At 67.0% G+C, this 57,671-nt stretch carries 47 protein-coding genes (2 of these 47 cut by a window edge); 13 read left to right on the forward strand and 34 right to left on the reverse strand.

Annotation, left to right across the window (positions count from 1 at the left end):
* From AB0P18_RS05845 to AB0P18_RS05860, 4 genes are all read left to right on the forward strand, one after another.
* Positions 1 to 8,139 carry the 3' portion of a neuraminidase-like domain-containing protein gene (locus tag AB0P18_RS05845; RefSeq protein ID WP_363359325.1) on the forward strand. The gene continues 1,509 nt to the left of window position 1, outside the view, so the window shows 8,139 of its 9,648 coding nt (coding positions 1,510-9,648); its start codon lies off the left edge, out of view; the stop codon is at positions 8,137 to 8,139.
* A complete protein-coding gene (locus AB0P18_RS05850; RefSeq protein ID WP_363359326.1) occupies positions 8,132 to 8,503 on the forward strand; it encodes a nucleotidyltransferase domain-containing protein in 372 nt (123 codons plus the stop codon). Before AB0P18_RS05845 ends, AB0P18_RS05850 begins: the two co-directional genes overlap by 8 nt.
* Positions 8,504 to 8,600: 97 nt before the next feature.
* Positions 8,601 to 16,145, forward strand: a complete 7,545-nt coding sequence (locus tag AB0P18_RS05855) for a SpvB/TcaC N-terminal domain-containing protein (protein ID WP_363359327.1) — start codon at positions 8,601 to 8,603, stop codon at positions 16,143 to 16,145.
* Positions 16,146 to 16,355: 210 nt separating this feature from the next.
* Positions 16,356 to 16,976, forward strand: a complete 621-nt coding sequence (locus tag AB0P18_RS05860) for a hypothetical protein (protein WP_363359328.1) — start codon at positions 16,356 to 16,358, stop codon at positions 16,974 to 16,976.
* Between the two features lie 204 nt (positions 16,977 to 17,180).
* Here AB0P18_RS05860 and AB0P18_RS05865 read toward each other — a convergent pair whose 3' ends face one another.
* From AB0P18_RS05865 to AB0P18_RS05945, 17 genes are all read right to left on the reverse strand, one after another.
* Positions 17,181 to 17,756 (reverse strand): hypothetical protein, encoded by a 576-nt coding sequence (locus tag AB0P18_RS05865; RefSeq protein WP_363359329.1) that lies wholly within the window; start codon positions 17,754 to 17,756, stop codon positions 17,181 to 17,183.
* A gap of 7 nt (positions 17,757 to 17,763) precedes the next feature.
* On the reverse strand, positions 17,764 to 18,192 hold the full coding sequence (locus tag AB0P18_RS05870) for a single-stranded DNA-binding protein (RefSeq protein WP_363359330.1): 429 nt from the start codon (positions 18,190 to 18,192) through the stop codon (positions 17,764 to 17,766).
* 54 nt (positions 18,193 to 18,246) lie between these two features.
* Complete coding sequence (locus tag AB0P18_RS05875; RefSeq protein WP_363359331.1) at positions 18,247 to 20,019, reverse strand: TraM recognition domain-containing protein; 1,773 nt, start codon at positions 20,017 to 20,019, stop codon at positions 18,247 to 18,249.
* A complete protein-coding gene (locus tag AB0P18_RS05880) occupies positions 20,016 to 20,534 on the reverse strand; it encodes a hypothetical protein (protein ID WP_363359332.1) in 519 nt (172 codons plus the stop codon). The genes AB0P18_RS05875 and AB0P18_RS05880 overlap by 4 nt, the downstream gene beginning before the upstream one ends.
* A gap of 68 nt (positions 20,535 to 20,602) precedes the next feature.
* Positions 20,603 to 22,096: an ATP-binding protein gene (locus AB0P18_RS05885; protein WP_363359370.1), complete on the reverse strand. Its 1,494-nt coding sequence runs from the start codon at positions 22,094 to 22,096 to the stop codon at positions 20,603 to 20,605.
* On the reverse strand, positions 22,093 to 22,467 hold the full coding sequence (locus AB0P18_RS05890; protein WP_363359375.1) for a hypothetical protein: 375 nt from the start codon (positions 22,465 to 22,467) through the stop codon (positions 22,093 to 22,095). The genes AB0P18_RS05885 and AB0P18_RS05890 overlap by 4 nt, the downstream gene beginning before the upstream one ends.
* A 163-nt stretch (positions 22,468 to 22,630) precedes the next feature.
* Complete coding sequence (locus AB0P18_RS05895; RefSeq protein ID WP_363359333.1) at positions 22,631 to 24,094, reverse strand: SCO6880 family protein; 1,464 nt, start codon at positions 24,092 to 24,094, stop codon at positions 22,631 to 22,633.
* Positions 24,091 to 25,440, reverse strand: a complete 1,350-nt coding sequence (locus tag AB0P18_RS05900) for a conjugal transfer protein TrbL (RefSeq protein ID WP_363359335.1) — start codon at positions 25,438 to 25,440, stop codon at positions 24,091 to 24,093. Before AB0P18_RS05900 ends, AB0P18_RS05895 begins: the two co-directional genes overlap by 4 nt.
* Before the next feature lie 33 nt (positions 25,441 to 25,473).
* The gene (locus tag AB0P18_RS05905; RefSeq protein WP_028495551.1) at positions 25,474 to 25,743 is read right to left on the reverse strand and encodes a DUF6112 family protein; all 270 of its coding nucleotides are present in this window, start codon (positions 25,741 to 25,743) and stop codon (positions 25,474 to 25,476) included.
* A 98-nt stretch (positions 25,744 to 25,841) separates the two neighbouring features.
* On the reverse strand, positions 25,842 to 26,108 hold the full coding sequence (locus AB0P18_RS05910) for a DUF6112 family protein (protein ID WP_311285787.1): 267 nt from the start codon (positions 26,106 to 26,108) through the stop codon (positions 25,842 to 25,844).
* A gap of 10 nt (positions 26,109 to 26,118) precedes the next feature.
* Complete coding sequence (locus AB0P18_RS05915; protein WP_363359336.1) at positions 26,119 to 27,288, reverse strand: M23 family metallopeptidase; 1,170 nt, start codon at positions 27,286 to 27,288, stop codon at positions 26,119 to 26,121.
* Between the two features lie 12 nt (positions 27,289 to 27,300).
* Entirely contained in the window at positions 27,301 to 27,981 is a 681-nt protein-coding gene (locus AB0P18_RS05920) for a hypothetical protein (RefSeq protein WP_363359337.1), read from the reverse strand.
* Positions 27,981 to 28,985: a ParB N-terminal domain-containing protein gene (locus AB0P18_RS05925; RefSeq protein ID WP_363359338.1), complete on the reverse strand. Its 1,005-nt coding sequence runs from the start codon at positions 28,983 to 28,985 to the stop codon at positions 27,981 to 27,983. The genes AB0P18_RS05920 and AB0P18_RS05925 overlap by 1 nt, the downstream gene beginning before the upstream one ends.
* A 2-nt stretch (positions 28,986 to 28,987) precedes the next feature.
* Positions 28,988 to 29,887 carry a hypothetical protein gene (locus AB0P18_RS05930; RefSeq protein WP_363359339.1) on the reverse strand — a complete coding sequence of 300 codons (900 nt, stop codon included), beginning with the start codon at positions 29,885 to 29,887 and terminating at the stop codon, positions 28,988 to 28,990.
* Positions 29,888 to 30,310: 423 nt separating this feature from the next.
* On the reverse strand, positions 30,311 to 30,964 hold the full coding sequence (locus tag AB0P18_RS05935) for a DUF2637 domain-containing protein (protein ID WP_363359371.1): 654 nt from the start codon (positions 30,962 to 30,964) through the stop codon (positions 30,311 to 30,313).
* Positions 30,964 to 31,854 (reverse strand): bifunctional DNA primase/polymerase, encoded by an 891-nt coding sequence (locus tag AB0P18_RS05940; RefSeq protein ID WP_363359340.1) that lies wholly within the window; start codon positions 31,852 to 31,854, stop codon positions 30,964 to 30,966. Before AB0P18_RS05940 ends, AB0P18_RS05935 begins: the two co-directional genes overlap by 1 nt.
* Positions 31,854 to 32,954, reverse strand: a complete 1,101-nt coding sequence (locus AB0P18_RS05945) for an ArdC-like ssDNA-binding domain-containing protein (protein ID WP_363359372.1) — start codon at positions 32,952 to 32,954, stop codon at positions 31,854 to 31,856. Before AB0P18_RS05945 ends, AB0P18_RS05940 begins: the two co-directional genes overlap by 1 nt.
* 316 nt (positions 32,955 to 33,270) lie before the next feature.
* Between AB0P18_RS05945 and AB0P18_RS05950 the strand changes: the two genes are divergently transcribed.
* The 7 genes from AB0P18_RS05950 to AB0P18_RS05980 all read left to right on the forward strand — a co-directional run bounded on the left by AB0P18_RS05950 (position 33,271) and on the right by AB0P18_RS05980 (position 39,484).
* Positions 33,271 to 33,774: a hypothetical protein gene (locus AB0P18_RS05950; protein WP_363359341.1), complete on the forward strand. Its 504-nt coding sequence runs from the start codon at positions 33,271 to 33,273 to the stop codon at positions 33,772 to 33,774.
* 65 nt (positions 33,775 to 33,839) lie between these two features.
* A complete protein-coding gene (locus AB0P18_RS05955; protein ID WP_292858852.1) occupies positions 33,840 to 34,304 on the forward strand; it encodes an ImmA/IrrE family metallo-endopeptidase in 465 nt (154 codons plus the stop codon).
* A complete protein-coding gene (locus AB0P18_RS05960) occupies positions 34,304 to 35,323 on the forward strand; it encodes a hypothetical protein (protein WP_363359342.1) in 1,020 nt (339 codons plus the stop codon). Before AB0P18_RS05955 ends, AB0P18_RS05960 begins: the two co-directional genes overlap by 1 nt.
* Positions 35,320 to 36,465 (forward strand): alpha/beta fold hydrolase, encoded by a 1,146-nt coding sequence (locus AB0P18_RS05965; RefSeq protein WP_363359343.1) that lies wholly within the window; start codon positions 35,320 to 35,322, stop codon positions 36,463 to 36,465. The genes AB0P18_RS05960 and AB0P18_RS05965 overlap by 4 nt, the downstream gene beginning before the upstream one ends.
* A 295-nt stretch (positions 36,466 to 36,760) precedes the next feature.
* The gene (locus AB0P18_RS05970; RefSeq protein ID WP_363359344.1) at positions 36,761 to 37,096 is read left to right on the forward strand and encodes a metalloregulator ArsR/SmtB family transcription factor; all 336 of its coding nucleotides are present in this window, start codon (positions 36,761 to 36,763) and stop codon (positions 37,094 to 37,096) included.
* A gap of 307 nt (positions 37,097 to 37,403) precedes the next feature.
* Positions 37,404 to 39,269 (forward strand): cation-translocating P-type ATPase, encoded by a 1,866-nt coding sequence (locus AB0P18_RS05975; protein ID WP_363359373.1) that lies wholly within the window; start codon positions 37,404 to 37,406, stop codon positions 39,267 to 39,269.
* Positions 39,266 to 39,484: a hypothetical protein gene (locus tag AB0P18_RS05980; protein WP_363359345.1), complete on the forward strand. Its 219-nt coding sequence runs from the start codon at positions 39,266 to 39,268 to the stop codon at positions 39,482 to 39,484. Before AB0P18_RS05975 ends, AB0P18_RS05980 begins: the two co-directional genes overlap by 4 nt.
* 73 nt (positions 39,485 to 39,557) lie before the next feature.
* On the opposite strand, the gene AB0P18_RS05985 is transcribed toward AB0P18_RS05980, so the two are convergent.
* Positions 39,558 to 39,890, reverse strand: a complete 333-nt coding sequence (locus AB0P18_RS05985; protein ID WP_363359346.1) for a metalloregulator ArsR/SmtB family transcription factor — start codon at positions 39,888 to 39,890, stop codon at positions 39,558 to 39,560.
* A 78-nt stretch (positions 39,891 to 39,968) separates the two neighbouring features.
* Between AB0P18_RS05985 and AB0P18_RS05990 the strand changes: the two genes are divergently transcribed.
* Positions 39,969 to 42,005 (forward strand): heavy metal translocating P-type ATPase, encoded by a 2,037-nt coding sequence (locus tag AB0P18_RS05990; protein WP_363359347.1) that lies wholly within the window; start codon positions 39,969 to 39,971, stop codon positions 42,003 to 42,005.
* Positions 42,006 to 42,088: 83 nt separating this feature from the next.
* Positions 42,089 to 42,373 (forward strand): zf-TFIIB domain-containing protein, encoded by a 285-nt coding sequence (locus AB0P18_RS05995; protein WP_363359348.1) that lies wholly within the window; start codon positions 42,089 to 42,091, stop codon positions 42,371 to 42,373.
* Between the two features lie 36 nt (positions 42,374 to 42,409).
* On the opposite strand, the gene AB0P18_RS06000 is transcribed toward AB0P18_RS05995, so the two are convergent.
* The 16 genes from AB0P18_RS06000 to AB0P18_RS06075 form a co-directional block, all read right to left on the reverse strand.
* Positions 42,410 to 42,805 carry a DUF4307 domain-containing protein gene (locus tag AB0P18_RS06000; RefSeq protein ID WP_363359349.1) on the reverse strand — a complete coding sequence of 132 codons (396 nt, stop codon included), beginning with the start codon at positions 42,803 to 42,805 and terminating at the stop codon, positions 42,410 to 42,412.
* 23 nt (positions 42,806 to 42,828) lie between these two features.
* Positions 42,829 to 44,826, reverse strand: a complete 1,998-nt coding sequence (locus AB0P18_RS06005; protein WP_363359350.1) for a cytochrome c oxidase assembly protein — start codon at positions 44,824 to 44,826, stop codon at positions 42,829 to 42,831.
* Between the two features lie 155 nt (positions 44,827 to 44,981).
* On the reverse strand, positions 44,982 to 45,665 hold the full coding sequence (locus tag AB0P18_RS06010; protein WP_363359351.1) for a DUF305 domain-containing protein: 684 nt from the start codon (positions 45,663 to 45,665) through the stop codon (positions 44,982 to 44,984).
* The gene (locus tag AB0P18_RS06015) at positions 45,662 to 46,354 is read right to left on the reverse strand and encodes a DUF3105 domain-containing protein (RefSeq protein WP_363359352.1); all 693 of its coding nucleotides are present in this window, start codon (positions 46,352 to 46,354) and stop codon (positions 45,662 to 45,664) included. Before AB0P18_RS06015 ends, AB0P18_RS06010 begins: the two co-directional genes overlap by 4 nt.
* A 45-nt stretch (positions 46,355 to 46,399) precedes the next feature.
* A complete protein-coding gene (gene ccsB / locus AB0P18_RS06020) occupies positions 46,400 to 47,410 on the reverse strand; it encodes a c-type cytochrome biogenesis protein CcsB (RefSeq protein ID WP_363359353.1) in 1,011 nt (336 codons plus the stop codon).
* 80 nt (positions 47,411 to 47,490) lie between these two features.
* A complete protein-coding gene (locus tag AB0P18_RS06025) occupies positions 47,491 to 48,357 on the reverse strand; it encodes a M23 family metallopeptidase (RefSeq protein WP_363359354.1) in 867 nt (288 codons plus the stop codon).
* 18 nt (positions 48,358 to 48,375) lie between these two features.
* A complete protein-coding gene (locus AB0P18_RS06030) occupies positions 48,376 to 49,680 on the reverse strand; it encodes a M23 family metallopeptidase (protein WP_363359355.1) in 1,305 nt (434 codons plus the stop codon).
* A gap of 92 nt (positions 49,681 to 49,772) precedes the next feature.
* The gene (lnt, locus tag AB0P18_RS06035) at positions 49,773 to 51,389 is read right to left on the reverse strand and encodes an apolipoprotein N-acyltransferase (RefSeq protein ID WP_363359356.1); all 1,617 of its coding nucleotides are present in this window, start codon (positions 51,387 to 51,389) and stop codon (positions 49,773 to 49,775) included.
* A 3-nt stretch (positions 51,390 to 51,392) separates the two neighbouring features.
* On the reverse strand, positions 51,393 to 52,331 hold the full coding sequence (locus AB0P18_RS06040) for a cytochrome c oxidase assembly protein (protein WP_363359357.1): 939 nt from the start codon (positions 52,329 to 52,331) through the stop codon (positions 51,393 to 51,395).
* Positions 52,328 to 54,022, reverse strand: a complete 1,695-nt coding sequence (locus AB0P18_RS06045) for a cytochrome c biogenesis protein ResB (RefSeq protein WP_363359358.1) — start codon at positions 54,020 to 54,022, stop codon at positions 52,328 to 52,330. Before AB0P18_RS06045 ends, AB0P18_RS06040 begins: the two co-directional genes overlap by 4 nt.
* A complete protein-coding gene (locus AB0P18_RS06050; RefSeq protein WP_363359359.1) occupies positions 54,003 to 54,767 on the reverse strand; it encodes a cytochrome c biogenesis CcdA family protein in 765 nt (254 codons plus the stop codon). The genes AB0P18_RS06045 and AB0P18_RS06050 overlap by 20 nt, the downstream gene beginning before the upstream one ends.
* Positions 54,764 to 55,366, reverse strand: a complete 603-nt coding sequence (locus tag AB0P18_RS06055) for a TlpA disulfide reductase family protein (protein ID WP_363359360.1) — start codon at positions 55,364 to 55,366, stop codon at positions 54,764 to 54,766. The genes AB0P18_RS06050 and AB0P18_RS06055 overlap by 4 nt, the downstream gene beginning before the upstream one ends.
* Positions 55,363 to 55,698, reverse strand: coding sequence for a DUF6804 family protein (locus tag AB0P18_RS06060; protein WP_061681230.1), 336 nt, complete (start codon positions 55,696 to 55,698; stop codon positions 55,363 to 55,365). Before AB0P18_RS06060 ends, AB0P18_RS06055 begins: the two co-directional genes overlap by 4 nt.
* Positions 55,695 to 56,246 carry a signal peptidase II gene (locus AB0P18_RS06065; protein WP_363359361.1) on the reverse strand — a complete coding sequence of 184 codons (552 nt, stop codon included), beginning with the start codon at positions 56,244 to 56,246 and terminating at the stop codon, positions 55,695 to 55,697. Before AB0P18_RS06065 ends, AB0P18_RS06060 begins: the two co-directional genes overlap by 4 nt.
* Complete coding sequence (locus AB0P18_RS06070; RefSeq protein WP_363359362.1) at positions 56,243 to 56,974, reverse strand: copper resistance protein CopC; 732 nt, start codon at positions 56,972 to 56,974, stop codon at positions 56,243 to 56,245. Before AB0P18_RS06070 ends, AB0P18_RS06065 begins: the two co-directional genes overlap by 4 nt.
* A gap of 13 nt (positions 56,975 to 56,987) precedes the next feature.
* Positions 56,988 to 57,671: the 3' portion of an NAD(P)-binding domain-containing protein gene (locus tag AB0P18_RS06075; RefSeq protein WP_363359374.1), read on the reverse strand. It continues 336 nt past the right edge of the window; only the last 684 of its 1,020 coding nucleotides appear in the window; the start codon falls outside the window, past its right edge — the gene reads right to left on this strand; it ends in the stop codon at positions 56,988 to 56,990.

Consider the following 57,671-nt stretch of genomic DNA (forward strand, 5'->3'; position numbering starts at 1 on the left):
CAGAGTCTCCCCGCCGCGGCGCCGAGTGATCTGCTCGCCCAGACCTACGAGTGGACGCTGATCGATCAGCTGGTGGACCGCATCGCGTCGGGCATCGCGTTCATGGATCCGACGCTCGCGCGGAGCGCACTCGAGTCGGCGCTCGCGAGCAACCTCGTGGGGATAGGCATGGCTGCGCGGATCGAGGCGATCCTGACCGATCTCGACGTGACGCGACGGCGGATGGCGCTCGATCGCCCGCTCCTGGTCGGCAACGGCACGCTCCGGGCCACCCTCGAGCGCACCACAGTGCCGGAAGCCGTCTACGCCGCCGTGGCGGACGCCTTCGCGAGCACCGGAGGGATGGGCCCGATCTTCTGGGAGATCGTCCGAGCCGCACCCGACGACTTCGGCGGGGTCGACGCCGTGGCGTCGCTCGAGCAGGGCGTCGAGATCGGGCTCGTCGCCAAGAATCACCCGCCGACCCTCGATGTCCTGGTGGAGCGCATCAACGATCCGGCGGACGACGAGCTCAAGACCACGCGCGATCTGGCGAAGTGGGGTCCGGCACAGTGGGACCAGCTCGTCGCGGAGGTCGGCTCGGTGCCCGACAACACCGACGGCGCGGACGACCCCGCCAGGGAGGCGACCTTCGCGAGAACGATGCAGGCGCAAGCGCACCGGCTGTTCCCGACCGTCGCGCTCACCGCCGCGGTGAAACGCGGCGGCGCGGCGAACTTCACCGCAGTCGATGAGATCGAGAAGCTCGTCGACGATCATCCGCAGTTCGAGCTGCGGACGAGCAGCGTCGACTCGTTCATCGCGGCGAACGCCCCCCAGGCCGCCCCGGCGTTGCGCACCGAGATGAGGGTGCTTCAGCGGGTGAACCGGCTCGCCCCGACGACCGAGACCGCGACAGCCCTGCTGGATGCCGGCATCCACAGCTCCGTGCAGGTGCTGTCGCTCGGGCCCGAGGGCTTCACCGCGAAGCTTGCCTCCCTGAACATCGATGCCGAGACGGCATCCAGCATGTTCGCGTATGCCGAGATTCAGTACGCGCAGGTCCTGCAGCGGCTCGGCGAGTTCCGCTCCGAACTGCAGAGCACGCTGCCGGCCGCGCTGTCCCCCCTCGTGCTGACCGCCGAGGTGCGGGCGCAGATCCTGAAGGACCTCCCTGACCTCGAGACGCTGTTCGGTCCGCTGGATGCCTGCGACTGCCCCCACTGCTCCTCGATGTACGGTCCGGCCGCCTATCTTGCCGACGTTCTGCGGTTCCTCGACGAGCATGAGGCCACCACGGGCGGAAGGACGGTCCGCGCCGTGATGTCTGAACGCCGTCCCGACATCACGAAGATCAAGCTGAACTGCCCCAACACCGACATGGTCGTGCCGTACATCGACCTCACCAACGAGATCCTGGAGGCGGCCTACCCGGGATCCGCCGCGGTGACCGATCGCCAGACGACGCTCCCGACCGACGAGCTGAGGGCGGCGCCCGAGCATCAGGACGACACCGTCTACGAGCACCTGCGCACCTCCGACGTGCCGATCTCATCCTCCTATGACCTCTGGCAAGACCAGACGCGGACACTGCTCGCCCACCTCGGAGTGCCTCGCTGGCGTCTCATGGAGCTGTTCCGACCACCCGCCGCAGCCGCGGATGCCGAAGTCGACACCGCCGCGGAGTACTTCGCGATCTCGACCCACGAGAGGTCGCTCATCACGTCCGCGAGACCGGCGGCGGCCCAGCAGACCGCGCTCTGGGGCTTCGACGCCACCCGCGCAGCGATCCCCGTCCTGGAGGTGATGGAGCGCACCAAGCTGACATATCTCAAGCTGCAGCTGCTGCTCCAGAACGCGTGGATCACACCGACGGGGGAGCAGTCGCTGCGCATCACGCGCCCGGCGTTGAGCGCCGACCTCACTCTCCAGTCCCTGGGAAACGTCAGTCCGGCCAAGCTCGACCGGGTCCACAGACTGCTGCGGCTGGCGCGGCACACGCCCTGGGATCTGTGGGAGCTGGGCCTGCTGCTCACCGCGCCCCGCATCGGCGGGGGTGCACTGGACGGTTCCGCGCTGGTGGAGATGGCCGCCGCGGCCCGGCTCGCCGAGCGGCTCGGCATCGACGCCCAGCGGCTCGCCTCGTGGTTCGGTGACATTCCGACCGTCGGCAGGCCCAACTCGAGCGACCCGACCGACCTGGCGACCGCCGGGCCGTCGCTGTACGCGATCACCTTACTTCGACGTGCCGTCACCGGTTCGACGGACCCCGCGTTCGATCCCGCACCCGACGGCGGCGACCTCGAAGATCATCGACCCGCTCTGCTGGCCGCCCTGACGATCACCGACTCAGCGCTGACCGCCCTCCTCGAACGCACCGGCACGACGAACGACGAGAAAACCCTCGCGGCGCTCGCGGCGTGGGTGGGTCTGTCCACCGCGCTGCGATCGGACCTCACCGATCTCCTCCTCGCCGCGGGCCTGCTGCGGCCCCTGGTGGCCGACCCCTTCGCCTCACCCTCCGACCTCCTCTCCTTCCTCGATCTCCTCGCGGATCTCCAGCGGTCCGGCCTGACGATCCGGGAACAGGACTTCCTCCTCGGGGTGCGGCCGGATTCCCCGATGGCACCGACCGCGGAGGCGGTCGCGGCGGCGCTCGGCGCTCTGCGGGAGGGGCTTCGCACCGCTCCCTCGACGTCGCTCGCGGGGCAGATCGCCGCGACGGTCGCATCCGCCACCGGTCTTCAGCCCGCCCAGGCCAAGCTGCTGCTCGACGCGTCGGACGCCAACGGCAAGCTGCTGGATGCCTTCCTCGACCCGGAGCTGCTCAGGCGGAACAGTGCCGGCGAGTTCGTGCATGCCGAGGTCACCGCGACCGACTTCCCGCGTCTCGACGTCGTCTACCGCAAGCTCCTGAAGATCGGCCGGGTCGCGCGCGCGCTGTCGATCGACACGGAAGGCCTGACGTGGCTCATCGCGCACGGCAGCGCTCCCGGCCTCCGACTGGTCGATCTCCCGGTCACCGTCCTCCCGGCCGTGTCCGTCCCCGACGAGTGGATGCGCCTCCTGCGTTGGCTGCGCGCGGAACGACAGCTGCTGCGGCAGTCCGGTCAGGTGGCGAGCGCCCCCGGCGTTCCGCCCGCGGCTCCCGCCGACACACCCCGTGAGCTGTTCCACCGTGCCGCGACGGGAAGACCCATCGATGAGGTGCGCGGCGTTGCGGCAGGACTGACCGGCCTCGAGGAGGCCACCCTCGCCTCGGTCGACGGCGCATCGGTCGCGTCCTACGCGGATCCCGAGTTCCTGCTGCGCCTCGCGGACATCGCCGAGACGGTGCGCCGCATCGGCGCGGCCTCGACGGTGGTCGCCGTCTGGGCGGTGAGAGCCCGGCCCGCGGGCCCGTCGGAGCGCGACGTCGCACGCGCCGTCACCCTCGCGGTGAAGGCGAAGCATGAACGCGCTGCCTGGCTGGCGATCCTCACTCCGTTGCAGGACGTGTGGCGGGAGCGCAAGCGCGACGCGCTCGTGGCCGCCCTGATGGAGAACGCCGCTCGCACGGAGGCGCCCGACGTGCAGATCGACGGGCAGACGTATCCGAACGCTCGGCGGTGGACCTCGACGGCGGACCTGCTGGCGTATTTCCTGATCGACGTGGAGACCACTCCGAAGGTTCAGACCTCCCGCATCAAGCACGCCATCGGCAGCGTGCAGATGTTCGTGCAGCGGGCGCATCTCAACATCGAGAAGCCCCACGTCGTGATCACGACGGGCGACAAGGCCGACCTGACGTCGCCACACAGCTGGCGCCAGTGGAAGTGGATGAAGAACTATCGCATTTGGGAGGCGAACCGGAAGATCTTCCTCTACCCCGAGAACTGGATCGAGCCGGAGCTTCGCGACGACAAGACGCCTCTCTTCCGCGCGCTCGAGCAGGAGCTGCTCTCCGGTGAGATCACTGCCGAAAGCAGCGAGACCGCTCTGCGGAACTATCTCGCGAAGCTCGACGAGCTCGCGAATCTCGAGGTGGTGGGCGTGCACCACGAGATCGATGACAATCACCCGTGGGATAACCTCGGGCCCTCCGTCAACTTGCTGCACGTCATCGGACGCACCCGCGCCGAACCGCGCAAGTACTACTACCGTCGCTTCGATCTCATCGCCTCGATCTGGACCCCGTGGGAGTCGATCGAGACGGACATCGTCGCCGATCAGGTGCTGCCGGTGGTCTACAACCGCACACTCCACCTCTTCTGGCTCCAGTTCACCGAGAAGCCGCAGAAGGGCAAGACCCAGCCCGCTGCGCAGCCGACTTCGGGGACGAAGCCCGCGCCGGAACCCCTCATGCAGCTCGAGATCCAGCTCTCGTGGACGCTGCGGCGCAGCGACGGATGGACGTCCAAGCAGACGGCGCCGCAGAAGCTGGTGCATCCGTGGCCGCGCCCGCAGCGCACCTACACCCTCAAGCCGCGATATCACAGCGCGGAGAACGAGCTCTGGATCGACGTCTACCTGTCCATGAGCGCGGAGTTCAACAACGGCACGTTCTGGGATCCGTTCGCCGGCGCTATGCGAAGGCTGACGAGCCGGAGCTTCGATCAGACGGCGCGGCCGTGGCACTCGTCGTCGTTCGTGTTCGACGGGCGGGTTCTGGCCCTGCGGCTCAAGCCGCTGAGCGGCGTCTACCACGTTCTCGGCCCCGACGGCCAGCCGAACCCCGTCCTCCAGGCATCCGACTCGTTCACGTTCGTGAGGAGCCTTTCCGACCCGCAGCACCGCGTGCTCCAGCAGCTGAAGACGACGGCTCAGGTGTCTGCCCGGATCGTGCAGCCGTCGGGCATGCACCTGGAGTCCGGCCGGCTGCGCAGCAACATGGATGCGCCGAGCGTCGCACCGGTCAACGTGCTGCAGAGCGGCGCCGACGTCGCCCTGCTCGCTTCCGGGCGGCCACCGTTCTGGACCGCGCAGAGCCTGCATCGGATCCAGCTCGACACCGCGGCCGACCGCAGCCCGTTCTTCTACATCGACGCGGCCCGGTCGTACTTCGTCACGTCGAAGTGGGCGAACATCCGCATCGACTCGAGCACGACGGCGCAGCGGCTGCAGTACACCTTCGCCCCCTTCCACCATCCCTACGCCCACCTGATGCTCCGGGAGCTGAATCGGTCGGGGCCGGACGGCGTTCTCAACCGCACCATCCAGCGATTCCCGGCGAGCTTCCCGCCGGGAAACTCCTTCGACTTCTCCTCGTACGGCCCGGTCGCCGGTGTCGCCTCCGCCGATCCGACCGCACAGAAGGACATCATCGACTTCTCCCGCTCCGGCGCCATGTCGGCGTATAACTGGGAGGTCTTCTTCCACATCCCGCTCCTGATCGCCTGCCGCCTCGGCACCAATCAGCGGTTCGAGGAGGCGATGGAATGGTTCCACCGCATCTTCGACCCCTCCAACACCGACACGGATTCGGCGCCGCAGCGATTCTGGATTACACGCCCGTTCTACGAGCAGACGGATGCGACCTACCAGGCCGATCGCATAGAGAAGCTCCTCGGAAACGCCGATGACCCGGAGGTCGTCAACAAGATCACGCAATGGCGCAACAACCCCTTCAAGCCGGACGTGATCGCTCGGATGCGCCCGGTCGCATATCAGAAGACGGTCATCCGTAAGTATCTCGACGCGCTCATCGCGTGGGGCGACCAGCTCTTCCGCCGCGACACGATCGAGTCGCTCAACGAAGCGACGCTGCTGTACGTGCTCGCCGGCGAGCTGCTCGGGCGGAGGCCGGAGCACGTGCCTGCCGTTCCACGCGGTGGGAAGTCGTACGAGGAGCTCACGGCCGAGGACAGCCTGGACGCCTTCGGAAACCAGCAGGTCGAGGTGCAGCTGGAGAACCTCACCAACCGGCCCACGATGGTCATCGCCTCCGATGAACCGGGCGCGCTCCCGCTCGTCCGCCTCGCGTATTTCGGGATCCCGTCCAACGACGCACTCCTGGGGTACTGGTCGACGGTCGCCGATCGCCTGTTCAAGCTCCGCAACAGCCTGAACATCGCCGGGGTGTTCCGGCAGCTTCCGCTGTTCGAGCCTCCCATCGACCCTGCGCTGCTGGTGAGGGCGGCCGCGATGGGCGTCGACCTGTCGAGCGTTCTCGATCCGCCGTCGGCCAAGGGGTCGCCGTACCGTCATGCGACGCTGATCGCGTCGGCCCGCTCGGCCGCGGAGGAAGTTCGGGCGCTGGGCGACCGGATGCTCGCGGTGCTCGAGCGCCGGGACGCCGATGCCCTCGAGCGGCTGAGGGCCGGCAACGATATCGCCCAGGTGCAGCTGATCCAGCGCGTCCGGGAGACGCAGCTCATGGAGGCGCTGCGCGCGCGGGAGGCGGTCGAGGCCGGCGCGGCAGCTTTGGAGCTGCGGGTCGAGCACTACAGCAGCCAGCCCAGGGTGAACGACTGGGAGACGGCAGCCAACGTCGTGCACACCCTCGGCATAGTGTCGCAGGTCGTCGGCACCGTGCTGAACACCGTCGGGGGCGCCGCGAGCCTCGTTCCCTCCTTCAAGGCCGGCGCGTCGGGATTCGGTGGCTCGCCGACGCTCACGGTGGAATTCGGAGGCAAGAACGTCTCGGACTCGGTGGGAGCTTTCGCTCGCCTCTTCGACGGCCTCGGCGGCATCCTGCACTCCACGGGAAGCCTGCTCGAAACGCAAGGCGCGTACGAGCGCCGCTACGAGGACAACCAGTTCCAGGCGGAGCTGGCTCGCAAGGAGCTCGATCGGCTGGCGAAGGACGTCGTGGTCGCCCAGATCCGCGAGGCGGTCGCTCAGCACGAACTGGACGCCCAGATCCGCGCGGTGGAGAACGCGCAGAGCGTGGACGAGCTGCTGCGCAGCAGATTCACCGGGGCGGAGCTGTACGAGTGGGCAATCGGGCAGCTGTCGACGGTGTACTTCCAGGCCTATCAGCTCGCCTTCGACCGTGCGCGACAGGCGGAGGAGGCGTACCGCTACGAGACCGGCGATCGCACGACTCCGCCGATCGTCCAGTTCGGCTACTGGGACAGCCTGCGCAAGGGGCTGCTGGCGGGGGACCGGCTCTCCAACGACCTTCGACGGCTCGAGGCCGTGGTTCTGGAGAAGAACCGACGGCGGCTGCAGGCGACGACCCGCGTGTCTCTCGCCTCCCTCATGCCGGGCAAGCTCCTCGAGCTGAAGGCGACCGGCCGGACGGAGATCGAGCTTGCGGAGTGGCTGTTCGCGCGTGAGAACCCGGGCTGGTGCAATCAGCGCATCCGGTGGGTCGCGGTCGATGCTCCGTGCGTCACGACCTCGTTCGCGGGTGTCCACGCGTCGGTCACGCTCACGCAGGCGGTGGTGCGCACGTCGCCCGACGCGAAGCCGCAGTTCGGCGATGCGTTCGCGGGCGGCGACGGATTCATTTCCGCGATGCCCATGATCACGACCATCCGCACGAGCCACGGAGTGGACGATCGGGGTCGGCACCCGGAGACGGCGCCGGACGATCGCTACGAGCCGTTCGAGGGTGCCGGACTCATCAGTCACTGGACGATCGAGCTCGATCCGCGTGACAATGCCTTCGACATCGAGACCCTCACCGACTTCGTCCTGACGATCGGGTACGAGGGGGATGCTGGGTCCGCCGCGCTCGTCGCGCAAGCCCGCGCGGCCGTCGCCGAGGCGGTTCCGCGGCGCGGCGCCGCCTTGGTGTGGCTCGACGGCGCCCGAGCGACGGAGTGGGTGAGGTTCTTGCATCCGCCGACAGGACAGGAGCAGACCCTGACTCTCGAGGTCGGTCCGGAGATCCTCACGTTCCTGCAGCGCCAGCACACCGGCACCAACCGGCTGGCTGTCGTCGCGGCCGACCTCGTGATCGACGGGGCCTTCGCACAGTGGGATGCGAGACTTACTCCGCCCTCGACTGACACCCACCCCTCCGCTCAGGTGGAAGCGACGGCGGCGACCGGCGGGGCTTTCGGCGAACTCGCCCACGCGCCGTTCACCTGGCCAGCGGCGACCGCTCCCGATGTGCTCGGCACGTGGGTGCTGCAGCTGAAGGACAAGGGCGAACAGGAGTGGGATGCTCTCGGCGACGACGCCGTCGGCCACGCCTGGCTGCTGCTGCGATTCGAGGCGACGAATGCCTGAGGCCCCGCCGCGGTTCGCGGTCACCCTCGCGGGACGGATCGCGGCTCAGGCACGGCCTCTCGCGGTGCTGATGTTCGGCTCGTGGAGCAAGGGGATCGCCGACATCCACAGCGACCTCGACCTCATCGTCGTCCTCGACCGGCCGCCCACCCCTGCTCTTCGGGGTGAGCTGATGGACGTCGCAGCCTCCGTTCCAGTCGGCGTGGACCTCCTGTTCTGGACCCCGCGCGATCTCGCCGCCGCGCGCAGCGACCCCTACGGATTCCGGGGATCGGCCCTCCACTCCGCGGTGACCCTCTATTCCCGCTCGGAGGCCTCGCCGCTGCTGGCGCCGCGGGAGACAGCGCGGCGGCATGATCCCTGACGCTCAGCCGGCGGACCGCCTCACCGGCAGACCCACTCGCGGCGCCCCTCAGGCGCCGAAGCTTGATCTGCCGAAGGGTGGCGGCGCGATCCGGGGGTTGGGTGAGAAATTCTCCTCCAACCCGGTGAACGGCACCGGATCGATGTCGGTGCCGCTGTCGACCAGCCCCGGCCGTTCCGGCTTCGGACCGGACCTCTCGCTCTCCTACGACTCCGCGTCCGGCAACGGTCCCTTCGGATTCGGATGGACGCTCTCCCTCGCGTCGGTCACCCGCAAGACCGACGACGGGGTCCCGCGATACCTCGACGAGATCGACTCCGACGACTTCGTGCTTTCCGGCGCCGACGACCTCGTCCCCCTGCTTGTAGAGGATCCGCCGGGGACGTGGCATGCCCCACCCGCAACGTCGCGAGTCGTCGACGGCAGAACGTATTCGGTCGCCCTCTATCGGCCGCGCATCGAAGGAGCGTTCGCGCGCGTCGAGCAATGGACCAACCTCGCCGATCTCGCCGACGTCGTCTGGCGGACGATATCGAGGGACAACGTCACGAGCTGGTACGGCCGCAGCGCACGGAGCCGCATCGCCGACCCGGCGGATCCGCGCCGGATCTTCAGCTGGCTCCTCTGCGAGACGCACGACGACAAAGGGAACGTCGTCGTCTACGACTACCGCCCCGAGGACTCCGAGCGGATCTTCGAGGACGCCGCGGGCGGGCACCTCGCCAAAGCGCACGAGCAGAACCGGGACGCGGCATCCCGATCCGCGCAGCGATATCCGGACCGGGTCCGCTACGGCAATCGGGCGCCCTACTATCCGCGGCTCGATCCCGCGGCCCCATGGCCGGAGCCTGCGGACGCTCACGCCGAGGACGGCAGCTCCTCGTGGCTATTCGAGCTCGTCTTCGACTACGGCGACCGCGATGAGACCACCCCCACACCCGCCCCGGTCCGCGCGTGGCCCTGCCGCCCCGACCCGTTCTCGGCGGGTCGCAGCGGCTTCGACGTCCGCACCTACCGCACCTGCCGACGAACGCTCATGTTCCACCACTTCCCCGACGAGGCCGGGGTGGGTCGCAACTGCCTGGTCGCGTCGACGGACCTAACCTATTCGAGCGACCTCGATCCGCTTTCTGCGCGAAATCCGGTGTACACGTTCCTTGTCGCCGTGACCCAGACCGGCTACCGGCGCTCAGCGGCAGGCTACGACTTCCGGAGCCGCCCGGCGGTGGAGCTGCGATACTCGGAGCCGCGGCTGGACGACACGGTGCACGAGGTCGAGCGCGGGTCTGTCGACGAGGTGCCTCTGGCGCTCGCCGACGAGCGCCACCGCTGGATCGATCTCCATGGCGACGGCGTTCCTGGCATCCTCACCGAACAGTCGGGTGCGTGGTTCTACGAGCGCAATCTCAGCCCGATCTCCAAACGACCGGACGGCACGAGTGCCGCCCGGTTCGCCGCCGCCGAGCCGGTCGGCGCCAAGCCGACAGCCGCCCTGCAGCAGGGCGCGGACTTCTTCGACCTGGGAGGGGACGGAAGCCTCGACATCGTCGCCTTCGATGGATCCGCGCCCGGATTCTTTCAACACGACGGCATTGACGGATGGCTTCCCTTCGTGCCGCTCAACGCTCCGCCCGTCGTCGACCTGAGCGACCCAAATCTGAGATTCGTCGATCTCGACGGCGACGGCCGCCTGGATCTGCTCATCACCGAGGACGACGCGCTCATCTGGTACCAGTCGCTCGGCGAATCCGGGTTCGAGCCCGGTCGACGTATCCCGCACACGATCGACGAGCGGGATGCGCCGAGGGTCGTGTTCCGCCACGCGGGAGAGTCGATAAACCTCGCCGACGTCACGGGGGATGGACTGTCCGACATCCTGCGCATCCGCAACGGCGACGTCTCGTACTGGCAGAACTTCGGTCACGGACGCTTCGGCCCCAAAGTGACGATGGATCACGCGCCCTGGTTCGATGCGCCCGATCAGTTCGACCCCAGGAGGCTGCGGCTCGTCGACGTCGACGGAAGCGGGACGACCGACATCCTCTACCTTCACAGCACCGGTGTCCTGATCTTCTTCAATCAGTCCGGCAACGGATGGAGCGCACCGCAGCCTCTGGCGATCACGCCGCTCACGGACGACGTCGACCGAATGATCTGCGCCGACCTCTTGGGAAACGGCACGGCGTGCCTCGTGTGGACCTCGCGGATGCCGGGAGGCACCGTGCGCCCGTCCCGATACGTCGACCTGATGGGCGCGCAGAAGCCCCACCTCCTCACCTCCACCATCAACAACATGGGTGGCGAGACGCACGTCACTTACACGTCGTCCACGAAGTTCGCTCTGCAGGACCGGCTTTCCGGCCGTCCGTGGCTCACCCGCCTTCCGTTCCCCGTCCACGTCGTTGAGCAGGTCGAGACGATCGACCGCGTCGCCCGCACCCGCTTCGTGAGCCGCTACGCCTACCATCACGGCTGCTTCGACAGCCACGAGCGCGAGTTCCGCGGGTTCGGGATGGTCGAGCAGCTCGACACCGCCGCCTTCGAGGACCATGTCCTGGGCGTCGCCGGCATCGACGGACTCCAGGAGACGGCGCCCGAGTTCTTCCAGCCTCCCGTGACCACTCGCACCTGGTATCACACCGGTGCGTTCGCGGACGCCGCGCGGCTGACGCACGGATACCGCGACGAGTATTACCTCGCCGAACAGCACCTCCCCCCGCCGCACCTTCCCGAGGGCCTCGAGACCTCCGAGTGGCGGGAGAGTGTCCGCGCCCTCCGCGGCGCCATGATCCGTCAAGAGGTCTACAGTCACGACGGCTCCGCCGTCCAGGAGCATCCGTACGCCGTGACGGAAGGCGCGTTTGAAGTGCGTCGGCTGCAGCCGCGAGGCAAGAGCCGCCACGCCGTCTTCCTCCCGATACGCCGCGAGAACGTGCTACTCAGCTACGAACGCGATCCACTCGACCCGCGCATCTCGCATACGCTCGAGCTCGACCTCGACGAGTACGGCAACCCCCGTAGGACGTGCGATGTGGTCTACGGCAGGCGGCTCGCGGACCCCGGACTGCCGGTGGAGGTCACGCGCGCCCAGCAGGAGCTTTATGTGGCCTGTGGCGAGTTCTCCTACACCGAGGACCTCGAGGACGCCGACGCGCTCCGAGGGCGCGTGCCGTACGCGTGGCGCAAATCGGAGATCACGGGTATCCGTCCGGCCGGCGGGCTCTTCTCGTTCGGGGAGCTCGCGCTGCTCGTCGGGCAGGCGGTCCCCATCGACTACGAGGTCGTCGCGGACGGAGCGTCGCCGCAGCGGAGACTCCTCGCCGACGAACGCACGACATTCCTGGATAACGGCCTCGACCCGATGCCGCTGGGGGAATGGGACACCCTGGGGCTCGCGCACCAGAGCTACAGCCTCCGGCTCACGCCGGGCACCCTCGCGGTGCAGTACGCCGGAGCGGTGACGGATGCCGATCTCAGCGCAGCCGGCTATCTGCAATTGTTCGGCGAGCCCGGATGGTGGTCGCCGTCGGCGACATCCATCTACCCGCCGGCGCCCGCCGACGAGTTCTTCCTCCCCGTCGGGACGACCGATCCCCTCGGCCTCGCCACGGTCGCGACGTTCGACGCCTATCGGCTCCTCACGGAATCCGTGCGCGTGGTGCAGGCCGCCTGGACCGCGACGACCGTCGTCAACGACTACCGGGTGCTCGCACCGGTCCTGCTGACGGATGTCAACGGCAACAGGTCGGCCGTCCAGCACGACGAACTCGGCATGGTTGTCGTGACGGCGATCATGGGGAAAATCGGAGCGAGCGACGGCGATGATCTTGCCGATCCGACATCCCGGCTGGAGTACGAGCTGTTCAACTGGCAGCTCCACGGTAAGCCCAACTACGTTCGCACTCTCACGCGGGAGCAGCATGGCGTCACAACCTCGCCCTGGCAGGAAATGTACGCCTACTCGACAGGTGGCGGAGAAGTGGGGCTCGTGAAGGCTCTCGTCCATCCGGGGCGCGCCCTGCGAGTGAACGCCGATAGCTCCGCCACCGAGGTCGACGCAGACCCGCGCTGGCTCGGCAGCGGTCGCGTGATCGTGGACAACAAGGGCAACGTCGTCAAGCAGTACGAACCATATTTCAGCGTCACCAACGAGTTCGAGGACGACAAGTCTGTAAGTGAGATCGGTGTCACGGCCATCGCGCACTTCGATCCGCTCGGCCGCGTCATTCGCACAGACATGCCCGACGGAACGTTGACGCGAGTCGAGTTCAGCCCATGGTTCACCCGGTCATTCGACGCCAACGACACCGTCGCCGACAGTGACTGGTATGCGCTCCGGGGCAGCCCCGATCCCACGGTCGAACCCGAGCCACAGGACGACCCCGACCGACGGGCGGCCTGGCTCGCTGCGCGGCATTCCGGCACGCCCGCCGTGACGCACCTCGACAGTCTGGAGCGCGCCGTGTACGCGGTCGCGGACTACGGGGGAGGCAAGACCGCGGCGATAAAGACGGAGTCGGATCTTACGGGCCGCTTCTCGCGGATCATCGACCAGAAGCAGCGGGAGGTCGCGAGTGGATTCGCCGCGATCGGCGGTTCGCCCGTGATCAGCGAGAGCGCCGAGCGTGGCCGACGCTGGACATTCGTCGACGTCCTGGGACGGCTCGTCCGGACCTGGGACGAGCACGGCCGTCGGTTGCGCCTCGAATACGACGAACTGCATCGTCCCATCAGCTCATTCGTAGGGGAGGGTGGCACACCGGACATCCTGCACGCCCACATAATCTTCGGTGACCGCCTCGGTGCCACTCAGGCGAGACAGCTGAATCTCTTGGGCGTCGCGCACGTCGTCTTCGATCAGAGCGGGTATTTCCGCATCCCGGGTATCGACTTTAGGGGCCGCCCGACATCGGTCGAACGCGTCCTCACGGCGATGGACGTCGACACGCCGGACTGGAGCTCCGTGAGCGCTCAGACAAACGTCGCGGCAGCACTCGCGGCTGCCGCCCCCCTGCTCGACCCCTCGGAGATTTTCACATCGGCAGCCGACTACGATGCGCTCGATCGGCCGACGCGGGTGACTCTGGCGGACGGTACCGAGATGCTGCCGGTTTACAACCGAGCCGGATTCCTTGCGTCGATGAGCGCGCGGATCCGAGGCGAAGGCCCGACGATCGACTTCCTGAAGGCGCAGGACTGCGATGCCAAAGGGCAGAGAACCTACGCTCATCATGGCAACGATGTCGTGGCGCGGTTCGCGCACGACCCGGAGACATTCCGGCTTACCGATCTTGTCAGCGCTCCAGTCGGAGACGACGCGGAAACCGAGGCCCTACAGCGACTGCGGTACTCCTACGATCCGGTCGGCAACATCACGCAGATAAGAGACGACGCGCAGCAGACCCGGTTCTTCAACAACGCGGTCGTGGTTCCGGAGACGCGCTACGAGTACGACGCGATCTATCAGCTCACGAAGGCGACCGGCCGAGAACTGGCGGGGGTGGTGAACGACGCCATCCGCACGAACACGGATCTCGACGCGGTCACGCTCAAGCACCCCAACGATCTCACATCAGTGCGCACCTACACCGAAGAGTACGAGTACGACCTGCTGGGAAACATCACTCGGCTCGCCCATCGTTTCCGCTCCGAACTGGGCGCGGGCAGCGGCTGGACTCGGCGCTTCCGGTACGCACGAGATGAAGCGCCCACCGACCGCACCAACCGCCTCACTTCGACGAGTCGTGCAGGTGACCCGGAGGCTGGACCGTTTTCCGATGCATATGCTCACGATGTATACGGGAACATGGCGCGCATGCCGCACCTCGCGTCAATGCAGTGGAACGCCTCTGATCAACTGCACAGCGTGGATCTCGGCGGCGGCGGAAGGGCTCGGTACGACTACGCGTTCAGCGGCCAACGAATCCGGAAGGTGATCGAGCGGGCGGGAAACCTGAACCTCGAATGGATCTACCTCGGCGCGGTGCAGCTCTTCCGACGGCGGCGCCGTGAGACCGGAGAGCTGCGCTTCGAACGATCGACCGTTCACATCGGCGACGGCACCGACCGAATCGCGCAGGTTGATACCAAGATCCGCGATGACGACAACACCGACCCTTCGAACCCGCTCGGCGTGCCGCTGATCCGATACCAGTACACGAACCACCTCGGTTCGGCGGTGCTGGAGACCGATGCCACCGGCGAGCCCATCTCCTACGAGGAGTATCACCCGTACGGCACGACCGCCTATCGCTCCGCCAAGCCCGGGGTCGACCTGAGCCTGCGGCGGTTCCGATTCAGCGGGAAGGAGCTCGACGACGAGACCGGCTTGCTCTACTTCGGCGCGCGCTACTACGCGCCATGGCTGGGACGATGGATAAGTCCGGATCCGGCCGGGTTCGCTGACGCCCTGAACCTTTTCAGGTACTGCGCGAACAGTCCGATAATGAATCGGGACCCCACGGGCATGCAGGAGCAGATCTCCTATCTTCTGGATGAGGTCGGCCTGACCGGTGTGTCAGACCCCGCGATCGTGTCGAGCAAATTGCGGGCGGGCGGGTTCGACTTCACTGGCTTCGACTCGGCGGGGCAGGAACTTCCCCCGGACAATGAGAACAGGGGAGTCGGGCTCGTCAAGCCACTCGAAGGCGGCGGCTGGGATGTTGGGCATTGGCTCAAACGTCCCGCCTCAGGGGAGAGTGGGGGTACCGGTACGGGGCCGACGTCTGACACGCCAAAGAAGGACGAAGTCGAGGAAGTAACCGTTAAGGGCGAGAAGAAGTCGGCACCGCCGGCAGTTCACTCAGACGGGGTGGAGCAAGCGCCGGTTCCGGGGGCGGTGCGATCGGTCGTGCAAGAACTCGCCAGGCCCAGCAGCACAACGGGAGGGAGGCCGACAGGCACATTGCACCTGTGGTCCGGCGTGTCCGGCAAGGCCGATGCCAAGGCGTCGATCGCTCGAACCGGCTCGGGCTGGATGATGGGCGACATCGACGGTGCTCCGACACCGGAGCACGCAGCAGGCGAAGCGGAATTCGCCCGAGCGCGTGCGAACGCACCGGGTGGAAAGCTGACGCAGGCAGAATTCGAACGTATCTGGGGACCGCGCTCGGCGTCGGTAGTGAGTCGTGGAGCCCTCGCTGGCCACCCCGTGGAGGCCCACGGCGCTCCTGCACCTACGTCGATTCAGGCCCGGTACGAATGGCCGGCCCGTGCCTGGGGTGGGGGAATCGGGGGTGGGCTGTTCATCGGTACCGGGATGTTCACGGCGATCACGGGTGGGCAGGATCCCAACCCGTGGGTCGCCATACCGCTGGTGCTGGGCGGCGTGGCAGAAGCGACAAGCGGGATCATGTACGGCTCAGGCGCGATACTGGGGTCGGCCGAAGCCATGGCGATCGGTGCGGCCGGTGGCACGCTGTTTGCCGGTGCCACGGCAGCGATCGGCTTCGGCGTGGCATCGGCGCGTTCGTTCGAACGGGGGGACAACGTCGGTGGGGTGGTGAATGGCCTCGGTGCGTTGGGTGGCGTGCTACTGGTTGCGAGCCTGTTCACGCCGGTGGGCTGGGTAGGGCTCCTAGGTGTCGGTTTGGTGGGACTCGCGGCAGGATTCAACATCGGGAGGTGGCTGCAAAGTCCGTGATGCGGGCTTCCGCAGGGGGGATTGTCCGTCGATTGGCACTATCGGTTCCCCGCGCAGATTGAATCGCTCCCGCGGCCGCTCGCTGAGTTCTCTGTCGGCCAACGCCTCATCCGACGGGGAGGCGCAGTTGGCACCAGCGACCGCAAGGGCTTGCAGCAACCTTGTGCTCCGGGGTGGACGGCCATTTCGGGACTGGACCAAACGCAATTCTTGAGCATCGTGGACGACCCTGATGCTGCCTCGCGAATGCTGCTTGACCTCGGCGTAGCGCGGGAGCGCGCCAACGGCGTGGTGGCCCATTACGCCAGCAACGCGCGACGAGTACTCGTCGATACAAAGCACACGCAGGAGCGACTGATTCTCGAGATCCAGCAGCAGCTCGAGTCAGAGCTCATTGATGAGCTGCCGAATGTCTACTCTGCAGAGCTGGGTGCGCTCTTCCGCCAGCTCGCACCGGATTCACCTTTCGCGGCGAGTTCAGCGACCAGGAGCCTGGCGGCTGGTCACGGCGGGAGTACTCCAGTCGTCAACGTGCAGGTAATCGAGCGCGTTGAAGGCATCGTCGCGCAGAACGTAAACGGACTAGTGACGGAGGGCACGCCGGTAGCCGAGCTCATCGAGATTGTCCGTCAGTTCGGCGGCGACGCAGCGGAAGATCTCGAATTTAAAGCGCGGGAGCTTGCCGATTCTGGAGCGCCACATCGAGCTCGTCTGCGAGCACGCCAAGCATTGAAAACTCTCTTGTCGCGAAATGTGGCGAGGATCGAGCAGTCGGCGCACACCGGTGCTTGGAACTGGGTAGTCGGAAGCGTCAGCGACTGGTTGGGATAACCGCAGGACGCATGCGCCTCGCCGCCGGCCGGCTCGCTAAACGGTCCGTCAGCGCGCGAGCCCGACGGTGAACCTGGACCTGACATGCGGGGCTGGTACTTGCGCCGGCCAACGATGAACACTTCGATCGGATGACCAGCGCGCAGACTCGGGCGGTGATCCTCTGTCAATCGGGCAAGATGTGGAAACTTCGCCCGAGTCCCTTCATTGCTGATGATTCGAGTCGTCGGACTCGGCGATGAATGCATCCTCGACGGCCCGCCGCCGCGCCACGTCCGCTACGACGAACCTGCGGAAGTCGGCTGAACGATCCTCGATGGGGATCTCTTCGACCGACGGGGCGGGATCTTCCCCGGGCCACGCGGTCTGACGTGTCGCCCTGTCACGGTCGAGGCGCGAGCCGCAGGCCGCGACCCAGTCGTGCAGGCGTTCGCGGGCCTCGGCGAAGTCCTGGTGCCAGCCGAGGGGAGCGGAACCATGCTGCTCCTCGTCGTACGCGCACAACCAGTGCAGGTGGAGAGCGGAGAGCTCCCAGACGAGTTCGGAGTGTCGGTGCCACAGCGGTGGGATGATCGACGGTCCGAGCCCGTAGGTGCGGCGTAGCCAGTTCACCCACCTGTCGAGCTCGACCCACTCGAACGCCGCTCGATCCGAGGTGAGCACGTTCCAGTTCACCGGGCGGGGCACGCTCGGCAGGCCATCGGCCTCACCTTCGGGGCCGTCCGGCGTCGGTGGCTCGAACTCGTACCCGGGAAAGTGCAGGGGCTCGTCGGTCGTCATCAGGCGCTCAGATGGCCACGGGACGGACCGCCGGCTTTGCCGTCGACGGGGCGGATGCCGCCACAGACGGAAGCGCGTTGCGGCGGCGTTGCAGTATGTAATTGGTGCGCGCGGAGTCGTGTCCGAGGCGCTTGGCGACGAACTCTTCGGTCTCGACCGTGTCGCCGTCGCGTTCCCGCGTCGAGGTGTGCGTGTATCCCTCGGCGATGAATACGTCGCCCTTGTTGAACATCGCATAGGCCCGCTCCGCGTTGCGTCGGAACATGACGAGGTCGTGGTACGTGGTCTCGGTCTGAGTGAAGGTGCCGTCATCGTTGCGTTCGAAGTGCTCCTGCCCGATACGCACCCAGAAGCGGGCTTCGCCTTTCGCGTTGAATGCGAGTTGAGGCTGCGACGCGATGAACCCGGACAGAGATTGCTGGGTGTGGATAGTCATCGGATGCTCCTACCAAAGGGCCGCAGGTCGGCCATCATCTGATAGGTGCGTCGCCTATCCCCGCCGCAGTTGTTCCTCGACTCGAGCCCGATCGGCACGGAGGTCCGCGGCGTCGGGGCGAGCAGTCCATTCGCGCATCCGAGTGACGATCGGCGGCGCCGACCTCAGCAGGAGGAGCGCCGTGCCGTACGGCAGCGTGCGAATCACGTCGGGCGGCATGATCGGAACCCGGCGCGTCGATCGCTGGTTAGAGCGCATGCCGCGTTCACCGATCGTGATCGAGTCGGTGGCCTCGTCGCGGTCGCCAATCAGGGTGGCGATGTCCTGGAGGTCTCGAGAGCCTGAGGCGCCACCGAGCACGATCTTGGCGATGCTCGCGTCCCAGATCGCCGTGGCTGCGTTGTCGCCCCACCGCTGACGGGCCTGCGCGAGCGACTGAAGCACCGGCATCGTGGTGACACCGGTGCCCCCGCCTTCGGCCATCAGGACAGGCAGCGACGGCAGAGGGGCAAGGTTGCCGATCTCATCCAGCGCCAGAAGCAGCGGCGGGTCGAGGCGGGCGCCTGGGGATCTCGCGGCAACCCGCCTCGCTGTTTCGACGAGGTCTTCGACCAGCGCGGCGACGAGGGCGGAGGATGCGCCGGCGCCAGCGCCCGTCGCGAGAAGGTACAGGGTGCCGTTGCGTCGAAGAAAGGTCTCCGGATCGAACTGCTCGTCCTCGCTCGGGCTGACGGCATCGAGAACACGAGGGTCAGCCAGAGCGGCCAGCGCCAGGGAGACGCCCTGCCAGATCGAGTCGCGCGTGCGGGGGTCGGCGTCGATCATCGCCTCAAGCGACTCGGCCCATCCCGTCGCGGCCGCAGGATTGGACGTGAGGATCGCGACGGCATCCTTCGCCGCGGCCGGATCGAGCGTCCAGCGAAAGAGCTCACCAGGTGAGCGGCCGTCGAGTGCCGCGGCGTGCAGCAGCGACTGAAGGGCCGTACGGGTCTTGCCCTCCCAGAAGCCGCCGTTTTCCACCCCAACGCTCGACAGGCCTGTACCGGCCGCAAGACCCGCGGCGCGAATCATCGCGGTTAGTGGGAGCTCGCAGCCGCGTACCGGAGACCACCGCAAGCCCGCCGGTACTCCCGGGGCAAGATGCTGTGGATCGAACACGGCGACGGGCCCTCGACTCATCCGCGAGCGAATGGTGGTCGTGAGGTTGTCTGGCCTGGTGGAGGTCGTTACGACGGCGCCAGGTGCGTCGAGGATCGCGTTGATGACGACGTGGGCGCCCTTGCCCGACCTGGGAGGGCCGATCACGAGGATGGAATCCTCAACCGACGTCCACACCTTCGTTCCTCGCGCCACTCCCACGAGGTAGCCGACGTCCTCGCATCGCGGCTTGTCGACGGAAGCGCGAAGGTGCGCCGCGCGCTCCACCAACGCGTGATCGGAGGCAGCGCGGCGCACGTCGGCCGCGGTCGCGATTCCGGCGATCCTGTTCGGGTCGGATCTGGCATGACGGGTGTGGTTTCGGATGACGCGCCAGACCCACCAACCCGAAACGCTGAGCAGCGCCACGAACGCCACGACGACAGCCCAGTACGCCACGGCGTTGAGCCCAGGAGATCCGAGTGCCGCCCCCGGGTCAGCGGGGGAGCCGAAGACACCGAGTCCCGCGGCCAGACCACCTGTCGGCTGCTCCGCTCCTGATAGGAAGGCGGCGAGATTGCCGCCCACACGCAGGATGCCGGCGATCGCAACAGCCCCGCCGAGAGCGAGCAACGCGACGTTGGTCAGCCCGTCGGGACCGGAGATACCGACACCGTGGGGACCCGTCATGTGGCGATCCCGAAAACACACGTGCCGGAGATTCTCCCCACGAGGACAATCTCGCCCTCGGCGGTCACGCGGCAGAGCCCCGGTTCCAGCAACGCTCGAGCGGACCCGTCCGCAGAAGCCTTGATGTGACGCACGATGATCGCTAGGGCTACCTCTTCGCCCGGGAGGAATCCCGCTTCGCCGTAGACAACGCGAGGCGGCTCGACCAAGGGCGTCGCATCGATGAGTGCTGCGGGTGCGGCCAGTGGCTCCGCCGGAGCGCTCGACCCGGCGTCCCGGATCTGCGGCGGCGCACTCGGGGCGACCGAGCCCTGCAGCGGCCGGGTGATGAGGTCGGTAAAGACCGTGCCATCTGCCTCGTGGACGACGACCCGCACCGGCGACCCGTGAGCGAGCAGGACCGTGTCTATGACTTCCGCAAAGGACGCGCGGGCCCAGGGTTCCGCGAACCGAGGCGGTTCGAACGGCGTCCCATCGACGGCGACGGTCATCGTGCCGTCCGCCGAGATCGTCATGGTGATCAAGGGAAGGACCGCCGGCACGCGGATCGAGTCGGTGGATCGTCGTAATGCACGCGCTGTCGTCATTTCACGCCCTCCGTCATCCGGCTCGTCGTGTCGAATGCTGCAAGCTCCGCGGGATGCAGTTGGTGCTGAACCACGAAGCTGCGATCCTTGATCCGCCAGAGACCTTGACCAGTTGCCAAGCCGGGCAGCAGGCTCTGCTCAGTGCCAGTGAGGCCCAGCGCGGTCGCAGTCGCTCCGAGCTGGTCCGATTCCTGCCGGTAGATGATTCGGGTTTCCGCGTTGGCGAGCAGCGACGATGCGATCGCGCGCATGGCGGAGCCCTGGTCGCCGACGTTGTCCAGGTCGGAGAGCTTGTGGAACACGAGCAGGTTCGCGATTCCGTAGTGGCGCGCGAGCCGCCACTGCGCATCCATGCGTCGCAAAAGGGCGGGATGCGACATGAGGCGCCAGGCTTCGTCGTAGATGACCCAGCGCTGCCCACCGTGAGGGTCGAGGAGGGCGGACTCCATCCAGGCGGAGGAGCACGTCATGAGGACAGAGACGAGCGTCGTATTCTCGGCAACGCGCGACAGATCGAGCGAGATCATCGGCAGAGTCGGGTCGAAGGTGACGGTACTGGGACCATCGAACAGGCCGGCGAGATCTCCGGCGACGAGCCGACGGAGCGCGTGCCCGACGACCCTGCCGTCCTCGACGAGGCGGCGGTCAGCTTGCTGCGATGCGTCCGGAGAGAGGATGCGTTCCACGATCATCGGCAGGATCGGGGTCTCGCATGAGCGGACAGTGTCCGCGAGAGCGAGGTCGATCGCGGTGTGCTCCAGCGGGCTGAGTGGTCGTTCGAGCACCGTTTCGGCCAAGGCCCCGATGAGATCGCGGCGACGAGAGGCGACCTGACCGGCCCAGCTCTCGTCGGAAACGCCGGACGGGCGATGCCCTTCGTCGAGCGGGTTGAGTCGGTTCGCCATGCCGTGTCCGAGCACGATTGCCTGTCCACCGACCGCTTCGGCGACGGCAGTGTGTTCGCCCTTCGGGTCGCCGGGTACGTAGACGCGGCGGCCGAAGGGGATCGAGCGCGTGTAGAGGCTCTTCACGAGCGATGACTTACCGGAGCCCACGATCCCTGCCAGGACGATGTTCGGCGCGGTGATCATCCCACGTGAGTACAGCACCCACGGGTCATAGACGAATGACGCACCCGAGTACAGGTCCTGGCCGACGAAGACGCCTTGCGAGCCGAGTCCGCCTTCGGCAAGGAACGGGTAGGCTCCGGCGAGCGTCGCACTGGTGTCCTGGTGGCGCGTTAGCCGCAGGCGGCCGGGGGTTCGCAGCGCGGCGGGCCGCGACTCCCCGACGGCAGGCAGGTAGGCCGTCGCGCGTAGATCCGCGCGCTGCGCTTCGACCTGGGCACGGTCGGATTCGGTGGTGGCAGCGCGAGTGGCGGCACTGAGACGCTGGGATGCCTTTCGTCGGGCACGACGCTCCCTCCTGCGTTCGCCTGCCGGGTCCACGAGCGTTGTGGTGTGAATGCGCTCACCCCCTTGCGCGTTCACAGCGAAATCCCGTTGCGGCGGTGAACTTTCGCACCAGACCCCTGGAAGGCGAAGGGACCAGAGCGCTGAAACGAGTCGTTCGGATTGACGCGGGGCGCGAGTGATTCCGAGACCTGCGGCGCGGCGACGACGTACGGGCCCCATGCGATTCGGCTGGAGTGCTGAGATGCCCGATCCAGGGCCAAGCTGGCCCGAGCGACAAGGGTCGACGCGCGCCGCAGCGCGAGGGCGGCTGCATGGGCTTCCTCCACCCCAGCCCAGTGATCACCGTCGTCAGTCCGGGCGATCGCCTCCGAGCTGGTGTGCGCGAACGCGAGCTGATCGAGCACCTGTTCGAGCGATCTCAGGCCGCCCAGCAGATCCCCGACCACCTCGTACGTCTGTGCCGGATCATCGAACGTACGCGTGGCGTGCGCGAGAGCGCGCAGAGCGTGACATGCTTCCTCGCCATCGACGACAGGATCCTGAAATGTAGGCATTGTGTGTCCCTTGCAACAGAAGTCGTCAGTCAGGTGCGCGAGGTGTCCCCGCGGGTCATACGGTTCGGCACAGGGGCAGCGCGGCGACGGTGAACGCTTGCGCCTGCTGACCCACGAGCCTCCGTGTTTCGCAGGCAGCTTGCACGGCGGCCTGCTCGATCGCCGCGACTGCGGCATCCAGCTCGTCGACGCTCGGCGCCGACACCGCCACGAGCCCGGTGAAACGCACCACGCCGTGACCAGCCGTAAGGTCTGACTCTTGCTGCACGACGTCGTTGTATTCGGCGGTGCGCGCGGCATCCTCGATCTGCCCGACCTTCGCCCGCTGCGCAGCATCCGAGAGAAGCCCTACCTTCTTTCTCCTGATGTCCCGCGCAGCGAGGTCGGCACGGACCGGCGTGCACGTCAGAGTGAATGTGCGTTGGATACCCGAGGTCAGCAGCAAGGGGGAGAGGAAGCCGGGGTACACCTGTGACCTCGGCCACTCCGAGATCCAGAGAACCGCGTGGTGGGCCGAGTCGGTACGCAGCCGGTCCCAGGTTTCGGAGACTGCGATGGGGCCGGCCGTTGCGAGAGATCGACCGATGTCCCCGTGTCTCTCCAGCGCGGGAGCGACCGCGGGATCGTATGCGGAGCGCAGCACGACCGCGACCTCGCCTGGGCTGAGCCAGCCTGTGGGCGTTAGGTCGGCTGCCCGCAGTGCTGCTACGAACGTCGTCATCTCCTGACGCAGTACGCTCGCGGCCCCCTTCATGCCACCCCCGGCGGCGCGGATCTGGCGGGCCGCCGCACGCATGTCGAGCGCGAGGGCGATTGTCGTCTCGTGTCGTTCGCCTGCGGGGCCGGCGCGCTCAATGAGCTCCTTGTATGTGACCGCGGGCCAAGAGTCATCGTCGACGCCGTGCCGGGCCCACCATTCGGCGAGCCCGCTTCCGGAGCTGGGCACCGTGCGCTCGGAGATCTGCACGCGCGCGATACGACCCGACCGGCAGACCGTCGCGAGCACCCGCCCCCAGCCGGCCACCCGACGCTCCTGTTCGCCGCTGTCGAGAAGAACGAAAGCCGGATGCGTGATGCCAGCGATCGCCGTCAGGGTCTGAGCGTGAGGGTCTTGGATCATGGCGGCGCCCGTCTCGGGGTCGACCCACTCTCGGAGCGCTGCGGCGTCGCCAGGGAGTGCGAGCGTGCCCGCGGGGCGCGGCTTGACCAAGTCCGCGCGGAATCGCAGCTGGCCGCCGACGCTTCGCCACACCCAGCGCGTTGAGATCGGCACCCATTCAATGAGCTTCCGACCACCCACGGGGACGAAGGCAAGAGCGACGCTTGTCACCCAGATCGGTGACGTGAGGCCGAAGAGGATGCCGCCACCCAGGTACACGGCGCTGGTGAACGCGATCAGTCCGATGGCGAGCGTCACGAGCTGTGCCAGGGAGAGGCCGAGCATCACGCCTCGCTTGGACAGACGGGAGAACTGAACCGGGTGCAGCTGGTTCGCGCGCGGGGGGTTGTTCGCTGTCATGCTGTCGTCCTTTCGCGCGGAGTGGGAATCGGTCGCGGGGGCGGGGTCGGTGTGCGCGGCTGAGGGATCGGTTGCCCGGCAGCCGGGGATGCTGTCGGTGCCGCTGGTATGTCTGCCGGAATGGCACCCTCGGCATGTCCTACGGCTGCTGATCCGGTGGCGTTGCCGAGCTTGGGTCCGGCGGAGGCAGCCTTGCCGACCACTTGACCGCCGACGATGACTGCGGCGGCCGGACCGGCGGCCGCCGCAGCTCCTGAAGTTCCTGCGCCTGACGCTGCTGCCCCAGACGCTCCCGCGCCGGCACCCGATCCGGTGGTGCTGCCGGCGGCGCTCGTCGCCACCGGGGCCGCCGACCCGCTCGAGGTGCCACCTCCGTCGAGGATCGACTTCGCAGACTTCGCAGTCGCGGGGCTAACCGGCACCGGGACGGGCCGATTCAGCGCTCCCTTAGCCTCCTGTTCGGTCGACATCGCGTGGTACATATCGACGCCGACGAACGAGATGAACTTGTAGGTCATGTATGGCGCGAAGGCTGCGACGAGCATGAGAACGACTCCGGCCACGGGATCGCTGATGGAGGCGAGATCAAGGTCGATCGGCGCCGCGGTCTGGTTGATCGCGACGAGGAAGAGGACGACAAGCACGAGCTTGGAGAACACGAGGGCCACAACGAACGCCACCCACTTGCCGAACCAGCCGCGGGTAGCATCCCAGGAGAATCCGGCCAGTGCGATCGGCGCGAACACGATCGCCACCAGTAGCAGGGCTTTGCGGATGAGGAGCGAGAACCACACAATCGCGGTAGCTGCGATCGCGAGTCCGGCGAGGAAGATCGTCATGATCGCGCCGACGCCGGGGCTCGCGATGTTGATCGCGACCAGCCCGGCGGCCATCAAGGCGATTCTGTCGCCCATTCCCTCCATCGTGTTTCCGGTTGCCTGGACGATCCCGATGGCCAGCTGATCCGTGATCTCCAGCAGCGTCGCTGTCAGGGCGATCGCGACGAACGATCCGAGCACGGACTTGCCGAGGCCCACAGCAGCCCGGGAGAGCGCAGTCGGATCGCGATGCGCCAATCCGGTGATCAGTTGCAGGCAGAAGAACACGAGCATGACGAAAAGCGCGACACCGAAGAGCAGGTTGTACACCTGCGTGTACTGGTCACCGGTGACGTCGACGAGGGTGGTCGTGTCGAACACCGCCCAGACGGCTTCGAAGAACCACGCGGCGGCTGCGGCGAGCGTGTGGGCGAGCCAATCGAATGGCGCGGCAACAAGCGAAGTGACACCCGACCCGACGGTCTGGCATACCTCGGCGATCGCCGGGATATCGCAGACCCCGCCCACTCGCGTTGTTCCTCTCAATCGGCCGCGTCTCGCTCAGACGGACTGGCCGACACCCCAGAAGAAGTTCACGAGCGTGACCGACGCCCCGCAGATCAGTGCCGCGCCGCACGCCACCAGAACGCCGAGCTTGCCCCGTGAGGCGAGATGGGGGTTCGATGAGTTGGCTCCATACCCCCACGCGACTGCGGCGATGATGAGGGCGAGCACGGCGAGAATGAGCCCGACTGTCATCACTGCGCCGACGATGACGCGGAGTTGCTCGATGCCGGGAAGTCCTGACCCGTTGGGAACGATGTCGATCACGGTCGTGCTCCTTGTCTGCGCAGAAACGAACCTGCGTACAAGGTGCGTGCGGCGTCCCCGAGATCCGTCGACCCGCGCAGTCCGTGCACGCACTCCGGCTAGAGCTGTTGGCCGACCCCAATGAGGAAGTTCATCCAGGCGACCGCCGCGCCGGCAAGCGCCGCTGCGCCGACAGCAACAAGAAGGCCGGTACGGGCTCGCATGGCCGACTGGTAGTTCCCGCTCGTCGACGCGATCGCCCATGTGGCTGCGCAGATGAGGATCGCGAGTACCGCGAAGACCAGGACATACATGAGGAGCGCGCCGACGATCACGCGGAGGTCACCCGCTCCTCCAACCGCTCCGAAGTCCGGGAAGATGTCCATTTCGGTCACCTCATGCGCCTGCCGCGCACGCCGTCCTGCCAGCGGTCGCGGCATCCAATCCTTCGGCGCCGTGCTCGGCGAGCCATGGGTCTGCGTCGATAGCCAGCTCGAACGCTCCGCCGGGACGGATCTCGAAGTGAAGGTGAGATCCCGTGGACTTGCCGGATGACCCTACGTCTCCGATGTGCTGGCCAGCGGTGACGCGCTCGCCGACCGTCACGTGTACGCCGGTCGCCCACATGTGCGCGTACGCCGACGCGACCCGCTCTCCGTTGACTGTGTGCTCGATGACGATCAGCTGTCCGTAACCCCCATACGGCCCTGCCCAGCTGACGATTCCGTCAGCGATCGAGAAGATGGGTGTGCCGTCTGCCGCGGAGAAGTCGGTTCCTGCATGGAACGCAGGTCGACCCGTCATGGGGTCGGTTCGCCCGCCATAGCCGCTGGCCCGTACCCACGTGTCGCTCGGGAGCGGAAAGACGATGCGGGTCGTCTCGGGGACGGAATCGAGAGGTGCGCCGCCTCCGGTCGCCGACGCGATCGACAGGGTCAGCGCGACGAGGATGGCTTCCGCGACGGGCTGATAATCCTGGTAGCGGTCGGGGAAGGCCGAGCGCTCGACAGCTTGCGCAGCCGAGCCGGGATCAGCTGACTGCCAGCCCGGGATGTCGAGGAGCCCCGCGGGGGAGGGAAAGTTGGGTCCTTCTGCTCCGCCGAAGAATGCGCGCACCTGGTAGTCCGGATCCATGAGCTCGTTGACGGTGCCCCAGCCGGAGGTCGGGCGCATCTGAAACAGGCCGAGTGAGTCGTGGTCGCTGCCGACGCCGTCGTTGGGCATGCCGAGCGATGCGGGATGGGCGGCGTTCGCGAGCATCCGCAGGGTCGACTCGGTGAGTGCGGCCATCAGCCCGATCAGCACCCCCTGCCGCCCCACCCCCTCAATACCGCTGCCCACCGTGATGATCGTCGCGGCACGGGTGAGTTGTGTGTGCCCGAGGGTCACCGACACCCCGTCGCTCCGTATCGCAGTCAAGTTCTCCGGCACGTCGGTGACGACGAGCTGACCGGATGTCTGGCAGGCAGCGAGCGCGGCGGGGGAGAGAACGAGTGGGACTGCGATCAATCCTGCGACCGGCAGGGTGAGAACCGCGACGGCGAGGGCGATGACGAGCTTCTTCATGCGCGACGTCCGTCACCGGAGCGGATTGTCGACCTCAGAGAGCCGGAGCATGCGGCACTCGTCGAAACTCGGCTCGCACGCGATGAAGAGGGTGAACGCGATCGGTCGAGAGGTCTCCTGGGCCTGCGTCCCCACGATGCCGGCGCGATGGCGTTTTCCCGTGATCGTGTACGCGATGGTTCCGGGAAGTAGTTGGCCAGGTGCCGCTTGACCGACGGCGTCGCTCCACGATGCCGGCACGAACGCCTCATCGATGGTGAGCCACTGGCGCGTGCCGTAGGTGCGCAGCGTCAACCACGCCTCCGCTGTCGGCAGGTAGGTGCGAACATCGGAGGCTAGCCCGGCCGTCTCGGTACCAGAGGGATCCCCTGCGTCGACGATGACCTGGGCATAGTCGGCCGGATCGAAGTCGGTGGCGGCGTCCCAGTTGATGAGCGCGTAAGCCGCGTCACGCGCGAAGGACTCGGCATCCGATGTCGAGCGGATTGGGGGAAGGGTAGCGCTCGAGGCGCTCGGTTCAGGATCGACGGTCGATTCAGCAGGGGTTGTCGGCTCGGCGGCGGTGGTCGGCGTGCTCGGCGTTGGCGCCAACGTCAGGCCGTATAGGCCGACGCCGACCAGCGCTGCCATCACACCGACACCAACCGCTAGCAGAACGATGAGGCGCCGTCCGGGGCGCACGGTGGCGGCCATTACGCGATCTCCCGTCCCCGCTGGACACGTGCGCTGCGGAGCGCCGCGAAGAACTCGACGGTCGAAGCGAGCGTCGCTTCGAACTGCTCGAGTTGCTCGTCAGTCAGTTCAGTAGCCACAGCCGCGACGTCGAAATGGGTCCACCAGAGATCCAGGTCCTCCCACACACGCACGAACGCACGGACGGGGAAGACATGTGCGGTAGCGGCACGAGACTTGGATGTTCGGCCATTGCGCTTGGCCTCCTTGACTCGTGCGAGCGCCGCATTCGCCAACTGCTCGAGTTCGTCGGGCGGCTCGAAGTCGTCGGGTGCTTCGAAGTCCTCGAACTGCTGCGGCGGCCCCGGCTCAAGTAACTGTCGGAATCGCGCGTGTGACGCCGCGACACTGCCGCCCTCGTCAATCAGCCGTAGCTCTGCACTCGCCTTCTCCTGCAGGGCAGGGTTTGCACCTGGGTCAGAGACAAGGCGCTGCAGTTCGGCGATCCGCTCCAGCGTGGTGTACGACGCCTTGCCGGTGACCATCTGGGCCGCCTGTGTGCGACTCTTGCCGAACTTGAACTGCGGTGGTGCCACGGTGGCACCGCCGTCTCTTCCATCCCGAGCATCCGGACGGCTGAAGCGCGTAGCGGCCTGCCGGCGAGTCGCGTCGTCGGCGATGTGATCCTTCAACTCGGAGTAGAGCGCTGCCGCTTCGGTCGGCGTGAGTGGCTTGTGGAGGACGTTCTCTGCCTGCTCTGCCAACAGCTCGGCGAGCCGATCCGAAATGCCGGACCTCACCCACACCTTGATCGTCTTCTCACCAAGCCTCTTCAGCGCTTCGAGCCGACGAGCGCCGCACACCAGGACGCCTTCCGGTGTCACGGTGACCGGCTGCAGCAGGCCGTCGCGGTTGATCGACTCGGCAAGCTCATCGATATCCCCGAACTCGGCACGGTGCCGCTTCCCGACGATGATCGATTCGATCGATCGTTCGAGCTCGATGTGGCCGACTCTGGTTCCCAAGGTCACCTCCTCGATCGCTCGGCGGGGGCTGCGAGACTCACCGCGAGGACGAGATCGTCATCCGTCAGCAGCGAACGCAGGGGTTCACCGATCAGCAGGCGGAGCAGGATGCCGCGTCCGGCTGTCGTCCGGGCGACCTCCGGTTCCGGGTTGCCGAGGACAGCGCGGAGCAATCCGTTCCACGATGCGGACGACAGGTCGAGGAGGGTTCTTCCGTGAACGTCGCGCCGGAGCGATTCCCAGGCGGTCGCACGGGAGGGAACCTCACTGAGTCGTGCGCAGATGTACTCCATCGCGGTGCGCGCGGGCGTGCGCGGCCAGCCGAGCAAGGTCATGAAGGCGATCGCATTCTCGACTGCCTCTCCAATCCCGGCGCCGTCCGGAGAGCACCCGTCATCGAGCGCGTCCCCGGCACCCTGGACACGCAGTGACGGGTGATAGTCGCTCAGGGGGTTCTCTCGGTCACTGAATCGCTCGGGGTCATGGAATGACGAGAACTCGGGTCGGCGCGCCTGGTAGACCGAGCACAGTAGGCCGTTCGCGCGTTCCTCCGCGATCAGCGTCACCTGCACGGCCCGAGTGACCACCGCCCAGGGGTCGTCGGCATTGCGCACGGCCGACGAGCGCATTGCGTCGAATGCGGCCGCGGCGGCATCCCATGGATCGAGTCCGTGCTTGCGCGCCAGCTTTGCGTAACGCCGAACGACATACTCCATGAGCGCTGCGGCTTCGGCGTCGCGACGCCAGGCACCGTGGTCCTGCGCGGCGAGGCGTTCGAGCACTTCGCGCAGGCCCTCCGAACTCTCAAACGCGGCGGGCACGCTCGCCGACTCGGAGGAGTCCGGAATGCGCTGAGAGTGCACCGATGCGGCGGCAGCTGAGTGCGAACCCTGGCTCGACATGGCAACCTCGCTACCGACCGATTCCAGAACGACGGACGGACCCGTGATCAGCGCGGCCGTTTCCGAACGCCTCCACCGGCGGGAGGTGAAGGGCCTGTTCACGGATTGCGCGGCGAGTAGCCGCAACCCCCTGCGTCGGGAAAGCGCGCGCTCGCCGGGCGAGCGAGGACTCGAGGTCGATTCCTTGGCCTGCGACGCGCCCGGTGACGGCAGGAAAGAGTTCCGTAGGTCGCATCCAGACCACCTCGCTTCGAACCCGCTCAGCGCCGGACAGGGATAGCGGCTGTCTCGCAAGCGAAGGATCGCCCTGCCGCGCCAACTCGGAGACCTCTTCGGGTGACCGCTTGTCGACGAGTTCACGCTCACGCTCGGACGCGTCCACGCGAAGCGGCAGGCCGGGTCGCTCGACTCGCTCGTATTCGTTCATGACGTAACCCCCTTCTGAACCTCAGGTGTGCCGATCGTCCCCGCGAACCACCGGCCGACTGTCGACGGATGAACTCCCGTGGCGCTCGCAATCTCCTTGTTCGACATCCCGCGCTGACGCATCAGCGCCGCAACGTCTCTACGGGCACCCTTCTCCGGAGCATCGGATAGAGGGCGAAGTTGAACGACTTCTGTGGATCGGGCCGGTGACGTCTCGGTTGTGGAGGAAAAGCGAAACCGGAATCGCTGGGTGAGAACGACCGTCAGGTGTGTGATCGCGAGAAGCACCAGCGGAGGTACTGCGGCAACCGACGCTGCAAGCACCGGAAGAACGTCGGCATCGGCCGCGATGACAGCGTGGATCGAGTTTGCGGCGACCGATACCGCAGCGCCGATCATGAGCAGCATCCACGGATACCACGCGCCCCGCTGTCCGGCGAGCGCGACGACGGCAACGGTTCCGACGACGATGATTCCGTCCACAATGAGCGGCCACGCCCACGCCTGCGTCGCCGCGATGCCGGACGCGTGGGCGAGATCCGCGAGAGCGGTGAACGACAACCAGAACGCACCGACAGCGATGAACACGGTGCCGACTACCGCGGTCCATACGGCAATCCGTCCTGACCGCGTGTCCGTCGTATCGGGGATCACGAGATCACCTGCCCGCTGAGCGAGCGGGATGCTGAGCTGCCGCCGCTGATGCGAAAGGGTGGCGTCGGCCCCACCACCGTTCGGTAGGCAGAGCGGATGGTCGTCAGGATCTCAGCCTGATGCAACCCCGCATGCTCCGCCGCGGGCCCGAGTACATTGCGCGCGCTCTGATCAGTGATCCCGTTCTCGGCGAGCCGGCACGCTGCCCAGTACAGGGCGCGGTTCCGTTCGCCCTCAGCCCGTGCGGCTAGCCACGCCGCGATACGCTCCGCATCAACATCGCGGCTTGCCTCCGCGGGCACCGTCGCAGTAGCAGTCGGCCTCGGGTCAAGGAACTGTCGAAGCGCCGATCCGTCGATTGACACGGCGTCCCCGCGTCCGGCGCCGATCAGCTCATACGCAGAACTGTTGCCTTCGAACAGCACTTGCGACGGCGGCACGATGACGTAGCCGCCCTCGCCCCGAAAGTCGATGCCGGCGCGGGCCGCCTGCCACGATGCCTGAACGCGATCAGGGTCTGCGGGGTAGTAGGCGTGCATCCCACCGGATGCCGTCTTCACCAGCGCCTGCCAGCGATCCACGAGACCTTCCCGGCGAGCAAGCTCGAAGGCAGCGAATCCGCGCACCCGTCCGTGCACATCGATGTCTACGACCTCGACGGCGGAAGCGCGCCCGGTCGGCATACCGATGTTCGCTTCGGGCCATCGAGACCACCATCGGGCAATCTGCCGGTCGTCGGAGGTCGCGTCGCGGAACCCGTGCTCTGTGAGCGGCCGCTTCTCCGCTGGCTTGCAGGGAAAGATCGGGACTCCTGCCGCAGCGAATCGAGAGGCTCCCTCCCGCGGCGAGAGGCCGATCATTCCGGCGAACAGGGCGACGGTGTCCATCACAGATCCCTTGCCGAGATCGCGGACTGGGCGAAGGAGCGCCGACCTCTCGTGAAGCGGACATCATCGAACTCTTCCAGCGGGCCAGCGACGGTTGGCTGAAGTGCACCCCGCTGCGCTTCCCTCGTCAGACCCGGCGGGTCACCCGAGCCGGCTTGCAACGTCGGCAACTCCGTGAGAATCGTGACCGCTGCCGTCCGCACTCGTTCACCAGTGGATTGCACCACTTCCACCGGCGTCTTGCCTTCGACGGATGTTGCCCAGGTCGCCACATATGGGATCGTGTAGCCCGACGTGTCGAGGCCGTGGGCCGCTCCGATCATCAGAGCAACGGACTCCGCTTCGACCTCCCCTATCCCGCGATGGAATACGGCATCGGCGTTGTCAGGGCCGTGCAGCATCACGTGCGCCAGCTCGTGCGCCAAGGTCTTCGCACGCGCCGCGGGGTCTATGTCACCCCGAATGGCAACGCTCCGAGTGAGGTAGTCAGTCATGCCGTTGGCTCCGCCGAGATCGCGATCGCTCCCGACAACGCGCAGTGAGTACCCGTGTCCGCGTACCAATGACGTCAGACCATCCCAGAGACCCGGGGGCGCCTCGCCCGCGAGCAATTGCGGAGCGGGCACGTGGGGAATCGGGACACCGCTCGTCTGCGAGGCATCCCACACGTATGCGGGCCGCACGCCGACCAGTCGCGTGCGCACGACGTCGTTGCGTCTCGGTATCTCGCGAGGCGCAAGACGACGCCATGATTCGACGACCTGTGGGGTGGGGGAGGCGAATCGCGCGAGGATCGGCGCAAAGATCATGTAGCCGGTCTGGCCGCGGTCGACCGACCTCCCCAGCGTGCGCCATTGCCGGAACCCCGCGACGTACGTCGGCGTGGGCTCAGCCACCCTGTCCTGCTCGAACGCAGCGAGGTGTTGCATCCAGATGAGCAGGGTGTTGTTGAACGAACGAGAGCGGAATCGCGCGGCGAACTCAAGAGCCCGCACCCAGTCGTTGCCCGTCACGAGCGTGGCCACGGCATCCGCCAGCTGAGCGTGCAGCCGTTCGAGCTTCGCCTCGGTGGAACCGACGGCGGGGGGTTGGTGAGTCATTGTGTGGGCACCTCCTTCTGAACAGCCGACGTAGCGGCTTCTTGTGGGAGGTGCGCGCGATCTCACCGGAGCCGACGGGCAAGCGCGTGAACGACCGACCCGAGACGGTCGCATAACTTTCACGCTCTCGCGGCGCACCCTGACGACGTTCGGGCGCGCCCGCGAGCCGGCTATGTGGGGGTGGAGTGCCGGCAACTCCGCTGATCCGTCCTGGGCGATGACCTCCTCTTTGAGCATGCTCAAATGGCTTGGCATCGTTTCTAGCACGGAGATTGAGCATGCGCAACGGTTGATTTGAGCATGACCAACGAGTACATTGAGCATTCTCAACGCCCGTCGAAGGGCGCTCCGAAACGACAAGCCTTGCCTCACCCGAGGGGAACGGTGGTCTACCGAAATGACAGAAGACGAGAGCAAAGTGGCCGCGGAAGACCTCGCGAAACGCCTCAGGCTGCTCCTCGACGTCGCGATCACCGAGTCGGGTTCCGAACCGACCTACGCCCAGATCGCGGCGTTCCTCGAAAAGCGCGGCATCAACCTGTCGAGATCTCGATGGACATACATGGTCAACGGCCATCGCTACGTGCAAGACCCCGCGCTATTCGAAGGGCTCGCGGCGTTCTTCGACGTGGATGCCGCGTTCCTGCTCGGGGAGGACGGCGCAGCGACCCCGGACAAGGTCACCGCGCAGCTGGATCTTGTGCGAGCGATGCGAGCCGCGAAGGTGAAGTCCTATGCCGCGCGCACGCTGGGAGATATCTCCCCGAAGGCCCTTCAGGCGATCAGCAGATTCCTGGATGAGGAAATGACACACACCTGAGCAGTGCCCTTGCCGGTCCGTTGTGACCCCCCACCGGCACATGCTCCCCGGACGGGAGTGACATCGTGAATATCGAGCAGACCGTGCCGACGGCCGTCGCAGACCTTGCGCTGGGTAGCACCTTCACCTTTGACGATCTCGTTGGGGCAATCCAGGATCACCGGCAGCGCACACTCCGAATCGTGGAACTTGCGGATCTCGGCGACCACGATGGCATCTGCGCGGTGTGGCTCATCACCGAGAACGAAGACCTCGTCCTTCACGCGCACAGCGACTCCGTCCTCCATCGCCAGCAGTTCGTCCTGCACGAGTTCGCCCACATGATCCTCGGGCATGGAGAAGACGACGAATGTTCGACGGAAGACTTCCTGCTTCCCGACATCCCCGCCCGGACTCGGCGTCGACTACTCACTCGTCAAGATTTGGACTCTCACACCGAGATCGCGGCGGAGGCCTTGGCTGATCATCTCGCTGCGGCGATCAGAGGATCGGTGTACGGCGAATCGCGCTACCTCGAGATCTTCGGGTGATGCAGACCTTCGTCGCGGTGCTGATGTGGCTGCTCGTGGCGAGCCTGCTCATCTTGCGCCGCGGACGAGCCGAGCGGAGCATCACCTACGCCGCGATCACCATCGCTGTCGCGATGACTATCAATGTTGATGCGGTCTACCGGCCCCTCGATGCGCTCCTCGGTGGCTCGAACGTTGCGACACTCATCGGGGATTGCGCGCTGATGATCGGAATCTTTTTCCTTGGCCGAGGGATCATGAAAGCGGGGGAGTATCAGCCCGGCCCTGTCCGCATTGCTCTTGGCTCCACAGCCCTCCTTGTTGCTCTGGGTGGCGTCGTGATCACCTTCTTGCTCATCGACCGTGGCGCTACGACGACCAACTTCATGATTGATCTCGGAGCGCAGCCTGCCGCAGCTGCGTACTCGATGATCCAATTCACGTACTACGGGATCGTCGTGGGCACCATGGCAGTCCTCGCGAGTCGCCAGTATGGGCTGAGTGACGGTGTCCAGCGTCTGCCAGCCGGCTCTCTCGTCGTCGGCGCGCTCCTCGGAGTGGCTCTCTGTGTCGTCGTCCTCATCATGGACATCGCACACGTTGCCGGGCGTGTAGACGTGATGGCTGACGTGTCTATCGCGTATGGACCGCTTTACATTTTGACGTTCATCTTCCTCTGCGTCGGACTCGCCGGGCAGCCGACAGTGCGCTACCTGAGCGCGCGCCGGAGGGCGGCGCGTACACGCACGCTCATCAAGGAACTGTCGCCCGCATGGCGAGCGGCGACGATCGTTCGCCCGGGATTGAGTCAGACGGATGCCGCGTCCGTGCAAACCGATGGCCTCGAGGCGCAGTTGCATCGGCAGGTGGTAGAGATCCGCGACGCGATGATCGACCCGCGCGTGTCGTTTTCTCTCAGCGCGGGCGACCGTCTCGTCCTTGAACGTGCGGAGCGGCATCTCCTCGGAACTCAGGGGGCTCAAGTTCGCGCGTCGGTTGCGCCGGATACGCGGCGCACGTCTCAACGAGGGGCGGCATGAGAGGCCCGATTGCGCTGGCAGGCGTGATGGCCGCCACAGCATCCCTATCGTTGGGACTCGGTTTGGTGATCGCACGGCGCCTGACCGCTCCTCCGAGCCCGCGCCGATTCGACCTGTCCATCCGTGCCGTCGAACTGGACGACGACCGGCACGCGATCGTGCTCGATCGAACGCACCAAACTGAGTCCCCAGGTGAGTTCACTCTGCTGTTTCCAGGTGGCCAGTGGGTACAGCTGTCTGCCGAGGTGCTTGACCGCGGGCCTGGGCGCATCGCACGTGAAGTGACGGCAACCGCACCGGGCTTCATACCGTCAGCAGCAGAGCGAGCCTCCTGGAGTGGCATCTACTTCATGACGCCCGTAGATGCGGGGCTCAGCGCCTACGACATTCCCATCCCCACTCCGTCGGGACCCGCGCCAGCGTGGCGTATCGATGGCAGCGACTCACAGCCAACAAGGTGGGCAATCCACATCCACGGGCTCGGCAGCCCGCGAGCCGGAACACTGCGCGGTGTGCAAGTCACCACCGAGCTGGGCTACACGTCCCTCGTCGTCAGCTACAGGAACGACGGTGAAGGCCCGAGGTGCGGAACTGGTCGGTCAACCCTCGGCGCCACTGAAGTCGACGACGTGGATGCTGCGATCCAGTACGCCATCGATCAGGGCGCGCGGCAGGTCGTCCTCTTCGGCTGGTCGCTGGGAGCGCAGGTCGCACTCCAACTCGCCACGCGGCCGTGTTACGGGCGGCTAATGGCCGGGCTCGTGCTTGAGTCGCCCGTTCTTGACTGGGTCGCGACGATCGAGGCGAACTGCGCTCGCGCCGGGCTGCCGGCCGTCGCGGGGCTCCTCGCCCTCCCGTGGATCACATCGCCTTGGCTCGCACGCGCCATCGGCCTGCCCGGCACCATCCCTCTCCGGGATCTCGACTGGATCGCACGCGCGCGGGAGATGGCAGTCCCTACTCTGATCCTCCACGGAGCGGATGACGACTCGGCGCCGCTCGCCGTCTCTCGCAAGCTTGCAGCGCTGCGCCCGGATCTCGTTCAGCTCGAAATCTTCGATGCGCACCACACGATGACGTGGAACTGCGACCGGAAGCGCTGGCGATCCACGGTCGCCGCTTGGCTATCCCACCTATCTTGAGCTCCATCCCAGATGCGTTTCGATTGCGGCCGGGATTCTCGTCGGGCTTGCCCTCCCCGGCGTCGGCGGATGCCTCCACCTCGCGGTCAACCCCGTACTGGGGTTGTTACTGGCTGCGTTTTCTTGACGTGCCTTTCACCGCGATCGGGAGGGCCTTTCCCGCGCCGTTCGTGCTCACCGCCCTGGTGGTCGCTACCCCGATGCTCGGAGAGTTGGTCGCGATGGTGATGCTGTTGGCGGTAGTGCCGCGTCTCATCAGAACCTGTTAGGTCACGGTTCGCTGTATAGTCAGTCTGTGCTGACTCTTGCTTCGCGTGTGGATGTGATGAACCGGCTCGGCCGGGCGATGGCTGACCCGACCCGATCCCGAATTCTCTTGACGCTGCTAGACGGCCCTGGCTATCCGGCGGAGCTCGCCCGGGACCTGGAGCTGACCCGGACGAACGTGTCGAACCACCTGACCTGCCTGCGCGGGTGCGGCTTGATCGTTTCGACACCGGAGGGGCGACGCACCCGTTACGAGATCGCCGACCCGCACCTGGCTCAAGGGCTCCGACAGCTCCTTGAGGCCGTTGTCGCCGTCGACGAGGGCGCACCGTGCATGGACCAGGAATGCGAGTGCTGCGCATGAACAACCCCCATCACATCATCGTGCCGTCGTCCTGCATCAAGGGTTCGGAGGTCGGTCGGTGAGCGAAGAATGTTGCGGACCCGACGAACCGCGCACCACCCCCACCGTGCGCCGCATCGAACTCTCCCGCCCTTCCCCGGCCGGTGACACCTGCTGTGCACCAGCCGACCTGCAGAAACACGGCGCCGGAACCGATACCGGCGACGCGTGCTGCGGACCCGACGTTGCAAGAAAGGGCACCCTCGATGAGGGACCAGTCGAGGTACGCCCGCCATGGTGGCGGGACGTCGCCCTCCTCCCGTCTGTCCTGTCGGGGGTGTTCCTTCTCGCCGGGTACACGTTCGAGTGGACCGGGCTCCCCGTGCCCGCACTGGTGCTGCAGGCCGCCGCGCTGATCGCCGGGGCGTACACGTTCGTTCCCGGCGCGATCCGGCGGCTGATCCGCGGCCGGCTCGGGGTCGGGCTGCTGATGACGATCGCAGCGATCGGGGCGGTGCTACTGGGCCACGTCGGTGAGGCCGCGACGCTCGCGTTCCTGTTCTCTCTCGCCGAGGCGCTCGAGGACCGGGCGATGGACCGTGCCAAAGAAGGACTACGAGCCCTGCTCTCCCTCATCCCCGACACCGTGCGCGTCTCCCGCCTGACCGGCGACGTCACCATCCCTGCCGCGGACGTGCGCGAGCTCGACATCTTCGTCATCGGCGCCGGAGAACGCGTCGCCACCGACGGGGTCGTGATCGACGGGCGCTCGAGCCTCGACACCTCCGCGATCACCGGTGAATCGATCCCCGTCGACGTTGGTCCCGGCGATCAGGTCGCGGCCGGATCGGTGAACGGTTCCGCGACGCTGCGGATTGAAGCGACCGCAGACGGACGCGACAACTCCCTCACCCAGATCGTGACGCTCGTCGAGCAAGCCCACGCCCGCAAGGGCGAGCGGGCTCGCCTCGCGGACCGGATCGCCCGCCCGCTCGTACCGGTCGTGTTGATCGCCGCTGTCCTAGTTGCCCTGTTCGGGTTCCTTGTCGGTGACCCGGGGTTGTGGATCGAACGCGCCCTCGTCGTCCTCGTGGCCGCCTCACCCTGCGCGTTGGCGATCGCCGTCCCCGTCACCGTGATCAGCGCCATCGGCGCAGCATCCAAATTCGGGGTTGTGATCAAGTCCGGCGAAGCGTTCGAACAACTCGGCACGATCCGCACCGTCGCGCTGGATAAGACCGGCACACTCACCCGCAACCAACCCACCGTCGTCGAGGTGCACCCCACGCCGGGGACCACCCGTGACGATCTTCTGGAGTGGGCGGCGGCCGTGGAGGCCTCCAGCTCCCACCCGCTGGCGGCACCCATAACCGCCGCCGCACCCGATTCGACAGCCGCAACGGGCGTGACCGAGGATGCGGGACACGGCATGACCGGCCGGGTCGGCGGTCTTACGATCCGTGTCGGCAACGACCGGTGGCTGGATCCCGGCGAGTACCGCCCGCTGGCGGAGTCGATGGCAAAGCAGGGCATGACCGTCGTGGTCGTGGAAGCGGACGGCCGGATCGCCGGGCTGATCGGAGTCCGTGACGAGCTGCGTCCCGAATCGGCCGAGACGGTGCGGATGCTGCACGCGCAGGGCATCGAGACGATCATGCTCACCGGCGACAACGACCGCACCGCGCGGGCGATCGCCGACGCAGCCGGCATCACAGACGTCCGTGCGCAGCAACTCCCCGCGGACAAGGCCGCCGCGATCGAAGCGTTGGCGGTGTCGCGGCCGACAGCGATGGTCGGTGACGGCATCAACGACGCACCCGCCCTGGCGACCGCGACGGTCGGTATCGCGATGGGGGTGAGAGGATCCGCCGCGGCGATCGAATCCGCCGACGTCGCGTTCACCGGCCACGACCTGCGCCTCATCCCCAGCGCCCTCGCGCACGCACGACGCGCTCGACGCATCATGACCGCGAACATCGTGCTCGCCCTGGCGATCATCGTCGTGCTGTTCCCGCTCGCCCTGTTCGGAGTACTGGGCCTTGCCGGGGTTGTGCTCGTGCACGAGGTCGCCGAGGTGATCGTCATCCTCAACGGCGTTCGCGCCGGCCGCCGACCCGCTGGCCTTCGACAGCTCGCCGCAGCACCACCCGTACCTCTTGATGCCCGCACTGTCACGATAGATTCTCAAGGATGATCGGCCCACACGGACGAGTGGTGTTCTCCGTTGTGCAGACGGTGCTCCTCGCCGCAGCGGTGACGTTCTGCGCAGTGATGCTGATTGGTGGCGACGGCGGACCGGGGAACGTGTTCGTTATCGCGATCATCTTCCTGAGCCTTTCGCTGGCCGGGCACGCGACCTTCCTATTCCTCAGCTACCGCTCCGCCAGGCGTCACCCGAGACCGTCATAGCGCTTGCGTGACTGCGAGGGAGCCGTCGGCTGACGACGCCATCGGCGTCATATGGGTGCCGGGGCTGATCGCCTCATCGTCCGCGTGGTAGGTGATCGAGGTGTCCGATGGCTTCGTCGAGGAGCTCGGTGACATGGTCGTCGAAGAGCGAATAGTGGATGTGTCGACCGGCGCGACTCCCGGTGACGAGGCTGAGGTGTCGCAGCAGCCGAAGGTGGTTCGACACGGTCGTCTGACCGATCTGCAGCTGTTCACTGAGTTCGGTCACGGTGCTCGGTCGCGCGCTCAGCGTGCTGAGAATGCGCAGCCGCGCGGGGGAGGCCAGCGCCTGCATGATCTCGGCGAGCCGCTCGGCGTCCGCTACGGACAGGGGGGTCGCATCCCGACGCGTCTCAGCAGTGACCATGTTCACTATTGTGCCCTTCGATCACGATAATCATTCACAACAACAACATATCATGAATTCGTGAGGTATTGTTGGGGGATGACCGTTTCCTCCTCGACGACTGCCGAGCCCACTGCTGTGACACAAGAGCACAATCACGGTTCCGCCCGGTGGGAGTTGTGGTTCGCGATCGCCGCCGGCGTCACCTACGCCGGCGGGATGATCACCGAGTTTGCGTTGGGGCTGCCGTTGATCGGGTGGCCGCTGGTGTTCTTCCTCGCCACCTACTTCTTCGGCGGGTTCTTCACGTTCCGCACCGCGATCGCCTCCACACTGCGCGGCAAGTTCGAAGTCGACTTCCTCATGTTGGTCGCCGCCATCGGCGCCGCTCTCATCGGCCGGTGGGCGGAAGGCGCGGTACTGCTGTTCCTGTTCAGCCTCGGCCACGCGCTCGAGGAGTACGCGCTTAGCCGGGCCAGCAAGTCCATCGAATCGCTTGCCGAGCTCGCCCCCCGCAGCGCGCTGGTGCGCCGGGGAGAAGAAGAGCCGGTGGAGGTGCCGGTCGAGGAGATCGTGGTTGGCGAGGTCGTGGTCATCCGACCCAACTCACGCATCCCCTCAGACGGCTTCGTGATCTCGGGCGTGTCCGCGGTGGATCAGTCCGCCGTCACGGGGGAGTCGATCCCAGTGGAGAAGGAGCCGGTGGCAGACCCGGAGCGGGCGATGCGAACCGTTGACACCCTTCCCGCCGCCAACCGGGTCTTCGCCGGTACCGTAAACGGGTCCGGAGTGCTTGAGATCGAGGTCACCGCGACCGCGGCGGACTCGACGCTCAGTAAGGTCGTCGAGCTCGTCCGCACAGCCGACCAGGCCGCGTCACCGACGCAGCAGTTCATCGACCGGTTCCAGCGTTGGTACGTTCCCGCGGTGATCCTTGGCGTCGCTGTCACGCTCCTGATCTCGTGGTTCGCGTTCGGACAGCCGTTCCCCGATGCGTTCTACCTCGCCATGACGGTGCTCGTCGCAGCCAGCCCCTGTGCTCTCGCGATCGCCACCCCGGCCGCTGTGCTGGCGGGTGTGGCCCGCGCGGCACGGGCCGGCGTGCTCGTCAAGGGCGGCGCCCCGCTCGAGACCCTCGGACGGGTGAAGGCGATGGCGTTCGACAAGACCGGCACGCTGACCTGGGGTGCACCCCGGGTCACTTCCGTCACCCCTGCTGGCGACGTCCCCGGGCCCGACCTAATCCGCACTCTCGTCGCAGTGGAGGCACTCAGTGACCACCCTCTTGCCGAGGCGATCGTCCGCGACCTCGAGCCCCGCGTCCCCCAGGCCGAGCGCCTCACAGCGACAGACCTGAACGCGGTCGTCGGCCGCGGCATCACGGCGACGATCGACGGGGAACGCGTCGACGTCGGCAACCTGCGAATGTTCGAGGAGCAGCAACTCGCCCTTACCGGCACACTGGCCGATGCCTACGCACAGGCGCGGGACTCCGGTCAGACGCTGATGATCGTCCGCCGAGGTGATCGATTCCTCGGCATCGTCGGAGTCATGGATGCCTCCCGCGCGGAGTCCGCTCAGGTACTCAGCGCTCTTCGGGCCGCGGACGTGGGGCAGCTCGTGATGATCTCCGGCGACAACCAGCGCGTTGCCGACGCGGTAGGCCGGGAAGTGGGCGTCGACACGGCCCTCGGCGAGCTCCTCCCCGAGGACAAGGTCGCTGAGATCACCCGCCTCGCAAAAACTCACCGCCCCATTGCGATGGTCGGCGACGGCGTCAACGACGCCCCGGCGATGGCAAGCGCTGACGTCGGCATCGCGATGGGCGCGGCCGGCTCCACCGTCGCCCTGGAAACCTGTGACATCGCCCTGATGAGCGACGACCTCGGCCGTCTCCCCTTCGCTGTGCGACTCAGCCGTGCCACCAGCCGGATCATCCGGCAGAACCTCATCGCCAGCCTCGCGATCGTCGCGTTCCTCATCCTCGCCACCTTCCTAGGGCTGAACATCGGCGCCGTGGTTCTCATCCACGAAGGCTCCACGCTGGTCGTCGTCGCGAACGCGCTCCGCCTGCTCAACTTCGAGCGAGGCAAGGAACACCACGGCATCGACCACGAGGACAAGCCCAGCCCGTGACACTCTCCTGTCTCACTCGAACGCCCCGCCCGGATCATCTTCGCCAGAACCGTCTTGCACGGTCACCCCATTGGAGTTCACCCATGAAATGTCCCATCGACGGCAATACATTGGTGCTATCAGACCGCACAGGAATCGAGATCGACTACTGTCCCGAGTGCCGTGGAGTATGGCTCGACCGCGGTGAACTCGACAAGATAATCGAACGCTCACTGACAGCTCCTACGCCCCCTGCTCAGCAAACGGCACCATATCCGACGCGATATGACGGACATGGGTCCAAACATGGGTCCCAGAGCAGACACGACAACAACGACGGACAGAATGGCCGACGTCGCGGCGGGTGGCTCGGCGAACTCTTCGACTAACGCTTCCGCCGCCGGAAGGGTCTCGGCCCTTGCGAACTATGTGACCCAACAGGCTTTCACGGTGCCGGTCGTGGCCTGTGCGACGGTCGGGATCGTCTCGACGAAGGCTCGCGTGGTCTCTTCTGACCCCGGGTATTCGACGACACGCCAGCCCACAATGCCGAAATCCTCATCCAGCGCCTGCACAGCGCATGCAAACGCCGCGCCGGCGGGTGGGGTTGCCTGGAAGGAGACGGTCACCGTGCGGGCATCGACCAGCTCGAAACCTGTCTCGTCGAATCCGACGTCATCGAACGAGTTCGAGACGGTCAGCCATGCGAGCGCAGCGACAGACAACGCCGCCACACCTGTGACGGCGATCCAGTACAGTCGGCGGCGTCGAGGGCGCGGGGCACGACCGTAGCGTTCGGCCAGCTCCTCCTTCGTCGTCACGCGATCCTCTGTCTCCGTTGGGCTCAGCTGCGGGCGCGAGCATCGTGCGTGGCAAGGTCGGCCAGGTGCGCATTGTAGGCCTGCAACTCGGCTTCACCGGTGCGGTCCGCGTGCCGGTCGCGGCGTTTGGTCTCACGGTCGTCGCTGCGGCTCCATTGGATGGCGACGGTGATCGCGAGGATGAGGGTCGGGATCTCGCCGATCGACCAGGCGATGCCACCGCCGGTGTACTGGTCCTCAAACGGCGTCGGCCCCCACGCCCGGCCCATCGACCCGAACCAGTCGGCGACCATGAGTCCCGATTGCATCATGATTGCGATCCCGAAGAAGGCGTGCATCGCCATGATGCCGATGAGCAGCAGCAGCCGGCCAGGGTAGGGCAGCCGCCAGGGCACCGGGTCGATGCCGATCAACGTGAGGGCGAACAGGTAACCGGTGATGAGGAAGTGCGCGATCATCCACTGATGCCCGAGATGATCGGCCAGCGACCACCGGAACAGGTCGGTGTAGTAAAAGACCCACAGCGACCCGATGAACAGACCGGCTGGAACGAACGGGTTCGTCAGCACCCGGGCAACGGGCGAGTGCACGGCCCACAGAATCCATTCCCGGCCGCCGCGCGTGCCGTCGTCGCGCTTGCGGATCGCCCGGGCGGCGAGGGTCACCGGCGCACCGGCGACCAGCAGCACGGGGATCGCCATCGTGAGCAGCATGTGCCCGACCATGTGCATGCTGAACAGGTAGTCCTGGTAGACGTTGATGACTCCGCCGGTGACCCACACCAGCAGCACCATGCCGGTGACCCACATGATCGTGCGGTATACCGGCCATGCGTCGCCGCGGCGGCGCAGCCGCCACACCCCGACAAGGTAGAAGAAGATCGCGAACCCGGCGATCACCGCCCACAGCAGGTCGACGTTCCATGCGGTGACCCACCGTTCGATCGTGAGCTCCGCGGGCAGCGGTGCACCGGTGAGGCGTTCCGCTGGCGATGGGGTCTCGGGAAGCGGGGCCGGGTTCGGTGGCGGGGTGCGGGCCAGCGCTGCAGCGGCCCCGCTGGCGACGCCCATCAACGCCAACTCGAACACGATCAAGATCCAGAAGGGGCGGGATGCCGCGTCAGAGCCGCGCATCTTGCCGATCAGCCGCATGCGGTACCACGCGCCGAAGAGCCCGAGACCGACCAGCGCGACGATCTTCACGGCCAAGATTGCGCCATAGGGGGAGAGCAGATCCGACCACTGCTGCAGGCCGATAGCCGCGCGTACCGTGCCGGATACGGCGACGAGCACGAACGCGGCTAAGGCAATGCTCGAGTAGCGGGCGATGACATCGGCGATGCGCTGCCGCTGGAGGACTGGACGGGTGGCGACGAGCAAGAGGAGACCGCCGAGCCACACCGCGGCGCCGATGATGTGCAGGATGAGCGCCATCATCGCCTCGTGGTGAAGGGCATCATCACCGGAGTGCCCTTGCGTGCCCATCGGCACGAGCGAGGCGACCGCCAGCAGAGCGACCAGAAGCGTGCCAACCCAGGACCGTACCGCGAATGTCAGGACGGTGAGTGCTGCGCCCGCGACCGTGGTGATCAGCCATGTCCGGCCCACCTCGAGTTCGACGAGGAACCGTCCGAGCTGGGCACCAAACTGCGGTCCGACGTCGATCGCGGGGTTGAAGACGCTGAGAAATGTGAGGAACCCGGTCGTACCGGCTGCCACGGTGAACACGGCGGCGGAGATCGAGGCGGTATCGAGGGCGATATCGAACTCGCGCTCACCCGTTCGCAATGAGAACAGCGCCGTCACGAGCACACCGACCATTCCCGCGGCGGCGAGGTTCACGATCAGCTTCGCGGCCGGAAGCCCCCAGCGCACGACCGGGCCGGCGTCACCAAGGGGGAGTTGTGCAGCGCCGCCACCGAATGCCAGTGCGCCGACCAGCACAGCGAGTGCCACCCCACCGAGGATGGTCGGCCCGAGTACCCGCAACGTGCGGTAATTGACCTCTCTGTTGTGCGCCATCATTTGTGCCCGGTGTGAATCGGGTTGCTCGCCGCGAGCTCGCCTGCGAGGCCTTCTGTGGGCGTTGTGGTCACGGTGGTTCTTTCGGGTCGAGATTATGCGCAGCCAGGCGGAGCGGGTTTGCTGCCCCAGCCGCGATCGGTGCGATCGGGGTGCTATTCGCAGCCCATGCGCGCCTGCATGGATTTCATCGCGCTGATCTCGGCGGTCTGTCCGTTCTTGATGTTTTCTGCGACGGTCAGGGCACGTGGATCTGTGCCGAGTTCGATGAGCGCCTCCGCCATAGGGATGGCGCCTTCGTGGTGGCGAATGAGCAGCCCGAGGAAGAGACAATCGGCTTGCTGCCCGGTCGCATCCTCCAAGGCGGAGATCTCTTCAGCTGAGGCCATGCCCATGGCGATGCGTGCCTCTTCCTCCGTCATGGCCGCGCCGTCAGACATCGCATGACCGCTCCCGCCCGGAGAGGCATCCATCCATCGCATCATCGGGCCACCGGACTGCGCCAGCCCCCACTGCACGAGCCAGTCGTACATCTCGCCGCGCTGGCCCGCCTGCCCGGTGGCGATGTCGTACGCCAGGATCCTCAGTTCCTCGTCGGATGTCTTGCGGTAGATCTCCATGGCCATCTGGATGGCCTGCGCGTGATGTACCTGCATGTCGCGTGAGAATCCCGCCTCGGGAGAGTCGGTTCCAGGAGCGCCCGCGGCCGGCGACCCGAAGGTCGAGAAGCGCCCCGCAGCGAAGGTCAGCGCGCCGACCGCGAGCAGGATAAGGAGGACGATCCACCACCGCGGCCTCCCTCGGGATGGGGACGCGTCGCTGTTTTCGTCGCGTGTCATTGCTTTCCCGGTGCGTCGTATGCGCCAGTGCAGGCGGCGTTTGGCTCGGGCGCGTTCTGGCTGCGCCAGTACTCTTCGAAGAAGGCGCCGATACGCTCGTCGTCGGCCGAGTCGACCTTCAGCTGCTGGTTCCAGTTGGACATCACGATCGGCGCATCCAGTCCCTCATAGGGGGAAAGAACGACGTAGGTTGAGGGTAGAAGGCTCTTGAGGGTTTCGAGTTGTTCGCCGGCGACCTCGTCGGGGTTGTAGGTCACCCATACGGCGCTGTGCTCCATGGAGTGGACCGCGTTCTCATTCGGGACCGGTTGGTCATAGATGCCGCAGTTCAGCCAGACAGCATTGTGTGGGCCGCCCGCCGGGGGGCTTTGCTCGTACTGGACAGCACCCTCGACGTGCTCAGCCGTGTTCTCGAAGGTTTCGACGCCTTCGATGCTCGCCCCCTCGCTGCCGGCCTCGTACTGTCTTGGCGGTGACGGTGCGAGCACGACGGACGCGACGACGAGGCCGATGATTACCACAGCCGCTGTCGACCCGGCGACCCACCAGACCAGTTTGCTACGACGGCGTTTGGCGAGCTGCTTCTGATACTCAGCCAATTTCTGCTGCCGCTTCTGCTCACGCTGTTGCTTGACGGTGACGGGACCGTGCTGAGGTTGGTTGGCCGGATTCGGGCGGTTCGGAGTCATCTGCGTGCTTTCAGTTCGTGTCTCGGGCGGATTCGCGGAGGATGCTCAGCTGAGGCCGGAGTAGGCGTGGAGTCCTTTGAAGAACATGTTCACGATGGTGAAGTTGAACAGCACCGTGAGGAATCCGATGATGCACAGCCAGGCGGAGCGGGTGCCGCGCCACCCTCTGGTTGCGCGGGCGTGGATGTACCCGGCGTAGAGCACCCAGATCACGAAGGTCCACACTTCCTTGGTGTCGAATCCCCAATAACGTCCCCAGGAATCGTTGGCCCAGATCGCACCAGCGATCAGGGTGAAGGTCCAGAACACGAACCCGACGATCACGAACCGGTACGCGAGGGCTTCGAGCGCTTCCGCGGTGGGCAGCGTCGTCAGGAACCGCGGGCCGCCGGCGCGAGCCGAGGTTGTGTCGGTGCGCCGTTCCCGGCGGGTTTGCATGAGCTGGGTGACCGCGAGGCCGCAGGCGATCGCGAACAGGGCGGTGGCGAGCGAGGCGACGAAGACGTGGATGACCAGCCAGACACTCTTGAGCGGGTCCATCAGCGGAACGACCTCGACGTAGAACGTGATGGTCGCCCCGCCCAGCAGCAGCACGATCATGCCGATGAGGAACGCGCCCAGGAAGCGGAGGTCGTAGCGGCGCAGCACCAGCAGGTACACGGCGACGATCAGGACGGTGCCGGTCAGCGCAAACTCGTACATGTTCGCCCACGGCACCCGCCCGGCCGCGATCCCGCGCAGGATGGTCCCGGCCAGGTGGAATAGGAACGCGAGGACCGCCAGCGACGTCCCGATCCGTGCCCACAGCAGCCGCGGGCGCTGTGCGGGCGGGGTGCGAACACTGTCCGTCCCGCCGCTCTGGGTGCTCTCGGTCTGCGGGCTCCCCGTTGCAGTGGCGCCGACCAGCGCCGGCTCCCGCTGCGGGGTGCTGGCAGGAACGGAGCGTTGGGCGAGGTCAATGGTGTACGCGATGAACGCGAGCAGGTAGGTGGCGATCGCCGTCCACACCAGCAGCAGCGAGATGCCGTCGAGGGAGAGCGCGTCGATTCCGGTCATGGTGGGGTTATCCTCTTCATCGTTGCGGGCAGGGGGTGGGCGCGAGCATCGTTGCGCGGCGGATGTGTGCGTGACATGTGTCAGCCCGCATTCGCTTCCAGCCAGGCCAGCGAGTCGACGGCGGTGCCGTCGAGATACACCTCGAAGTGCAGATGATTTGCGGTGGAGCGGCCCGTGCTGCCGACAAGCCCGACCAGCTGCCCGGCCGTGACGCTCTGCCCGACGCCGACCTGCCGGCTACCTGTTTGCATGTGGGGGTACACGGTGCTCACCTGCTGCCCGTTCAGGACGGATTCCACCACGACGGTGACCCCGTACCCGCCGTAGCTGTCCTGTGAGATCCGCACGACACCGTCGAGGGACGCGTAGACGGGGGTTCCGCCGGCGGCGACCATGTCGGTGCCCATGTGTGCGCCGCCTCGGTCGCCGAACCGGTCGGTCACGGTGAACGGGCCGCCGACCGGCCAGCGCACGGTTCCGCTGCCGGGGGGCACCATGCTGTAGTCGAACGGCAGCGAGGCGACCTGCGCAGCGCGCGCGCGTTCTGCGGCTGCTTCTGCCGCCTTCTTCTGGTCGATCTCCTCCTGGGTGGTGGCTGCGTAGCTCTCCCGGGTGAGCTGCGTCGCGGTCGCGTCGGAGGCGACGATCAGAGATTGCGCGTCATCGGACGCGACTTGCTGCAGCGTCGGGATCTCGATGTCTGCTGGCTGCCAGGCAGCGGATGCGGGGAGGGCGAAGGTGGCGATCAGGCCGGTTACCACTGCGAGTGTCGCGAGGGACCGGATCGGCGCCAGCGCGCGCGCCTCGCGGCGGGCAGACGTCGTGGCCATCGCGCGTCGCCTGGGGTGGGGAGCGCTGGTGGGGAGGGAGGTGACGGCGCGGCGGAGGCTGCGGCGTGTGGAGGGCGTCTGGGGCTGGTCGCCGGTTGAGGTGGTCTGTTCAGTCATAATGTCCTTCATTTCGGGTCAGATGGAGACGCCGCGGGCGGCGAGGAAGTCGATGGGGTTGACGGGGGAGCCGCCCACGTAGGCCTCGAAGTGCAGGTTGCAGCCGAACGCGTTGCCGGTGTTTCCTTCGCTGCCGATCAGGTCGCCGGCGTTCACGCGTTGGCCGTATCCGACGTAGAAGCCGCCGTTGCGGATATGGGCGTATCCGGTGCCGATCCCGCCGCCGTGGTCGATCTTGATGTAGTTGCCGTAGCCGCCGTTGTATCCGGCGTAGACGACGGTGCTCGCTGCGGCCGCGTAGATCCCGGCGCTGCAGCCGCCGCTCAGATCGACGCCGTAGTGGTAGCTGGTCGAGCAGTACCCGTTGCCGCATTGTGAGCTGCGCGGCCCGAATCCCGATGTGCGGTTCCCGGATGTTGGCCGTGCCCACCCGGAGCTGACCACACCGCCTCCGCCGCCGCCTGAGGCGGCGAGCCGCTCGGCCTCGGCCCGCTCAGCCGCTCGCCGCTGCTCCTCGGCGATGCGGGCAGCTTCCACTCCGGCCTGATAGTCGGCGATGGTCTTCGCGGTGGTGTCCTCGAGGGCGGCGAGCTGGGCCTGCAATTCGCCGAGGTGGAGGGTTTGCGCGTCCAAAGCGGCCTGTGCGGCATCGGCGGCGTGCTGCGCTTCGAGCATCTTCTGTTCAGCGACGCGTTGCAGTCGGTCGCGTTCGTCTCGGGCGACCACTGCCTGATCGGTCAGGCTCTGCGCGGCGTCCCGTGCTGTGATCGCGGCGGCATACACCGCCTGGTTGCGCTCGAGCAGCTTGTCCATCACGCCCAACCTGGACAGGAGGTCATCGGCGGTGGCCGCTGAGCCGGAGAAGAACAGCTCCAGGGAAGTGGTGTCGCCGCCGTCTCGGTACAGTTGCGCGGCGACCCGGCCGGCCTTGTTCGCAGCGTCGGTCGCGTTCTGCGCTTCCGTGTCCGCTTGGGACTGCAGCGCGTCCGCCCGGGTGGATGCGTCGAAGTACTCCTGTTGGGCGGTGTAGAAGGCGCCCGCGGCCTGCTCGGCGATAGTGCGGGTGCGTGTCACCTCACCGGTCAGGCTTTGAATGAGGCCCTGGATCCGCTGGACTTCGGCAGCTTTCGTTGCTTCGTTCGCTTTCGCGGCCTGCACGTCCTCCCAAGACGGATAGGTCGCCGCGAACGCTGCCGGCAGCAACGGGCCGGCCACCAGCACGGCGACCACACTCGCCGTCCCCGCGGTCAGCAAGACACGTCGGCTCACACCAGCCCGCAAGGCGCGGCTCTCGGCGGGCGTAGGCGCGCATCCCTCGGCCATCCGTTCACCAGGGATCGTGGGATCGCTGCCGGTCGCCAGCGTTCGGAGCGGCAGGTTAAGTGGATGTGTGACAGCCCTCACCCGTGACGTGTTCATGGGCGCCTCGCCTGGTCAGTCGGACGATCACTACCGCCCGCACGCGTGCGGGCACGGTGGGACAACCCCGCCGCGGCAAGGCCACCTGCGGCGGCGAGCACGATGAGACCTGTGAGCCAGGGGCCGAGGACCACCGCGGCGGTAAGTCCCGTGCGCAACGGGACGGTGCTGATCGACCCGCCAGCGGTGTTGACGGCGATGCTGTCGAGGGTGGTGCCGTCCGGGGCGATCACCTGGCTGGTGCCCACCGTCGAGACGTTGACGATGGCGCGACCCGTTTCGATGGCGCGCATCCGGGCGAACGCGAGTTGCTGCAGGTTCTCGTCGGTCCCACGGAAGTCGGCGTTGTTGGTCTGGAACACAAACACCTCCGCATCGGAGCGGGCGCCATCCCAGATCACGGTGTCGTAGATCACGTCGAAACAGATCGCCAACCCCACCCCGACATCCCCGACCTGCACAATCGGCGAATTGGTGCCTGGGGTGTACTCGCGCTGGATCAGTCCCACCAAGTCGGGGACGACCAGCTCATAGAACCAGCGGTCGGGCACGTACTCTCCGAACGGAACCGGGTTGACCTTGTCATGCCACTGCCGGTCCGCAGGATTCGCTGTCCACAGCAGCGAGGTGTTGAAGACCTGGTCGCCGCGGGTCGTAGCGGCGTTCATCAGCAGCGGCGCCCCGGCCGATCGCACGACCCGGTCCAACGTCTCGGCGGCTGCCGGATCGCTGAGCGGGTCAGCGTCGACGCCACCTTCCGGCCACGCCAGTAGGTCCATCGGCTGCCCGTACAGAGAGCGCGTCGCGGCGGTCTGCGCAGCGAGGACGTCCCCGGGCGTCCTGTCGTCGAAGTATCCCGTCGGCCCGTTGCCCTGCACCCATCCGACCCGGAACTCTCCCGCCGCGGTGGTGGGAAACTGCGGGACGAGGACCAGGAAGACCGCCACGACCCCAGCGGGGAGGAGCCCCTTATGGAACCGGATCCCTCCGGCGCGGAACCACTGCACAACAGCCGCGCACACCGCGACGATCAGGAAGGAGAACCCGGTGACACCCGTCCACGACGCAACCTCAGCGATCGGGCCGCCGACCTGGGTCATCCCGACCCGCGCCCACGGGAACCCGGAGTACGGCCACGCACCCATCACCACCTCGCGAGCTGCCCACAACCCCGCGACCAGCAGAGGCACTGCGGCAAGCTGCATACCGCTACGGGATCGGTGGCGGCCGGTCCACCGATAGGCGAGGGTGATCGGCACCGCGCCCGCCCCGAACAGGACGGCCTCCAGCCCGGCGAGGGCAAGCCACGGCACCGGTCCGAGGAACTCGCCCACCCGCACCAGGTGAGTCGTGTAAAACACGGCGCCGAAGATGGTGCCGACCAGCAGAGCCCCGCCGATGCGGCGGCCAACCAGGGTCAGCAGAGCAACCGTGACACTCACGAACGCGAGCGGCCACCACCCGGCCGGCGGGGACGCGAGATTCAGCAAGAACCCGGAGGCCGCGGCCGCGGGCACCGCCGCCCAAAGCGGCAGCGACCATGAGGCGGACCGGCGCTGCGTCGCCGGCGCCGGCGCGGCGGCGGAGGCGGGTGTCGGCAGAGTGGCACGCATGGGTCAGATGTCCTTCTGGTGGAGCCGGGTGAGGTAGTCGTTGTAGGCGTCGAGCTCGGGATCTCCGTGGGCGTCGGCGCGGCGGTCGGCGACGACGGCCTGGGCGGTGTCGTCACGGAACCAGCGGTGCATCACGTAGATGAGCATCAGCAGGGTGGGAGCCTCGCCGTACGACCAGGCCAGCCCACCGGCGAGACGCTGATCTTCGATCGGGTCGATGCCCAGCGCGCTCGTCGGACCGGCGAACCCTTGCACGAGGGTGCTGGCGGCCATCATCAGAAACACACCGAAAAAGGCATGCAGGGCGGCTTCGGCGAACACGTCCAGGGCGCGGCCGCCGTGGCTCATCCGCACCGGCAGCGGGTCCGAGGACAGGATCGGGATGGTGAACAGCATCCCGGCGACCAGGAACCCGACCTCGAGGAGGGTGTGGCCGGTGACGGTCGCGAGGATCGGGTCGGCGAAGTTCGCCAGGTAGAGGCCGTAGAACGCGAACAGATACAGCGGTACCGCCAGCCACGGGCTGAGTAGCCACCGTCCCGTCCGGCTGCGCAGCCCGGCATGTGCGACGCGGAGTAGTAGGAGGCCGGGGCCGTGGTGCGGGGTGGCGCGCAGCAACAGGGTGCCGGGGGAGCCGAGGACCAGCAGCGGAGGGATCGCCATCATCAGGGTGAGCTGCTGGAACATGAACACCGAGAACAGGGCGTACCCGTAGTTCTCCACGGCCAGACCGGTAACGGCCGCGAGGGCGACGCAGCCGAGTAGGAAGCTGCTCGTCCGCCAGATCGGCCATCGGCGGCCGCGCACCCACATGCGAATCGCGCCGGCCAGGTAAGCGACCGCGAGGAGCCCCGCCAGAATCGGCAGCAGCGGGGCCGGCAGCGGCGCCGGGGTGAGGAAGCCGCCGAGAGTCGGCGGGGCGTCCGGGATCCACACGGTCACGGCGTGCCCTTCGCCGGTGGCTCGACGCCGAGGGCCTGCGCGTGGCGGGTGGCGCAATCGTCGACGGCGCGCGCCAGGGTGGGGTCTTCGCCCCGGGCGAGGCCGGCGTATTCGACGTGCACACCGTCCGGGGTGGTGCGGGCTTTCACCCAGAGCCGGCGGCGGGGCACGAACAGGCCGGCGAATAGGCCGAGGGTGGCGAGGACGGAGAACGCGAGCACCCAGCCGCTGCTCGGGTCGCGTTGGATCTGCAGCGACGCGAAACGCTTGACCGGCTCCTCTGTCGTAACCTCCTCCCAGGTGATGGTGCCCCACCCGTTCGGCAGGTCGACGGTGGCGCCGGGTGTGAGCTCGAGAGAGTCGGCAGCGCTCTCGCCGCCGGTGTGTTGGGTGAGCCCGTCGACATCGAGCGTGTACACCGACCTGGGGGTACCATCGTCGATGCCAAGATCGCCGCTGAAAACGTTGAGGGTCATCACGGGGTTGACCACGTCGGCGTAGACGGAGGTGAACGCGCCGGAGGGCAGCACCCCCTGGGTGGGGTAGAAGAACCCGACCAGTCCGACCTGTTCGGGCAGGCCGTCCGGGACCTTGATGATCCCGAGCGAGGTCATGTTGGAGTCCTGCGGCAGGAACGGCTGCGATTCGCTGTACACGACCTCGCCGGCGGCGTCGCGGATCGTAAGGGTGGGAGCGTAGCCGTTGCCGAGCAGGTAGATCCGGTCACCTTCGACGGTGATCGGGTAGTTCACGATCACACTCTCAGCCCGGTCGTCCTGGCCGGGCTGTCGGATAGTGACGTCGGCGGAAAAGTCGCCCGCCTGACCTGCGCCGGGGGTGCCGGGAAGCCGGTAGGAGACCTGGAAGTCGTCGAGGGTGAGCGAGTAGGGGGCAAGGCCGGTCCCGTCGACAAATCGGCCGGGGTTGAACGAGGAGTAGTCGCTGAGCGCGTTCACAAACGTGGTCCCCTCCACCACGACTCGTTGCCCCGTGTACGCGAATGACCCGCCGATCGCCACCGACACCAGCACACCGATAAGGGCGACGTGGAAGATCAGGTTGCCGGTCTCGCGCAGGTACCCGCGCTCGGCGGACACCGACGCGGCGCTGCGGGCGTCGTAGCGTTCCACCCGGTACCCGGACTTACGCAGCTGCTCTGCCGCGACGGCAACCGCGTGCGCGGCCGCGTCGGGCTGCGTGGCCCCTGCCGGGATGGTGAGATCCCGGTACTCGGACAGGCGTGATAGCCGCGCCGGGGTGCGCGGCGGGCGAGTGCGGAGCGCCTTGTAGTGGTGCTTCGCGCGCGGGATCACGCAACCGATCAGGGAGGTAAACAGCAGCAGGTAGATCGCGGAGAACCACGGCGACAGGTACACATCGAACAGCCCAATCGCGTCCGCCAGCGGGAACACGTCGGGGTTGTTTCGCTCCCATTGGATGACGCCGTTGGGGTCGGCGCTGCGTTGCGGGAACAGCGATCCGGGCACGGCGGCGATGGCGAGGAACAGCAGCAGCACCAGCGCGGTGCGCATACTGGTCAGTTGCCGCCACGCCCACCGCAGCCAGCCCGTGATGCCGAGGGTCGGCTGGGTGATCTCGGTTGCGGTATCGACGTCAGTGTCGGCGTGGTCGCCGGGCCGCAGCGGGTCGGCCGTCACGTCGGTGCCGGTGTCAGAGCGGGAGGGGGACATTAATCACCACCTGTTGCAGCTGCGACATCAGCACCGTCCACAGTCCCGTCACCATCAGCAGGCCGAGGGCGATGAGCATGGCCCCGCCGATGATGTTCAGTGCCCGGATGTGGCGGCGCAGGAACGTGACCGATCGGGACGCCCAGCCCCACCCGGCCGCGAGGATCAGGAACGGAATACCCAGGCCCAGCGAGTACGCCAGCCCGAGCAGGCCGGCGCGGGCGGGGTCGCCGAGGTTCCACGACATCGAGATGATCGCCGCGAGCGTCGGGCCGATGCACGGAGTCCAGCCGACGCCGAGCGCGAACCCCAGAAGCGGCGCCCCGATCAGCCCGGCCCTGCCCTGGGCGCGGGGGCGGAGGGTGCGCTGCGCGATGCCGAAGAAGCCGAGGAACACGAGCCCCAGGGCGATGATGATGATCCCGAACACCCGGGTGAGGATGCCTGCGTATTGCAGCAGCAGGTATCCGAAGGTGCCCCCAAGGATCGTGACGGCGACGAATACGACCGTGAACCCGGCGATGAATAACGTCACGCCCAGCAGCAGCCGGGCGCGCTCGGCCGTGGCGGTGCGCCCGCCGTTCACCGTGGGGGATGTTGTCGTGGTGGTGCTGCCGAGGTAGCCGAGGTAACCGGGCACCAGTGGGAGAACGCACGGGGACACGAACGAGACCAGCCCGGCGAGGATCGCGACCGGGATCGCGACCCACAGGGCGCCGTCGACGATGACCGCTCCCGGGTTCACGAGGTGTCCTCGGCGAGGGTGTCGGCGACCAGGGTGGACAGGATCGACGCGCTGGCCAATTGCCCGATGATCCGCGCGGCGACCCGCCCCTCCTGGTCGATGACCAGGGTGGTGGGCGTGGCCTGGATTGGGGTGACCTGAGCGAATGCGAGTTTCACTTTGCCGTCGTTCACGTCTATCACGCTCGGGTAGGTGACGTTGTTGTCGCGGGCGAACGACAGCGCGGTCGCGGGCTGGTCGTAGGTGTTGACCCCGAGGAACCCGACACCCTGCTCCTGGTACTCCTGCCAGACCTCCTCGAGCAGAGGCGCCTCAACGATGCACGGCCCACAGGCGGCGTACCAGAAGTTCACCACCAGCACCCCGCCGCGGTAGTCGCCGCTGGAGACCGCCTCACCGGTCTCCGTGACGCCTTCGAACACCACCGGCTCGCCGCGGTCGGTCTCGGGGATCTCGACGATCTGGAAGTCGCCGGCGATGTAGCCTTTCTCGTTTCCGTCCCGGTACTGCTGCGCGAGCGAGTCGCTAGATCCGCACCCGGCGAGCAGCCCAGCAACAAGCAGCACCGAGGCAGTGGCGATCAGAGCGCGGTGGTTCATGGTCGCTTGACCTTGATCAGTGCGCCGGCCACCAGGAACACAACCGCGGCGACCGGTTGCGCGGCCGTCCACACCGGGCCGGTGAACGGAAACGGGAACACCGGGTTCCAGATCACCACGATCGCTGCGAACACCGGCACCCACCACCACTGCCGCGCCTGGATGGCGAACCAACCGACGACGACCGCCAAGATCGCGGCGACGAACAGCACCAGCGTGAACCAGTCCCCACCCATCAGCACCGGTGCAAGGAACAACACCGCGGCCGCGAGCAGCCCCGGGGCGAACGCGTTGCGCTGATACACGGACGGGGTGCGCTGCTTAGCCATCATGACCCGCTCACCGCCGATCCCGCCGCCGGCGACGGTCCACCGGCCACCCCGGCATCCGCCGTGTTGGTGCGGGCGCGCCGGTGTCGGATCCAGATGTTCAGGCCGAGCACGATCACGCCAGCGCCGAGGGCGACATCGGCGAGGTTTCCGATGAAGAGGGTCCCGTAGGCGAGGAAGTCGGTGACGTGCCCGACCCCGAACCCGGGCGGGGAGAACAGCCGGTCGATCAGGTTGCCGATCGCGCCGCCCAGGATCAGCCCGATCCCCACCGCCCACCATCCCGTCCGTGCCCGCGCCGCGGCGACGATCAGCACCATCACGGCGCCGATGCCGAGGAGGGTGAGTAGCCCCGTGAACCCGGCGCCGAGAGAGAGGATTGCGCCCGGGTTGAACGCGAGCTGCAGCCCGAGCAGGTCTCCCAGCAGCGGGAGGCGCTCGTCCTGACTCAACCCGCTGAGTGCGGCCGCTTTCGTCGCCTGGTCAACGAGGACCACGACGCCTGCGGCCAGGCAGGCGGTCGCGAATCGTCGGGACTGCTCTCGATTCATCGGCTGGACCGTTCTTCCCCCGTGTCGCCATTTCCGCTGCCCTGACCGGACGCAGCAGCTGCGGCTGCTCTGTCGCGGCGGCGGCGCTCTCGAGCCACCATGAGTACGACGATCAGAGCACCGCCGAGCACGCCTACACCGCTCACGACCGCGAGGACGGGTAGGAGCTCCCCGCCTCCGGAGGGGCCGTTGTGAACCTCCCCGGAGGTAGTGGCCGGGGTCGTCGCAGACGGTTCGGATGTCTGTTCCTCGGTTGCTTCGGGGGTGGGGGTACTGGTGGGCGCCGTGACGGCTTCGACGGTGTACTGGTACTCATTGCTGATCGGGTGCCCATCGCTGGAGACGACCCGCCACCGCACCGTGAACACCCCAGCCTGACCTGGCTGGACAGCCTGGGTGACGGTGGTCCCGTCGATGATCGGTTCTCCGGACGCGAGGTTCTGCCCGTCCGCGGCGACGACCTCGATGATCACCGCGCTGAAATCGGTGAGAATCTCCCCGCTGAACGTCAGCGAGATCTCTTCCGGAACCACGCCGATCGTGGAACCGGCTTCCGGGGAGGACGAGACGATCTCATCGTGCGCGGCCGCGGGAGTCGCAACGGCGAACAGCAGACCAGCGGTCAGCAGTATTGCCGCCAGGCCGGGCAGAAAGAAGGAGCGTCGACGGATCCTAGGGGTCAGCGGACGCCGCCGGGATGCCCGGTGGTCAACGGGACTAGCGGTCATGGTCTCGGTCCTTTCAGGGCCGGTTGATGATGTGCTGGGCGATCGTCGTCGCGTCCTTCGAAACGCCTGCGATGGTGTCGGAGCCGCGGCCGCCGTAGTGCGGCATTCCCGCCACGAACAACCCGGGAAGCCCGGTCATGGTGCGCCGGGGCCGCTCGGTGCGGGCCGTTTCCGGCAGCCAGTGGTCACCCGGGTCGTATCCGGTGGCGAGGATTACCGACCCCGGCGAGATCTGAGCACCATCAGCGAAGGTCACCGTGGCGCCATCCGCGGTCGTCACCGCGGGTGCGATCGTGACCCCCGCACGCCGCAGCTGTTCATAGCCGTCGCCGAACACCGGCTCAGGGCGTCTGTCGCGCGACAGCAAGGACACGCTTTCGCCCGCCGCGGTGGGGTAGCTCATCGCGGGGCGGTGTCGCCGCGGAGTGCGGGTGGACAGTGTGACGGCGTGCGATGCGGACAGTTCGCGAGCCAGCTGCACACCACTGTTCCCGCCGCCGACGATGAGTACGTCCCCGGCAGGAACCTGCCCCGGGTACAGGTACTCGCTGCTGTGCAGCATGACCCCCGGCACACGGAGCCAACTCGCCCACTCCGGCAGTCGAGGATGCGCGGCCGCGGCGGTCGCGCAGACCACATTGCGGGTCTGCACCTCACCCGCCGTCGTCGACAGGAGCAGCGTCGAGCCATTCCCACG

It is taken from the genome of Microbacterium sp. NPDC064584 (genome assembly GCF_040687315.1).
Lineage (GTDB): Bacteria > Actinomycetota > Actinomycetes > Actinomycetales > Microbacteriaceae > Microbacterium > Microbacterium lacus.

Excerpts from the sequence above, each read along its gene's own strand:
- AB0P18_RS06070 (WP_363359362.1), bottom strand. The coding sequence starts at position 56,974 with ATGACCGCTAGTCCCGTTGACCACCGGGCATCCCGGCGGCGTCCGCTG.
- AB0P18_RS05960 (WP_363359342.1), top strand. The coding sequence starts at position 34,304 with ATGCAGACCTTCGTCGCGGTGCTGATGTGGCTGCTCGTGGCGAGCCTG.
- AB0P18_RS05880 (WP_363359332.1), bottom strand. The coding sequence starts at position 20,534 with ATGACGATCTCGGCGGACGGCACGATGACCGTCGCCGTCGATGGGACG.
- AB0P18_RS06045 (WP_363359358.1), bottom strand. The coding sequence starts at position 54,022 with ATGTCCCCCTCCCGCTCTGACACCGGCACCGACGTGACGGCCGACCCG.
- AB0P18_RS05980 (WP_363359345.1), top strand. The coding sequence starts at position 39,266 with ATGATCGGCCCACACGGACGAGTGGTGTTCTCCGTTGTGCAGACGGTG.
- AB0P18_RS06010 (WP_363359351.1), bottom strand. The coding sequence starts at position 45,665 with ATGACACGCGACGAAAACAGCGACGCGTCCCCATCCCGAGGGAGGCCG.
- AB0P18_RS05895 (WP_363359333.1), bottom strand. The coding sequence starts at position 24,094 with ATGACAGCGAACAACCCCCCGCGCGCGAACCAGCTGCACCCGGTTCAG.
- AB0P18_RS05965 (WP_363359343.1), top strand. The coding sequence starts at position 35,320 with ATGAGAGGCCCGATTGCGCTGGCAGGCGTGATGGCCGCCACAGCATCC.
- AB0P18_RS06015 (WP_363359352.1), bottom strand. The coding sequence starts at position 46,354 with ATGACTCCGAACCGCCCGAATCCGGCCAACCAACCTCAGCACGGTCCC.
- AB0P18_RS05865 (WP_363359329.1), bottom strand. The coding sequence starts at position 17,756 with ATGACGACCGACGAGCCCCTGCACTTTCCCGGGTACGAGTTCGAGCCA.
- lnt (WP_363359356.1), bottom strand. The coding sequence starts at position 51,389 with ATGCGTGCCACTCTGCCGACACCCGCCTCCGCCGCCGCGCCGGCGCCG.
- AB0P18_RS05870 (WP_363359330.1), bottom strand. The coding sequence starts at position 18,192 with ATGACTATCCACACCCAGCAATCTCTGTCCGGGTTCATCGCGTCGCAG.
- AB0P18_RS05995 (WP_363359348.1), top strand. The coding sequence starts at position 42,089 with ATGAAATGTCCCATCGACGGCAATACATTGGTGCTATCAGACCGCACA.
- AB0P18_RS05915 (WP_363359336.1), bottom strand. The coding sequence starts at position 27,288 with ATGAAGAAGCTCGTCATCGCCCTCGCCGTCGCGGTTCTCACCCTGCCG.
- AB0P18_RS05910 (WP_311285787.1), bottom strand. The coding sequence starts at position 26,108 with ATGGACATCTTCCCGGACTTCGGAGCGGTTGGAGGAGCGGGTGACCTC.
- AB0P18_RS06065 (WP_363359361.1), bottom strand. The coding sequence starts at position 56,246 with ATGAATCGAGAGCAGTCCCGACGATTCGCGACCGCCTGCCTGGCCGCA.
- AB0P18_RS05930 (WP_363359339.1), bottom strand. The coding sequence starts at position 29,887 with ATGTCGAGCCAGGGTTCGCACTCAGCTGCCGCCGCATCGGTGCACTCT.
- AB0P18_RS05875 (WP_363359331.1), bottom strand. The coding sequence starts at position 20,019 with ATGACGGGTCCCCACGGTGTCGGTATCTCCGGTCCCGACGGGCTGACC.
- AB0P18_RS06005 (WP_363359350.1), bottom strand. The coding sequence starts at position 44,826 with ATGGCGCACAACAGAGAGGTCAATTACCGCACGTTGCGGGTACTCGGG.
- AB0P18_RS06030 (WP_363359355.1), bottom strand. The coding sequence starts at position 49,680 with ATGGCCGAGGGATGCGCGCCTACGCCCGCCGAGAGCCGCGCCTTGCGG.
- AB0P18_RS05945 (WP_363359372.1), bottom strand. The coding sequence starts at position 32,954 with ATGACTCACCAACCCCCCGCCGTCGGTTCCACCGAGGCGAAGCTCGAA.
- AB0P18_RS05850 (WP_363359326.1), top strand. The coding sequence starts at position 8,132 with ATGCCTGAGGCCCCGCCGCGGTTCGCGGTCACCCTCGCGGGACGGATC.
- AB0P18_RS05940 (WP_363359340.1), bottom strand. The coding sequence starts at position 31,854 with ATGGACACCGTCGCCCTGTTCGCCGGAATGATCGGCCTCTCGCCGCGG.
- ccsB (WP_363359353.1), bottom strand. The coding sequence starts at position 47,410 with ATGACCGGAATCGACGCGCTCTCCCTCGACGGCATCTCGCTGCTGCTG.
- AB0P18_RS06060 (WP_061681230.1), bottom strand. The coding sequence starts at position 55,698 with ATGATGGCTAAGCAGCGCACCCCGTCCGTGTATCAGCGCAACGCGTTC.
- AB0P18_RS05985 (WP_363359346.1), bottom strand. The coding sequence starts at position 39,890 with ATGGTCACTGCTGAGACGCGTCGGGATGCGACCCCCCTGTCCGTAGCG.
- AB0P18_RS06025 (WP_363359354.1), bottom strand. The coding sequence starts at position 48,357 with ATGACTGAACAGACCACCTCAACCGGCGACCAGCCCCAGACGCCCTCC.
- AB0P18_RS05990 (WP_363359347.1), top strand. The coding sequence starts at position 39,969 with ATGACCGTTTCCTCCTCGACGACTGCCGAGCCCACTGCTGTGACACAA.
- AB0P18_RS06055 (WP_363359360.1), bottom strand. The coding sequence starts at position 55,366 with ATGAACCACCGCGCTCTGATCGCCACTGCCTCGGTGCTGCTTGTTGCT.
- AB0P18_RS05920 (WP_363359337.1), bottom strand. The coding sequence starts at position 27,981 with ATGGCCGCCACCGTGCGCCCCGGACGGCGCCTCATCGTTCTGCTAGCG.